Raw genomic sequence first — 52053 nt, forward strand, 5'->3', positions numbered from 1 at the left:
GAGGGCACGGCCATGCCCGCGCCTTGCGCAGCGTGGGCGATCGGCTGCTCTACGCCCTGTGCACGGCGCTCAAGCGACAGACCCCGTACGATCCGATCTACAAGAACGTGAACGTGCAGATCACCTCAAAACGGTGAGCCCCATTCCTTTGTTCGGCCTAGGCGAACCATTCCTTCGTCCCGACCTGCCGGCCGGCAGAGCGCCGCGCGCAAACGCTGTCAAGGATGCCATCGGCACCGGCGTAGCCGGCGCGAAGCGTCCTGGACAGCGTCGAGCACGGCGGTACTCTCGTCCATTAAGGACAAACACCCCTTGACCACGGGTAGGAGGTCCTACGCGATCGAGATTGCCGCCCGTCACTTCTCGCGGAAGGCACGCATGAACTGGTCGTGCAGCGGTTTCAAGAGGTACGACAGCATGGTGCGGTCGCCGGTCTGGACAAAGGCTTCCACCGGCATACCGGGGATCAGCTTGGAATCGCCGAGCCGGGCGACCTCTTCGGCGGACATCGACACGCGGATCGTATAATAGCTCTGGCCCGTGCGCTGGTCCGTCGTGACGTCGGGCGAGACGCGACTGACGACACCGTTGAGCTCGGGTGTGGTGCGCTGGTTGAAGGCGGAGAGGCGCAGCAGCGTCTTCTGGCCGATCTGCAGCTTGTCGATATCGACCGGATTGACCTTGGCTTCGACCTGGAGGTCGTCGGTCTGCGGCACGATCAGCATCAAGGTATCGCCAGCGGTGACGACGCCGCCGACGGTATGCACCGTCGATTGCAGCACCATGCCGTCCTGCGGCGCGCGGATGTCGACGCGACGGAGCTGGTCTTCGGCCGCAACCTTGCGCTCGATCAGCTCGCCGATCTTGTCATTGGTCTCGCGCAGATCCTTCGAGACCTCGCTCACCATGTCCTTGTCGACCTGGATGATCTGGAGCTCGGTCTCGGTGATCTTGCCTTTGGCCTGCGCACGCGAAGCGATGTATTGCGCGCGCTCTCCGTTGAGGCGGGCAGAGTCGCGCTCCAGCGTGGTCAGGCGCGATATCTGCACCAGGTGCTTGTCATAGAGATCGCGCACACCGGTGAGTTCTTGTTGCACCAGGGAGATCTCCTTGTCCTTGGCCGTCTCCTGTGCGACGAGCCCCTCGATCTCCTCGTTGAGCTGTTGGATGCGCTCACGCAGCTGTGCCTTCTGACCGGCACGGCCGTTGACGCGGACGTCGAACAGCTTGCTTTCGCTGTCGATCAGCACCTTGACATCGGGATCGTTGGCGCGCTCGAGCAGCGATGTAGGGAACTCGATCTTGTCGAGGCCGCGCTGCTCGGCCTGAAGCCGCGCCGCACGCGCCTGCGCGGCGTCGAGATTCTTGGTGACGATGGCGAGATTGGCCCTGGTGACGGTGTCGTCGAGCCGCACCACGATGTCACCAGCCTTGACCACGTCGCCGTCGCGGGCGCGCACCTCGCCGACCACGCCGCCGGTCGGGTGTTGCACCTTCTTGACGTTGGACTCGACCACGATCTGGCCCGGCGCGATCAGCGCACCGGAGATCTGCACCGTCGAGGCCCAGCCGCCGAGGCCGACGCCCAGGAACGCCACGATTCCGAGCCCGAGGACCAGATGAAACCTGATCGAGTCCCGCACGCTCTTCTTCGCGGCAGGCTTTGTCCCGCCAACCGTCATCGTGCTCATGCTTTCGCCACTCCGCCTTCGCTGACGACCTTGATGGGCGTGGACGGCGCGACGCGCGACTGGAGGACCTGAGCGAGCACCTGCTCCTTCGGACCGAAGGCCTGCATCCGGCCGTCGCGGAGCACCAGGATGTGGTCGACCGCCTCGACGCCGATCGGCCGATGCGCCACCACGATGACGATGGCACCGCGCTCGCGCACACTGCGGATCGCCCGCGTCAGGGCCTCGTCACCCTCGGTGTCGAGATTGGAGTTGGGCTCGTCCAGCACGATCAGGAACGGCTTGCCGTAGAGCGCACGCGCCAGCGCCACGCGCTGGGCCTGGCCTGCGGAAAGCGAGGCGCCCTGCTCGCCGACCTGCGTATTGTAGCCCTCGCGCATCTTGATGATCATCTCGTGCACGCCGGCTTCCTTGGCCGCGGAGATGATGCCGTCGGAGGTCGCCTCCGGATCAAAACGGCTGATGTTCTGCGCGATTGTGCCACCGAACAATTCGACGTCCTGCGGCAGATAGCCGATGTAACGGCCGAGCACGTCGGACGACCATTGATCGAGCGCCGCGCCGTCGAGCCGGACCTTGCCGCGGACCGGGTGCCAGACGCCGACCAGCGCGCGGATCAGCGAGGATTTGCCGGAGCCGCTGGGTCCGATCACGCCGAGGCCGTTGCCGGCTTCGAGCGCAAAGGTGATGTCCTGGACGATGAGGCGCTGGTCGCCCGGGGCCACCATGGCGACGCCTTCGACCGAGAGACGGCTGGTGGGCGCCTGCAATTGCGTCGGCATCGCCTGCGCCGGCATCTGTTCCAGAAGGCGGCTGAGGCGATGCCAGCTCTGGCGGGCCGCGACGAATGATTTCCAATGCGCGATCGCGAGATCGACCGGCGCCAGCGCGCGGGCAGACAGGATCGACCCGGCGATGATGATGCCGGCGGTCGCCTCCTGGTGGATGACGAGCGTGGCGCCGACCGCGAGCACTGCCGATTGCAGCATCATGCGCAGAACTTTTGCGATGGCACCGAGGCCGCCGGCGACGTCGCTCGCACGCTGATTGCCGGAGAGATATTTTTCGTTGGCCTCGCTCCAGCGCTGGTTGAGCCGGCCGGTCATGCCCATCGACACCAGCACTTCGGCGTTGCGGCGGCTCGACTGGGCGAGGTCGTTGCGCTGCGCGGCAAGGCTCATCGCCTCCTTCGCCGGCCGGCGGGACAGGAATTCGGTGACCAGCGTCAGGCCGACCAGGATGACGGCGCCGACCAGCGCGGTCAGGCCGATCATGACATGGAAGGCGAAACAGATGCCGAGATAGAGCGGCAGCCAGGGCAGGTCGAAGAATGCCCCCGGCCCCATGCTGCCGAGGAAGGAACGGACATTGTCGAGGTCGCGCAGCGGCTGCAGCCCCTCGTTGCGGCTGCCGACCCGCAGCGGCAGGCGGACGATGGTGTCGAACACGCGCTTGTTCAGCGCCTCGTCCAGCGCGGTGCCGACCCGTCCCAGGATGCGGCTGCGGATCATGTCGAGCACGCCCTGCGCCATATAGAGGCTAGCGGCGAGGACGATCAGGCCGACGAGCGTCGGGATGCTGCGGCTCGGCAGCACCCGGTCGTAGACCTCCAGCATGAAGATCGACCCGGTCAGATAGAGCAGGTTGATCATGCAACTCATCAAGCCGACGCCGACGAACGCCGTGCGGCATGCACGCAGCGCGTCACCGAGCTCTGAACGGCGGAGGCCGGGAACGGCAGCCATCAGTCTGATCTCTTTCGGGTGAGGGGCAAAACCCCTGAATTCAAAGGCAAATCGAGGCGTGCTCGCCCCGGACTAATATCGCGTTCTCCCCGCGGGTAACGCAATCGAATTCATCCGGGCCTTCGCCACATCTACCCCGGACCGTCAGTTGCGCAAGTCCGGTTTTTCACAGTCTTTGCGACTTTTTGTGGCAAAGACGGCGCCTCTCCCGGGCAACGGGAGAGGCGCAAGGTCGATCGAACGATTCCCTGGCTAGAACCGGCCGCCGCCGCGCACCAGCCGCACCACCAGCAGCAGGATGACGGCGCCGATCGCGGAATAGATGATCTCCGAAACCAACCCGAGGCCGAGATGGATTCCGAGCTTCGGGAACAGGAAACTCGCGACGAACGCGCCGGCGATGCCGATCACGATGTCGCCGACGATGCCGAACCCGCTCCCCCGCACGAGCTTGCCGGCGAGCCAGCCGGCGACCAGGCCGACGAACAGGATGACGATGAGGCTTTGGCCAGAAATGTACATAAGTTGAAGTCCCTCTCCGTGAACGGGGCCATGGAACCGGAACCGCGATGAATGGTGTCTGAATGGTGTTCCCGGAGCGACGGCTCGTGCTGGGATCGCGAAAACAACCCCATGCACAGTAGAAACGGATCCGACGGCGGCCCCGGGGTGGCTTCTGGTAACGCCATGTCGGCGTGAAGATTTTTGGAGGAAGGGAGCCTCGGCTCGCGAGCGCGTTCTCGGCTAGGTCACGAGCACCGGCTCGGCCAGCACGCACCTTGTCGCCCTCCCCGGGCCGACCTCGACACTGTCAGGCAATCGCTCCAGACAGCGCGGCTGGACCAGCTTGCAGCGGGGGGCGAAGGAGCAGTTGTGGGGCTTTTCGGCCAGGGACGGCGGCGTACCGGGGATGGTTTCGAGACGGGCGCCGCGCTTGGCGCCATGGATGGTCGAGGCGAGCAGGCCCATGGCGTAGGGGTGGACCGGCGAACGGACGATGTCGCGCAGGCTGCCCTGCTCCACGATCTGGCCCGCATACATCACGGCGACGCGGTCGCAGATCTCGATCGCAACACCGATGTCGTGGGTGACGAAAATGACGGACATGCCGAACTCGCGCTGCAATTCGCGCAGCAGCAGCAGGATCTGAATCTGCACGGTGGCATCGAGCGCCGTGGTCGGCTCGTCCGCCAGCAATATCTTGGGACGGCAGGCGAGCGCGAGCGCGATCATCGCGCGCTGGCGCATGCCGCCGGACATTTCGTGCGGATAGGCATCGAGCCGCCGTTTCGCCGAGGGGATGCGCACGACCTCGAGCATCTCCAGTGCCCGCGCCCGCCCTTCCGCAAAGCTCTTGCCTTCGTGACGCACGACGCTTTCGGCGATCTGCGCGCCGATGGTGTAGACGGGATCGAGCGCGAGCGCCGGCTCCTGAAAGATCATCGACACGGCCCGGCCGCGGAACGACGACAGCTCCTCGTCGTCCATGGCGAGCACGTCGCGACCCATGACGTTGACTTGACCCGTGATCTGGGTGCGCTTCTTCGGCAATAGCCGCAGCAGCGCACGCAAGGTCACGCTCTTGCCCGAACCGGACTCGCCGAGCAGGCCCAGCACCTCGCCGTCGCCGAGCGAGAGGCTGAGGTCGTTCACGGCATGGACCGTACGCTCGCCGGTGAAGCGGATGTTGAGGCCCGAGATCTCGACGAGCTTTGTCATGACGGCAGTTTGGGCAACCTCTCGTGATAGTCGGTGACGCGCTGGAACGCGGCGCCGATGGTGAGCAGGGTGGCCTCATCGAAGGAGCGACCGATCAGCTGCATGCCAACAGGCAGGCCGCTTTTGGTGAAGCCGGAGGGCATCGTCAGCGAGGGCAAGCCCAGAAAATTCACCGGACGGGTGAACAGCGTCAGCCGTTGCAACAGCGCCGGTGCGTTCGGGCCGCCGCCGACGTCGCTCTCCTCGATCGTCGGCGCGGGGACGGGCGATGCCGGTGCGATGATCGCGTCGACACCTGCGGCGGCCGCATTGTGCGCCGCGAGTGCCGGGCCACGCCAACGCATCGCCTCGAGATAGGTGACGGCGGGAACCGCGAGGCCGTTCTGGAGCCGCATCAGCGTCTGCGAACCGTAGTCCTGCGGCCGTTCGATCATCCAGCGCTTGTGGAAGGCGGCAGCCTCGGCTGCGAGCACGAGCTGGCTGGGCGGAAGACAATTGCCGCTGGTCCGGCAGCTCGACCTTGACGATGTCGGCCCCCTCACGCTTGAGCACCGCAATGGTCTCGTCCAGCACGCGCGCGACCTCGCTGTCGAGATCGTCGACATAGAACGAGGCGGGCACGCCGATCTTGAGGCCTTTCAGCGAGGCCCTGGTCGCGCCGACGTAATCCGACAGCGGTTCGTGGCTGCTGGTGGAATCTTCGGGGTCCGGGCCGGCCATCAGCGCCAGCAGCAAGGCGCAGTCTTCGGCGGTGCGCGCGAGCGGCCCGACCGTGTCGAGCGATTGCGACAGCGGCATCGCACCGGCGCGGCTGACGCGACTCCAAGTCGTCTTCAGACCCGTGACACCGCAGAAATGCGCGGGCATGCGGATCGAGCCGCCGGTGTCGGAGCCCAGCGCCGCAAAAGTAAGCCGCGCGGCGACCGACGCGCCGGAGCCCGAGGACGAGCCGCCGGTGATATGCGCGACGTTCCAGGGGTTGCGCACCGGGCCATAGTGAGCGTTGTGCCCGGTCGGCCCATAGGCGAACTCGGCCAGATGCAGCGTGCCGAGCCTGATCTGGCCGGCATCCTTGAGCCGCTGCAAGGCGGTCGACGTCACGGTCGGCACGAAATCGCGGCGGATCAGCGAGCCGCAGGTCGCGACCTTGCCCGCATCGTAATACATGTCCTTGTGGGCGAGCGGCACGCCGTGCAGAGGGCCACGCAGCCCGCCCTTGGCAAGCTCGGCATCGGCGGCATCGGCCGCGTTCAGCGCGGCTTCCGACTCGACCGACATGAAGGCGTTGAGATGCGGCTGCCACTGCGCGATGCGATGCAGCAGCGCGCGCGTCACCTCATGCGAGGAGACCTGCTTCATCCCGATCGCACGTGCGACCTCGGTGAGCGTCATCAAGGCAGGCTCCGTGCTCATTTCGACACCTTCTGGGTCTGCGCGAGCGGATAGAGCGCGGGCTCGAGGTCGAACGGCAGCGTGCCGGCGATGGCTGCAAAGCCTTCAAAGGCAGGTCCGATGGAATTGGAGATACGTGTCGCGATCTCGTCGTCCACGGGAACGCCGGCGATCTGCGCCGTTGCCTGGATTTCCTTTGTCGTCGGTCTCGTCATGCGGTTTCCTCTTTGGGCGCACGGCTATGGCCTGATCCCGGAATGGCCATGTAGCAGGCGGCCTCGTGCCCCATATTATCGAGCGCGGTGAGCTTTGGTGTCGCATTTGCGCAGAGCGGCTCCGCAAACGGACAACGGGTGTGGAAGCGGCAGCCCGCGGGCGGATCGATCGGATTGGGTGGGTCGCCCGAGATCGGCGGCTTCTGGGTGCGGCTGTCAGGATCAGAGGACGGCATCGCGGCAAGAAGCGCGCGCGTATAGGGATGCGCAGGCGCATCCCAGACCTGATCGACCGGGCCGAGCTCGACGATCTCGCCGAGATACATCACCAGCACGCGGTCGCTGATGTAGCGGACGACGTTGAGGTCGTGGCTGATGAAGAGATAGGTCAGGCCGAATTCCCGCTTGAGATCGGCGAGCAGATTGAGCACCTGCGCCTCGACGGATTTGTCGAGTGCCGAGACGGCCTCATCCAGTATCACCAGGCGCGGCGATAGCGCCAAGGCCCGTGCGATGTTGACGCGCTGCCGCTGGCCGCCCGAGATTTCGTGCGGATAGCGGTTGGCGAAATTTGCAGGCACCAGACCGACCTTGCCGAGCAGCTCGCGGGCCAGCGCGCGCGCCGCGCCATCGGCCATGCCGTGCACCTTCGGCCCAAACGCGATCGATTCCTCGATCGTCAGGCGCGGATTGAGTGAGGCGTAGGAATCCTGGAACACCATCTGCATGCCGCGGCGCAGATCGCGCAGCGAGAGCGACTGTCCCACGGTCATGCCGTCATAGATGATGTCGCCGTCATCGCGCGACATCAGGTGCATCAGCAGCCGCGCGGTGGTGGACTTGCCGCAGCCGGACTCGCCGACGATGCCGACCGTCTCGCCCTTGGCGACGGAGAAGGACACATTGTCCACGGCGCGAACGGTCCGCCTGGCGGCGAACAGCCCGCCACGCACCGGAAAATGTTTTGTGAGACCGTTGACCTGAAGCAACGGCTGCGCCGCGCCGCCGAGGTCTTGGATCGGCGCCAGCATGGCGGAGGAAGTGTTGCTCTCGCTCACGGTCGCAAGCTCCCGCGTCTCCCCGTCGGGACAGTGCGCGCGCATCTGGCGTGTGCCAAACTCTCCACGCCGTCATGGCCGGGCCTGTCCCGGCCATCCACGCCTTGCCGCACAGCACGAAGAACGTGGATGCCCGGGACAAGCCCGGGCATGACGACCTTCTGTGCCGCGATATCGCGCCGTTGCATCATCATCTCAGTTCCTGATGTCCATGGCACTGCGCAGGCCGTCGGAGAGCAAATTGAAGCAGATCGAGACCGCGAAGATCATCGCGCCCGGAAGCGCTGCGACCCAGGGATTGACGTAGATCGCGGTACGAAGCGTGTTCAGCATCAGGCCCCATTCCGGCTCCGGCGGCTTGGTGCCGAGGCCGAGGAAGGACAGGCCGGCCGCCAGGATCATCGACACCGAAATGAGACTGGTGGCATAGACGAAGATCGAACCCAGCACGTTGCCGAGGATGTGCACGCGCATGATCGTGAATGGCCCCGCACCCGAGGCGCGCGCGGCTTCAACGAAATCCATGTTGCGCACGCCGGTGGTGACGCTTTCGGCGACACGGGTGATCTGCGGCACGAACACGATGGTCAGCGCTACGATGGAGTTGAGGATGCCGGCGCCGAGCGCGCCTGATATCGCGATCGCCAGCAGCACGGAAGGGAATGCGTAGAACACGTCGACCGTGCGCATGATCGCGGTGTTGAGCTTGCCGCCGACATAGCCGGCAACGAGGCCGAGCGAGGTGCCGATGCCGAAAGCGAGAATGACGGGCAAGATGCCGATGACCAGCGAGAGCCGGCCGCCATAGATCAGCCGCGCCAGCATATCGCGGCCAAGCTCGTCGGTGCCGAGCGGATAGCCCGCCGTGCCGATGTGGCGAAGGCGGCGGATCATCGAGCCCTTGTAGGGATCCTCGAGCCCGAGCCAGGGCGAGAGGATCGCGGAAATGAAGATCAACAGCAGCACGACGGCGCACGCCATGCTGACCTTGTCGCGCAGGATGCGACGGGCAACCGTCGCCCAATAGCCGCGCGCCTTGGTCGCGGGCGCAGCCTGGAGCGGGGCGTCGGTGGCGGCGGACAAAGGGAGCTCGGTCATGCGCTAGCCCCCGCAAAATTTTGGTTCGGTCGGTGCAAGCCAAGGAGGCGGTGCATCTCTCCCGCTCGCGGGAGAGGTCGCGCCCAACGGGTCGCGCCGAAGGCGCGCCCGATGACAGGCTCCGGCGCGGGTGAGGGTTTTCTCCTCTTGGGGGTTCTCGCGAGAGGAAACACCCTCTCCCCGACCCTCCCCCGCAAGCGGGGGAGGGAGCGCACCTCCCGAGGAGCTACAGCCGGGCTCATCGCTAGCCCCGCTTGATGCGCGGATCGATCGCAGCTTGCGCGATGTCGACCAGCAGATTGAGAAGGACGAAAAACAGCGCCAGCACCAGTATCGTGCCCTGCAGCAGCGGCAGGTCGCGCTGGAAGATCGCGGAATTGAGCAGGAAGCCCGAGCCCGGCCACGAGAACACGGTCTCGATCAGGATCGAGCCCCCGAGCATGTAGCCGAGTTGGAGCCCCATCACGGCGAGCGCGGTGGGCGCGGCGTTCTTGATGACGTGGCGGAAAACGCCGCGCTCATGCAGGCCCTTGGCACGCAGCGCCTCGACGAAATCCTGGCTGAGGATGTCGCCGGTGAGCGCACGCACGGTGCGGGTGACGATGCCCATCGGGATCACCGAGGTCGTGATCGCCGGCAGCACCAGATATCTCAGATGCGCCCAGTCCCAGGCCCAGGAGTTGGAGCCGTTCGGCCCGGCGCCGACCGCGGGCAGCCAGTTCAGCTCCACCGAGAAGATGATGACCAGCACCATGCCGAGCCAGTAATGCGGCACCGAGACGCCGGCGATGGCAAAGGAGGTCGCGAGCTTGTCAATCCAGGTTTCGCGGAAATAGCCGGCGATCAGCCCGAGCAGGACGCCCATCGTGAAACCGATGATGGCCGCCGCAAGCGCCAGCGTGACGGTGTTGCCGACCGCGCGCATGACCTCGGCGAGCACCGGCCGGCCCGTCGCGATGGAATTGCCGAGATCGCCATGAAGGGCACGCAGCAACCACAGCCCGAACTGCACCGGCAACGGCCGGTCGAAACCATAGGCGGCGCGGAGCTGCGCGGCGAGCTCCTGCGAGGCATCTGCGGGGAGCACCGCAACCAGCGGATCGCCCGGTGTGATGTGCACGAGCAGAAAGCACACCAGCGCCACGCTGATGACGATCGGGATGACATAGACGATACGTCTGGCGATGTAGGCGAGCACTGAGTTACCTGACGTGACGTTGCGCGATACGAACGCGGGCTTCCGTAAGGAGCGCGAGATGGGAGCGTTCCCTCCCCCCTTGTGGGGGAGGGTCAGGGAGGGGGGTGGCCACAGAGGGACCGCCCGTGTGACCCCCCTTCCCCAACCCCTCCCCACAAGGGGGAGGGGAGCCCTACCAGCGTGCTCGCCTCACTTCACTACTGCATCGAAATCGGCGAGAAATCGATGAACCAGCTCTTCGGCTGGATCACCCCTGTGACCTTCGGGCTCATGGCGCGGGGGCCGACGTCGTGAGCGACGTAGAGAAAGGCTGCGTCGTCGACGGAGGCCGCGTGCAGTTCAGCGAGCGCGGCGTCGCGCGCGGCGGGATCGAAGGTCTGTCGCGCCTTCTTCACCAGCTCGTCGAATTTGGGATTGTTGATGAAGCCCCAATTGTTCGAGACCGGCGGGGCCATGCCCGATTGCAGGAAGCGCACCAGTGCGAAGAACGGATCCATTGCCGCATAGGTGACGTTGGTCGCGTTCGAGCCGTTGGCCGACGGATCCTTGGCGCCGCGGCGCCAGTTGGTGAACAGCGTATTCCACTCAATGACGTCAAGCTGCACGTCGAAATAACATTCGGCGAGGGCCTGCTGCAGATATTCGTTCATCGGCAGCGGCTGCATCTGGCCCGAGCCCGAAGCCGAGGTCTGGATCTTCACCGTCAGCTTCTTGTTCGGACCAAAACCCGCTTCCTGCATCAGCTTCTGCGCGGCTGGCTTGTCGTACTTGATCTCGAAGGCCGGTTTTCCGCGCCAGGGATGGCCGGGCTCGAAGGTGCCGGTCGCCGGCACCATGAGCCCTGCCAGCAAGCCATCCTTGAGGCCTTCCCGATCGACGCAGAGGTTCGCAGCCTTGCGGACGCGGATGTCGTTCCAGGGCGAGCCTTCGACGCGCGAGAATTGCCACGGCCAGACATGCGGCTGCTCGTTGGCGTAGAGCTTGAAGCCGCGCTGCTTGAGCTCGGGCAGCGCATCGGGCGCGGGCGCCTCGACCCAATCGACCTGCCCGGAGAGCAGCGCCGCGGTGCGTGCGTTGGCTTCCGGCATCGGCAAGAGCACCATCCTGTCGATCTTGGGCACGCGCGCCTTGTCCCAATAGTCAGCGTTCTTGACCAGCTCCAGCCGTTCGCGCGGCGTGAAGCTTGCCATCTTCCACGGGCCGGTGCCCGCGGCGTCCTTGGCAAAGGCGGTCCAGGCGGCCTGCGACTTCGCCTTGGCGTCAGCACCTTCCGCCTTGTCGTAGAAATGCTGCCACTTCGCCGGGCTCGCCATGAAGAGGTTGGTGAGGTTGATGGGCAGGAAGCTGTCGGGTTCCTTGGTGGTGAGCTCGACCGTCATGTCGTCGATCTTCCTCGCAGAAGCCAGCGTCGGCATGCGCGAGGCCGTGACGCCGACCTGGCTGGCGTCGAACTGCGGCGCGTCCTGCTTCAGGACCTTGTCCACGTTCCACACCACGGCATCGGCGTTGAACGGCGTGCCGTCATGGAAGGTGACGCCCGGGCGCAGCTTGAAGATCCATTTGGTCTTGTCCGCATCATCGACCTTCCACTCGGTCGCAAGGCCGGGGATCACCACGCTGGCCTTGTCCGCCGAGGACAGGTCCCAGCCGGTGAGCGCGTCGTACATGGTGACGCCAGTGAAGCGGTTGCCTTCAAAACCCTGATCGGGTTGACCGAGCGTGCGCGGAATGTCGGCAGCCGTCATGCCGATGCGCAGCACGGTTTCGGCGCTGGCCGCGCGCGGCCAGGCCGCCGCGCTCGCCAGGGCCAGTGCAGCGATCAATGCTGCACGCGCGGTTGTCTTGATAAGCATCGCCTCAGTCCTCTCAGTGAAATCGCTGATTAATTTTGATGCAAACGTATGCAATGGCTATGCCAAGGAGAAACTTATTCTGCAAATTAGCCCTGCGACGACAAGTCCTTGTGATCACGGGAATGCAGCGCAAGCAAACTGCCTATTCTGGCATCCGGATTGCACGTTAGGCCCGACTATTCTGGGAGCTTGGGCCATGCGAATCCTCAAATCGACCTGTCTCGCCGTGCTTGCACTGGCGTCGTTCGCAGTCGCGGCGCGCGCCGAAACGGTGGTGCGCTATGGCATCTCGATGGCGGATATTCCGCTGACGACGGGCCAGCCCGATCGCGGCGCCGGCGCCTATCAATTCACGGCCTATACGATCTACGATCCGCTGGTGGCGTGGGAGATGGACGTGGCCGATCGCCCGGGCAAGCTGGTGCCGGGGCTCGCGACCGAATGGAAGGTCGACGATTCAGACAAGACCAAATGGCGCTTCACCCTTCGCAAGGGCGTGAAGTTTCACGACGGCAGCGAGTTCAACGCCGATGCGGTGATCTGGAATCTCGACAAGGTGCTCAACGACAAGGCGCCGCAATTCGACAAGCGGCAGAGCGCGCAGGTGAAGACGCGGCTTCCTTCGGTCGCGAGCTACGCCAAGATCGACGATTTCACCGTGGAGATCACGACCAAGACGGTGGACTCCTTCTTCCCCTATCAGATGCTGTGGTTCCTGGTGTCGAGCCCGGCGCAGTATGAGAAGCTCGGCAAGGATTGGGACAAGTTCGCCAGCCAGCCCTCCGGCACCGGCCCGTTCAAGCTGACGAAACTGGTGCCGCGCGAGCTGGCCGAGCTCAGCAAGAATCCGGACTATTGGAACGCCAAGCGCATTCCCAGGGTCGACAAGATCGTGCTGGTGCCGATGCCGGAAGCGTTGACCCGCACCAATGCGCTGCTCGCGGGCCAGGTCGACCTGATCGAAACGCCGGCGCCTGATGCCGTGCCGCAGCTGAAGGCGGCGGGCATGAAGATCGTCGACAACGTCACGCCGCATGTCTGGAATTATCATCTCAGCGTGCTGCCGGGCTCGCCCTGGACCGACATCCGCCTGCGCAAGGCGCTGAACCTCGCCATCAACCGCGACGAGGTGGTCGGCCTGATGAACGGTCTTGCGAAGCCCGCCAGGGGCCAGGTGGACCCGTCGAGCCCGTGGTTCGGCAAGCCGACTTTCGAGCTGAGATATGATCTCGCCGCCGCGAAAAAGCTGGTCGAGGAAGCCGGTTATTCGAAAGCAAAGCCGCTGAAGGCCACCTTCATCATCGCGCAGGGTGGCACCGGCCAGATGCTGTCGCTGCCGATGAACGAATTCCTGCAGCAGAGTTTCAAGGAGATCGGCATCGACATCGACTTCAAGGTGGTCGAGCTCGAAACGCTCTATACGCATTGGCGCAAGGGCGCGGCCGACGAGATCAACGCCGGCATCACCGCCAACAACATCGCCTATGTCACCTCGGACCCGCTCTACGCCATCGTCCGCTTCTTTGCCTCCGACCAGATCGCGCCGGTCGGCGTCAACTGGGGCGGCTACAAGAATCCCGAGGTCGACGCGCTGATCAACCAGGCCAAGCAGACGTTCGACACCGCCAAGCAGGACGATTTGATCGCGCGGGCGCATGCGCTGATCGTCGACGACGCCGCGCTGGTCTGGGTGGTCCACGACACCAACCCGCATGCGCTGTCGCCGAAGATCAAGCAGTTCGTGCAGGCGCAGCACTGGTTCCAGGACCTCACGACGATCGGGGTGGAGTGAGGGCGCGCGGCAAACGCAGCTGCCGTAGGGTGGGTTAGCCGCAGGCGTAACCCACCATGCTTCCACAGGTGCCGACCGAAGTTGGTGGGTTACGCTCACCGGACTGCGCTTCGCGCATCCGCTGAGCTAACCCACCCTACAGGCTACGTCCTCGCCCGCTACTTCGTCAGCAGCGCATACGCCCCCGTCCAATCGTCCGGCGGCGGATTGACCTTGAACTCGTTGATCCTTGCTTCGTACAGGCCGAACAGCTTCTCCAGCGTGTCGGCATCCTCGCTGCGACGGCCGCGTTCGATGGCGTCGAGTGCGCCCTGCCAGTCGCGGCTGCGGTAGCAGGCGAGCATTTCGATGGTGACGTTGCGCAGGCGCTGGAACGCGGCCGACTGCAACACATCCTCGCGGCCAGCGATCGCATAGATCACCTCCGGTTCGCTCTTGCCCTTGACCGTGATGAAGTCGAGCTCGAGGATCGCGAATCTGTCCTTGGCGGCGAGTGCGGTGCGCGAGCCCACGATGATCGGGAAACCGTATTCCTTGGTCTGGCCTTCCAGGCGTGACGCCAGGTTCACGCTGTCGCCGAGCACCGAATAGTTGAACTTCTTGTCGGATCCCATGTTGCCGACCACGCCGATGCCGGTGTTGAGGCCGATGCCGACATTGAGAGGAATGTAGGCGTGACCGCCCTCGGCGGCCTCCTGCTCGCGCTCCCTGTTGACCTCGTCGATCTTCTCGAGCATGCCGACTGCCGCCTCGCAGGCGTTGACCTCATGCTGGTCGTCGTCGACCGGCGCATTCCAGAACGCCATGATGGCGTCGCCCATGTATTTGTCGATGGTGCCGCGGTGCGCGCGGATCACGTCGGTCAGCGGCGTCAGGAAGCGGTTCATCAGCGTGATCAGGCCTTGCGGATCATGCTTGAAGCTTTCCGAGATCGAGGTGAAGCCGCGCACGTCGGAGAACATGATCGTCATGTCGCGCTCGTCGCCGCCGAGCTTGAGCTTCTCGGGCGATTGCGCGAGCTGCTCGACCAGCTCCGGCGACATGTATTGCGCGAACATGCCGCGGATCTGCACGCGCTGCCGTTGCTCGCGCACGAAGCTCGCGAAGATGAAGGTCAGGTAGATCGCCGTGGTCGACAACAGCGGATAGGTGAAGTCGATGAGGTAGCGGTACCGCGCGTAGAAGAACCAGGACGAGCCGATCAGGATGGCGGCGAACATCGCGCCCGCGAGCACCAGCCGGACCGGACCGAGATTCGGCGTGAAGATGATGACGAGGATGCCGATGATCATCGCAGTGAGCAATTCGACACCGAGCGCATAGTTCGGTTGCGAAATCACCGCGCCGCTGAGCACGCTTTCGAGCACCTGGGCGTGGATCTCGACGCCAGGCATGTTCGCCGAGACCGGCGTGGTCTTGAGATCGTTGAGGCCGACGGCGGAGGTGCCGATCAGCACCAGCTTGCCGTTGATCTTGTCAGGCGGCACGGTGTTGTCGAGCACGTCGGCGGCCGAGACGTAGATCGAGGGATCCTGGCGCGCATAATGCACCCAGAGCTGGCCATTCTTGTCGGTCGGGATCTCCAGGCCCTTGATGCGCACGCCCCGGATGCCGGTCTTGTCGGTGCGAACCAGCAGCGTCGGCGTTCCCGTGACGACCCGCAGGATCTCGAGGCCGAGCGAGGGCATGATATTGCCCTGGGCGCGCATGATCATCGGCACGCGCCGGATCAGGCCATCGCGCTCGGTCTTGATGGTGAACAGGCCGCGGCCGGCCGCGACCTTCTCGATGACGGGTACGTTGCGCAGCAGGCCGGGGAATTCGAACAGGAATTTTTCGGCATTCTCTTCGCCGACCGTTGCAACGCCGGTGAAGGGCAGCGACTTGTCGATCTCGGAACCGACCGCCGGCTGGCCGGTCTCGCCCAGCACCACGCGCGAACCCTTGATCGCTTCCGAGAGGACCTGGTCGTTGCTGGGCAGTTCGTGCAGCCTGGCGCGGGTCGCATCGTCCAGATAGCGCATCTCATTGGCGACCAGATCCGGATTGAGCCGGTCAGGCTCCGAGAACACCACGTCGAAGCCGATCGCGACTGCGCCGTCGTGGGTGAGGTTGATGATCAGATCGGCGATCCGCGTCCGCGGCCATGGCCACTGGCCGAGCCTGGCGAGGCTCTTGTCGTCGATGTCGACGATGGTGACCGGCCGCACCGCCTTGTGGCGGGGATCGATCAGCTGAAACAGGTCGAAGGTGCGCACGCGCACTTCCTGCAGCGGCGGCGGATCCCAGACGCGCAACCCGGCGAAGACGATCAGCAGCCCAAGGCATATCAGCCGCGCAACGCCGAGTCTCCGCGTGAACCACCGGCGCAGGATTTTGAGACGTTTCATGTCAGTCGAGCTTCCCGCCGCGCGTCGCGTCCCCCGGATCATGGAGCCTCGGCGCGTGATTTTCCATTCCCCGATGGCGGAGGATTGTGGATTTTTTGCCGGCGTCGAGCTGGGCGTGATCGCGGCCAGGCCGGCCGGATCCGGCGCCGATCAGGAGATGTGGAAGATGAAATCGCTGGCCTTGAGACTTGCGGCGACCACGCCCTTCAGCAGCAGCGTTTCATGTTCGGTGACCGCGCTGTCTCCCGTGCCAATCTGCTCCTGCCACGTAACCTGCGTTGCGCCGGACAGCTGGGTCATCTGGAGATCGTGAGTGGACGCAACGCCCGAGAACTGGCGCAGGTCGATCTTGTCGAGGCCCTCAATGAAATCGGCGATGGTGTGCGTGGCATCCTCCCCGGTCGTGCCCGGCGCGAACACGAACTGATCCTTGCCGCCGCCGCCGCTCAGCGTGTCGCCGGTCGTCGTCGCGAAGATGACGTCCTTGCCGCTGGTGCCGTTCAGCGTGACGCCATTGCCGGCGTCGCCCTGGTTGAAGATGAAGTTGACCGTGTCGCTGGCGCCGGTGGTCTGGTCCGTCACGGTCAGCGTGATCCGGTCGGTATTCGGCGGGGTATCGCCGGGATTGTAGGTGACACCGTTGTCGAAGGCCGTGTTGATGTCGTCGAGCGAGCCGGATGCGGTCGACAGATCGACGCTGCTGCCCGCATGTGCGGTCACCGCCGTCACGGTGAAGTCATCATCCGTCGCGCCGGGATCGGTGTCGCTGACCGAGAGATTGAAGATCGTGTCGGTGCCGAGCTCGCGATCATGCGAGACGTAGAAATTGTCGGTGCCGATGAGCGGCCCGCCGGCAGGCGCGGTCACACTGGTGCTGATCGTGGCAGCCTCGCTCGACGCCGGCGCCGTGCCGTCGTGACCGGCACCGGAGATGTCGATGGAGACTGGAGAGGTGCCGCTGACATCACCCCCATAGGTATTATCGAGCGCGTGGACGTCGAGTGTTCCTGGCGTGCCGCTGAAGCCCTGCGCGGGGACGAAGCGGACCAGCGCATCGGTGCTCAGCACCAGCGCATTGGTGTCGCTGACGCCGGAGATGGCCACCCACTGATCCGTGCCGGCGATCTCGTACTGCCAGACGCCCTGATCCGGCGTCGCGTTGTCGGCACTGACCGCAATTGCCTTGAAGCCCGCGCCGGCATCGACATCGTGGAATTTGCCGACGAAGAGATCACCGATGGTGTCGCCGGGCGGATTGCCGTCATCGCCGGCGACAGAAGCCAGCGTCGCGTTGTCGAGCGTGGGCACGTCGTTGGCGCCGGTGATCGTGACGGTGACCTGGGTCGTGTCGGTGCTGTGATGGCCGTCGTCGAGCGTGATGGTGGAGACGATGGTCGCGGTCTGGCCCTGGCCGAGGAAGTCCAGCGCACCGTCAGGGATCGAATAGCTCCAGTCGACGGCACCGTTGTTCTTGCCTGATGTCAGAACGGCAAGCGCGCTTTCCAGCGCACTCGCCTGACCCGACGTCAGCGTGAGCTCGGTATGGCCATCGGCGTCGAGCCAGGTCACGTCCTGGTGGGTCACGTTCGCCTGCGGACGATCCGTCAGATCGACGTCGGTGAACGCGATCGAGCCGCTGGCGGCCGGCACCGGGTCGAGCGTCGGCGAATTGGTGGTGTTCGCCAATTCGGAGAAGCTCGCGCTCAGCCCGGCGCCATCCGCGGTGAATTTCGGCGCGTCGTCCGCAGCGTTGACGGTGATCACCGTGTGACCCGTGCCGTCGTCGCTGCCCGCGAAAATCGTGTTGCTGTAGTCGGCGCCGGTCAGGGTCAGGCTGATGTGATGACCGGCGGCGTCGGTGATCGTCAACGTGCCGCCGGTTCTGGCGTCGTCATTGGCGACGTACAACGCACTGGTTCCGAGGGCATAGCCGATGCTCGACAGGTCGATCTTGTCGGTCGCGGTCAATCCCGCGATCGAGCCGCCGAAATCCGTCGTCCGGATGGAGAGCTCGCTGCCGTCGCCCGCGAAGGTGACCGTCTGCGACATCGTGGCGTCGAGCACCAGCGTCGCGCCGGCGTCGATCGTGACCGAACCGGAGCCGGACAGCGAGCCGAACAGCGACAAGGCCCCGCCGGCATGGATCTCGATCGTGTTGGTGTTGGTGATGCTGCCCGTGATCGATGTCGTGCCCCAACTCTCGATGCTGCCGGAGTTGGCGATGCCGAAGGTCAACCCGTCCGCGCTCGCGACAGAGGCGCCGTCGTGGAGATCGATTTCGCCGGCGTTATCGATCGTGGACGAGGTGCCGAACACGCTGACACCGGAAGCGGTCCAGGCGCCACCGGATTCGTTCTCGAAGGTGGCGCTGGCAACCGAGATGTTGCCGCTGATGTGGCCGCTGTTGTTGATCGTGACCGCGCCGCCGGTCTCGACGATCGCATAGGTCGTCGCGGTCACGCTGCCGGCGTCGTCGGGACCGATGGTGCCGGAATTGTCGATCGTCGCGGTGCCGGTCGCGCTCTCATGAATGGAGATCGCGGCGACGTCGCCGGCACCGCCCACAGATCCGGTATTGGTGATGTGCGTCGAACCCGTCGCATCGTCGCCGTCCTGGACGACACTGATGCCGTACGAACTCGTGCCTATGATATGCCCGTGATTCGTGATGGTGACTTCGCCATCGCCGTTGGCGAGCACGTCGAGACCGACAGCACCTGAGGCCGTGCCGCCGATCGTCGCAGTGATGTCGCCTGCCCCGCCCGCGCCGTCCCGCAGCGTGATGCCGTCGCCGGCAGTTCCGGTGACATCGCCAACCGTGGTCAGCGAGATGTTGCCGATGCCGTTCTGGGTGACGGCAATGCCGTTGTTCGCGCCGGTCAGCGTGCCTGATGGCGTCAGCACGATGTCGGCGCGGCTGTCGCTCGACCCGCCCGATGCCGTGAAGTCGAGCGCATCGCCTGCAGACGCCGTGATGTTGGCGTTGCCGGTGATCGCGAAGCTGCCACCACTCGTCGCCTGGCCGGTGATGGTCCCGGTGAAGTCATGGCTGGTGTTGTCCAGCTGCAGCGTATCGGAACCGCCGGTGAAGGTGACGGTCTGCGCATCGGCTCCGCCGAGCTCCAGCGTCGCCTTGTCGTCGATGATCAACTGGCCAGCACCGGTGAGGCTGCCGGACAGGTTCAGCGTGCCGGCCTGCACCTCGATGATGCCGGTATTGATCACGGCACCCGCGACATTGTTGCCGCCCGACACGGCGTAGAGATGGCCGAAATTGTTCAGGTTGCCGCCGTTGATCGAGACGTCGGTCAAATAGAGCTTCGACGTTCCGTCGATCGTGACCGTGCCGGAGCTGGTGATATCCACGCCGGTGATGGCGCTGCTGCCCGTCGATTCCAGCGTACCTGATATGGTCAGCGTGCCGCCGTCGATCGTCGCGCCGTCGACGATCAGTTTGCCGTCGGCATCGACCGTGAGCTTGCCCGAATTTTTGACGACGGAGCCATTGTCGATCGTCAGCGCGCTGTCGCTCCACACCTCGATCAGGCCGCCGGCCTTGTTGACGACGGTTTCGTTGGCGAACTCTGCCGCACCCTTGACGTTGACCACGCCGCAATTGCTCAGCGTGCCGTTCTCGATCAGGCTGGTGCCGTCGAGCTCCAGCGTGCCGTAAATGATCACGGTACCGCCATCGACCGTCGCGGCATCAACGATCAGCGTCGTACCAATATCCGCTTCGAGGATGCCGCCTGCATTGTGAATTTCGGCGAGCGTCGTCAGCGTGCCGCCGGACAGCTCGATCGTGCCGGAGTTGCTGATCGACGTACCCCTGGCGAAGTCGCCACCGCCTGCAAGCGTCATCCGCCCGGCATTCGCAAGGACGCTGGTCCCCGAAAACTCGGCCTTGCCGCCAACCGAGACGATGCCCGTCGCCTGATTGGTGAATCTCGAATCGGCCTCGAGCGTGAGCGTCTTGGTGATCGTCAGTGTGCTCTTGTTGATCACCTCCGGGGCCGTGTGGTCCGCGTTGGTGTCGAAATCGTTCATCGTCAGCGAATTGGCGAACGCGGCTGTGTCGATCGTGACCGGATAGGACGGCGTCAGGCCGTGCAGCTGATCGGTGATGACGATGACGTCGTCGCTGCTGGTCGGCACGGTGCCGGTTTCCCAGTTGGCGCCGTCCCTCCAGAAGCCGCCTGACGGAGCTCCCGGCTTGTTCGTCGCGATCCACACCACGGCGGGCGCATCGGTGCCCGTGATCGTGACCGTGATGGTCTGGTCTGACGTGGCGCCTTGCGAGTCCGTGACCGTCACGGTGTAGGTCAGCGTCAGCACCTCGCCCTTCGGGATGAAGTCGGCGAGATAGACCGGGATATCTCGGAGCGACCAATTCACCGTTCCCGTGGCGGGCCCGGTGCTGTCGTGACCGGGCGCGATCGAGACCGAGAGGTCATTGGCGAGAAAGTCGTAGATGCTCTGGGGCACGGTGCCGCCGGGCAGGACCGCGCTGAACTTGGACACCGACACCGTGTGCGTGTCGGTGAGATCGACATCGCTGAAGCTCAGCGTGCCTGAGGTCGGCACTTCGCTGGTGAGCGGGCCACCCGGCACGCTGGTGCCGCCCGAGAAGGTGATGGTCGGCACGGCCGAGGTGATCACCGGCTTGTCGTTGGTGCCGGTGATGGTGATGGTGATGTCTTTGGTGACGATCCCTGGATCGTCGGCGAAGTTGTTGTTGAGGACGATGGTGTATTTCAGTGTCAGCGTCTCGCCTGCGGCGAGAAAGTCGAAGGCGTTGTCCGGAACGCTGAAGGTCCAGGCCGCGGTTCCGTTGCTGTCGTTGTCGGCCCCGGGAATGACGGTGATCTTGACCTCGGTGGCCAGAATATCCTGCTTCTGGAGCGCCGAGAGGCCTCCCGTCACGTCGTGCTGGCCCGAGTCCTGGTAGACATAGGTTCCGTCGGTGAGCACCACCTTCACGGTCGGACGGTCGCCAAGATTGAAGTCGACAAAGGAGGCCTTGGCGATCACCAGATCGGCCGTCGACACGCCGGTCTGACCTGCGACTTCGGTCAGGTTGAATGCGACCTTGACGTTGTTGGCGAGGTCGAGGCTCTGCAAAAACAGCGACAGCGCGTTCGGAACGCGGCTGCCCGCGGTCGCGTGATCGGTCGGGGCCTGCAGCGCACCGTTCTGCTGGCTGAGATTGACGAAGACCGGAATCGCAACGTAGCCGGCCGGCGTCTTGATCGTCATGCCGTCGCTGGTCTGCGTGATGGTGTCGGTGAAGTTCGTGGTCAGCTTGGTGTTGGTGTTGTTGTCCGTGAACTTCAGCGTGAACACGTCCGTGATCAGCTTCTGCACATCAGGTGACAACAGCGCATTGGTGACCGAGACGTTGCCACCGCTGATCTGGATCATCTGGCCGGCCTGGTTGACCGTCGCGATCGGCAGCAAGGTCAGCTTGTCGAACAGGATGTAGGAGCCGGTGGTGCCGTTCGGCTCGACCAGCACCTGGAAGTTCGCCTGCGGTTGCGGATCGCCGCCACCCGGGGGAACGACGAAGTTGATCTCGGTCAGCACCGCCGTGCCACGGATACCCATGGTGGCGACCGGCGTGTCGATCTTCATGTCGCCGTGCTTGGCGGTCTCGCCGGCGACGAAGGTAATGGTGCCCGCAACCAGGCTGAGCAGCGAGGAATTGTTCGACCCGTTCGGGTCGTAGACCATCTCGTTCAGCACCATCCGCGCGTTGGAGGACAGGCCGAACACGGTGCCGTCGATGAAGGTCACGCCGAGCGTCGAATCCGAGCCGGTCGAGACCACGTCGCCCTTCTCGACATTGTCGCCGTTGTTCAGGATGACGGAGACGCCGTTGCGGATCGCGGTGGCGCTGCCGGTCAGCTTGGTGACATGGCCGATGACCTGTGCCGCAGCGGCGCCGGGCGCGGCCTGCGCATATTGAACGTAACCCGTGAGCGCGCTGACGATATCGCCGGTGAGATGCGCGCCGTCGGGCGAGGCGATCGCCGCGCGCTTGTCGCCCCTGAAATAATCGTGAACGACGAACTCGTGGCCGTCATGGGACAGCACGAGATCAAGTCCCGTGCGCTTGAAATCGCCATGGAAGATCAGATTGGGGTCGGCAACGACGACCGCACCATCGGGCACGTGGCCATGTGCCTTGGCGGTAAAGGACTTGGCCGCAAAGGACCTGGCCATAAAGGAATCGACATGGTCGGACGAGCCGAAACCCTGCCCATCCAAGGAGAGCGCGGCGTCAAATTTGCCAGCGTAATTCAACGGGGCACCGGAAAAGGGTTAATATTTATGAAAGAATCGACCGCCTAAGCTCGCATATCATTACCAAGTCCTTAGCGAAACCATCTATTGCTTGTGTGATTTGGCACGACTTGGCTGCCGGCGACTATGCCTGCGGCGACATGCAAAGATAAACCGAAGTCATCGTTGTGAGATTTGCGAGTAAAGCGTCGGGTGTTGGAGCCCATTTCCGAGCGTTCCATGTACTCTGCAGTATATTTTGAACGCTCAATACTCACCTCAATCTTCGCATCATGATACCCCGCCGCATACTGCGGCATTTACGGAGCCAAATCTGTGATCCAACTAACAGAATCCGTGAAGTAGCGGGTCATTAGCCATAGGAGCAGAATCGACCGACCACAACTTGTGCCTGCATTCGACGCCATTTCGCGGCAGCCGAGCCTCTCCTAGTCCCCGATTCGTAAAGTTTTGTGCAATTCGGGCAGGCCCGCTTCAGCCTGTCCCACGGTTTTGGGAGCCGGCCGCCGCGCATTAAGCAGAACAAAACGGGCCGTCTCGCACCATCTCCGCGAAAGCAACAAAGACCGGCGCGTTGAGGTCGAGGGGAATCCTTCTTCATCATCCTGGCGAAGCCGGAAGGGGATGTCAGATGGAGTCCGCCGCTCGCGTGCGCGCCTGGCGCGCAGTCCTTGCTCTATGCGGGTTGATGCTGCTCGGATCCGCGGCCGATCTTCGTGCCGGCACATTGCTGTCGCCGGGCGCAGGCGTGCTCGTGCGCAAATCCGCCGAGCCGTTCGGCGTGTTCGCCTTTCCCGTTTCCAGCGGCGGCCTGCGGCAGAAATGGTTCGCACTGAAAGAGCAGCTCGACGACGACATGGTGCAGCTCGCGTTGTGCGACGGCGATCGCGACCATTGCGCCTCGCCCGCGGCGCTGAAGCTGCTTGCCATCGTCGACCAGGTTCGCACCCGCGACGGTCGCGCGCGGCTGGGCGAGACCAACCGCGCCATCAACCTCGCCATCCGCGCCGAAAGTGACGGCGCCGAAGATGTCTGGAGCTCGCCGCTCAAGACTTTCGCGCGCGGCGCCGGCGACTGCGAAGACTATGCCATCGCCAAGCTCGCCGCGCTGCGGCTCGCCGGCGTTGCCGATGAGGACCTGCGCATCGTCGTGGTGCGCGATGCCAGGGCCGGCGAAGAGCATGCGGTGATCGCGGCAAGGCTCGACGGACACTGGCTGATGCTCGACAACCGCCGCATGGCCATGGTCGCGGATGACGAGGCACGCAGCTACCAGCCGCTGTTCGTGCTCTACCAGTCTGCCGTGCTGAGATATGTCGGCGAGCCCGTGCAGTTCTCGATGGTGATCCCCGGGGGGCATTGACGATCTCGTAGCCCGGACGAAGCGAAAGCGAGTTCCGGGACCGCCCGTCGCATCTTGCACTGGCCCCGGATTACGCTTCGCTCCATCCGGGCCACCAGTATCCCATCACAAACCCGTTTCGCCACGTGATCCCCGGCGCTAGCATGAGGCCTCTCTGCGGGGGCGAGTGGAATGCGGCTGATCGTGCTCATCGTGCTTGCGCTGCTGGCGTTGCCGGCGGCACCAGGCTTCGCGCAATCCGGTCCATCCGCTCCTTCCCTGTCCGACGGGCTGCCGCAATTCGGCAGGAATAACTGCCAGCAGATCCGCGATCCCAGCAATCAATTGTTCTGCGGCGATGCCGAGCTTGCCGCAGCCGCCGAGAAGCTCTCGACGGCCATCGAGGCGCGGCTCGCCCGCCTGCCCGATCGTCTGCCTGCGATCGAGGAGAATGCGATCTGGAATCGCCAGCGCAATCTCGGCTGCGGCATCGTCGGCCAGACCGCCGTTCGCGTCGAAGATTTCGACCGCGTGAAGGCCTGCCTGCTCAAGGTGACCGAGGATCGCGCCGCGATCGTGCGCGATCCGGATTTCGACTGTCTGGCGGCCAACACCGCCGCCGGCGCGCTGATCTGTGCGGACCCGTCGCTGGCGCTCGCCGAGACCGAGCTCAACAGCCAGGTGCTCGGCCTGATCGGCAAGCTGGACCCGACCGCGGCGCGGTTTGCTTTCGCAGAATACGGCCGCTGGACCCGCGAGCGCGATCGCAAATGCAATCTGGTCGGCAAGGAGAACGTGCCGCCGCAGGAGCTTGGCTCCCCGGAAGATTGCCTCGCCGAATATCTGAAGCGCAAGACCGAGGAGATCGCTGCAGCCAGGGGCGATCCGAAGAAGGTGTTCGGCCGGCAGGTCTCAGCACGCGAGCCCGACGCCGACGCCATCGATTTCTGCGCCGCGCGCATCCACGCTGCCAATTCCTGCGGCAATTTCCTCCGCATCAATCGCGTCTACGCGCTCGACAGCCAGGTGGCCGATCAGGAGGCGCAGGTCACCGGCGAGATCGAGATGGTGGTGCTGGCGCCATTCACCACCTGCAGCCAGGTCGCCTCCACCTGCACCGGCACCTGCTGGGACGCCGGCACCGGCCGTCCGCAACCGGGCGCCGCCAACAAGGAACGCTCCGCAGCGGCTTTCAATGTCACGCGCCGTCTTCGAATCCAGCGCACCTTTGCCTTCGTCAAAGCGGCCGACGGCTGGCGCTGCCGCGAAGACGAGCTGGCGCCGGTGAGCTCGGGGACGGCGGGTGGGGGGTCGTGAGGGCTTCTTCCTTCTCCCCCTGCGGGAGAAGGTGGCGCGAAGCGCCGGATGAGGGGTTGCTTCCACTCGCTCTACTGCTCGTGAGGATAGAGACCCCTCACCCGGCGCGCCGCTTTGCGGCGATCCACCCTCTCCCCAAGGGGAGAGGGTGCACTGAGCACGCGGCGGCAGTCTCAGATCAAAACATCAGATTGTCCTTGACCAGCACCCAGCGGCCGCCCTTGACCTGCTGCACCTGGGTGATGGTGTTGGCCAGATGGTCGGTCTTGGAGAACTTGGTCGGCGGCGAATTGAAGATGTCGAGGAACTTTTCGCCTGATTCCAGTGAATCGAGCATCTTCTGTCCGGTCAGATCCTTGCCGGCCTTGTCTGCGTAGAACGCAAACGTCATCACCGCATTGTAGCCGATGATCGCCTGCGTGTTGGCGTCGGTGCCGAACATCTTCTTGTAGTTGATCAGCCAGTCGTGGACCTTGCCCTTGGCGGTGTCCTCATAGGGAATCTCGAAGCCCGAAGCCGCATAGAGCCCCTCGACCGCCTCCTTGCCGAGCGTCGGCACCTCCAGCACGTTGGTCGGCGTGGCGCCCAGGAAAGTGACGTCCCAGCCGAGCTTCTTCGCCTCGGTCATCGCGCCGATGGTCTCGCGGATCACGGTGCCGAGCACGACGAGATCGCAGCCGTCGGACTTCATCTTGGCGACCTGCGCACTGAAATCGGACGCGCCGCGCTTGTAGCTCGTGATCGAGGCCGGCTGCAGCTTCATTGCCGCGAGCTGCTGGTTGAAGCCGTCGAGCACGTTTTTTCCGTACTCGTCGTCCTGATGCATGATGCAGGGCTTCTGAAAATTCTTCCACTCCATCATGTATTTCAGGGCGGCGCGCGTGCTCTCGACGTAAGGCAGCAGATTGTTGAACTTGAGCCGCTCCTGCGGCTTGGCCGGATCGAACTTGAAGGTGAACTCGGCCGCCGTCAGCGGAAACAGCTGGAGCACGCCGGCATCGAACAGGATATCCTGGGCGGCCAACACCGTCGGCGAGCCCATTGGACCGATCATCGCGAAGATCTTGTCGCGCTCGACCATCTTTTGCGAGGCCAGAACCGCCTTTTTCGGATCATAGCCGTTGTCCTCCAGGACCATCTTGAGCTTGCGGCCCTGGATGCCGCCGGCGGCGTTGATCTCCTCGACTGCCATCTTCATGCCGTTGGAAACAGGCACGCCCCAGACCTTGATCGGCCCCGACAGATCCTGATGGGTACCGATGACGATCTCGTTGGCCGAAATGCCCTCATTGGTGACTTTGGTTTGCGCCAGGGACGGCTGACAGGTGAGTGCGAACGCACTCACAGCTAGGCCGAACGCTTTCAACCACTTCGACATTGTCGTCTCCTCTCCTTAAGGCCGGTATTGCGCGAGCGGCGGGGCCATCACCGCTTCGCTGTTGATTTGCGAGCTAGGCGACCGCCCGCTCGCGATACATCGCGTCGATTTCAGCGGCGTAGCGCTTGTTCACGTAATTGCGTTTCAGCTTCATGGTCGGCGTCAGCTCCTCGTCCTCCGGCGTGAGCTGGCGCTCGATCAGGTCGAATGTCTTGATGGACTCGACACGCGCGAAGCTGGCGTTGACGGCCTCGATCTCGCGCCAGATCAGGTCCCGGATTTCGCCGGCCCGGCACAGGCTGGCGTAGTTGGTGAAGGGAATGTCGTGATCCTGCGCGAACTTCTCGACATTCTCCTGGTCGATCATCACGAGGCAGGTCAGGTACGGCCGCCTGTCGCCGATCACGACGGCATCGGAAATGTAGGGCGAGAATTTGAGCTGGTTCTCGATCTCCGACGGCGTGATGTTCTTGCCGCCCGAGGTGATGATGATGTCCTTCATCCGGTCGGTGATGCGGACAAACCCCTCGTTGTCGATGGTGCCGATATCGCCGGTGTGCAGCCAGCCGCCTACATCGATGGTCTCCGCCGTCTTCTCCGGCTGACTGAGGTAGCCCATGAACAGGAAGTCGCCCCTGATCAGGATCTCGCCGTCGGGGGAGAGCGCGACTTCGCCCCAGGGCACCGCCGTGCCGACCGAGCCGAGCTTGATGCGTTCGGCCGGCATCATGGTCGCGACACCGCAATTCTCGGTCTGGCCGTAGACCTCGTGCATGTCGATGCCGAGCGCGAGATACCAGCGGATCAGATCCGGCGCGATCGGCGCTGCTCCCGTGAAGGCGATGTGGCAACGGTCGAGCCCGATCATGCGGCGGATGTTGCGGAAGACGAGCTGGTAGGCGATGCGGTTGGCGACGCGCAAGCCCAGCGACGGCGTCCGGCCCTCGAGGCGGCAATCGACCATGCGATAGCCGATCTTGATGGCACGGCGGTAGGCCCATTGCTGGAATGCCGTCGCGTCCTTCAGCGCGATGGTGATGGCGGAATAGAATTTTTCCCAGATCCGCGGCACCGCGAGGAAGACGGTCGGTTGCACCTCGCGCAGATTATCGGGCACCGTCTCCGGGCTCTCGGCGAAGTTCATGATCGAGCCGAGCGCAACCGAGACGTAGTAGCCGCCGATGCGCTCGGCGACGTGACAGAGCGGCAGGAAGATCAGCCGGTCCTCGTCCTCGCGCGCCGGGATGAAGTCGTTGGCGTGTCGCATCTGGTGCGTGACGCTGCGGTTGGAATGCATCGCGCCCTTGGGCGGGCCTGTCGTGCCTGACGTGTAGACGAGAACGGCGAGATCGCCGGCGCTGCGGCTGTCGACCATCTCCTGCCACAGCGCCTCGCGGCCGACCATGTGGTCACGCCCGAGCGTGCGAAACTCGTCGAGCGACATCACCATGGCGTCGGAAAAGCCGCCGAGACCCTCCATGTCGAAGACGACGATCCGTTGCAGCGCGGGACAGCGCGCGCGGCAGGCGAGAATCTTGTCGAGCTGCTCCTCGTCTTCGGCGAAGATCACCCGCGTCGTGGAATCATTGAGAAGATATTCGACCTGGGCCGACGCATCGGTCGGATAGATGCCTGACGAGACGCCGCCGGCACACAATATGCCCATGTCGGCGTAGATCCACTCCGGGACGGCGTTGGCGATGATCGAGGCGACGTCGCCGGGCATGAAGCCGCTGGCGCGAAGGCTGTAGGCGATTTCCTTGGAGATCTGCAGCCATTCGCGCCAGCTGGTCGGCTGCCAGATGCCGAACGTCTTCTCGCGGATCGCAGGCCTGTCGCCGCGTATCTCCGCCGCGCGCAAGAAGCTCTTCGCGATCGTATCAGAGACCGTCAGCACCGGTCGGGCCATGCACGTCTCCTCCTTGTCGTATTCACTGGTTCATCGCCACGTCTTCTTCTTTTTCCAGCGCCGCTCGCCTCGCGCGCCTTGCTCCTTGGCGCCAAGGTAGAACTCCTGGATGTCCTTCGAATGCATCAAGCGGTCGCAGCTGTCGTTCATCACCACGCGGCCGATCTCGAGGACATAGCCGTAATGCGCCGTCTCCAGCGCCACGCGGGCATTCTGCTCGACCAGCAGGATCGACATGCCCTGCTCCTCGTTGACGCGGCGGATGATGTTGAAGATCTCCTTCACCAGGATCGGCGACAGGCCGAGCGAGGGCTCGTCGAGCAGCAGGAGCGTCGGCCGGTTCATCAGTGCGCGCCCGATCGCGAGCATCTGCTGCTCGCCGCCGGAGAGCTGGCCGGCCGGCTGGCCGATGCGCTCTTTCAGTCGCGGGAAGTAGCCATAGACCCGCTCCAAATCCTCCGCGACGCCGTCGCGGTCGCGGCGCGGATAGGCGCCCATCATCAGGTTTTCGCGCACCGAGAGGAACGGGAACACCTCGCGCCCCTCGGGCACGTGACTGAGCCCCAAACGCACGATGCGGTCGGCCTCCATGCGCTGGATCGGCTTGCCCATGAACTCGATCGAGCCCTTCTGCGGATCGAGAATGCCCGAGATGGTCTTCAGCACCGTGGTCTTGCCGGCGCCGTTGGCCCCGAGCAGCGTGACGATGCGGCCGCGCGGCACGTCCAGCGAGATGCCGCGGATCGCCATGATCGGCCCGTAATAGCTCTCGATGTTGGAGAGTTTCAGGATGATATCCGGGGCCATGGTCGCATCCATGCGTCAGGCTCCCAGATACGCGGCGACGACGTCGGGATGCTGCTGCACCTCGGCCGCGGAGCCCGTCGCCAGCACGCGGCCGTAATTGAGCGCAATGACGCGGTCGGAGACGCGGTTGACCAGCGACATGTCATGCTCGACCATCAGCACGGTGACGCCGAGCTCGCTCTTCATGTCGCGGATCCAGAACGACATGTCGTCGGTCTCCTCCACGTTGAGCCCCGACGACGGCTCGTCGAGCAGGATCAGCTTCGGCTCCGAGCAGAGCGCACGTGCGAGCTCGATCACCTTGCGGACGCCGTAAGGCAGGCCCGCGATCAATTTATCACGGTATGGCTCCAGATCGAGGAATTCGATCACCTGCTCGACCCGGCGGCGATGCACCTTCTCGTTGGCGCGCACACCGGGCAGAAACAGCAATTCCTGCCAGAGCTGCGTGGTAGAGTGCCGGTGGCGCCCGACCAGGAGGTTCGACAGCACCGTGGCATTCTCGAACAGCTCGATGTTCTGGAAGGTGCGGGCGATGCCGAGCCTTGCGATGTCGTTGGGGGGCTGTTCCGTGATGTCCTGATCCTCGAAGAAGATGCGGCCCGAGGTCGGCCGGTAGATCCGCGAGATCAGATTGAAGATCGAGCTTTTGCCTGCGCCGTTGGGGCCGATGATCGAGAGGATCTCGCCCTTCTCGACCGCGAACGACACCGCGTCGACCGCCTTGAGGCCCCCGAAATGCAGCGACAGGTTTTCGGCGCGGAAATAGCTCATCGGTTCCGCTCCGACTTCACGTAGATCTTCTGTCGCTTGAAGGTCGCGCGCTTGTAGAGCGGGAACAGCTGGAAGAAGAGTTTTATCTTCAGCCAGCGGCCATAGAGGCCGAGCGGCTCGAACAGCACGAACAACATGATGATGATGCCGTAGATCGCGCCCTTCAGACCGTTGAGCGAGGCAAAGGCCGCGACCTTGGACTGGACATTGCCTGCCGTCGCCGGGCCTGCGCCGAAGGTCGCGGCAATGCCGGCGATGACGCCGGGCATGTCGTCCTTGAGGTAGGTCAGGAACGGATCGATCATCACGATGAAGATCGCACCCAGCACGGCCCCGTGCAGGCTGAAGATGCCGCCGATCAGGATCACGATGATGAATTCGATCGAGAGCTGCAGCGTGAACATCTCCGGCGAGATGAAGGAGAGCTTGTGCGCGAACAGCACGCCGGCAAGGCCCGTTATCGCCGCCGAGATCGCAAACGACTTCACCTTGTAGAGCGCGACATTGACGCCCATGCTGCGCGCCGCCGTCTCGCTGTCGCGGATCGCGACGAAGGCGCGGCCCGTCGGCGATCGCAGCAGATTGAGCGTACCGACGATGGTCAACACCAGCACCGCAAGGCAAAGGAAATAGAAGGTCGGGCTGTCGCGCGAGACGGTCACGCCGAGCAGCGACAGTGCCTTGACCCGCAGGCCCTCATTGCCATTGGTGACGCTCTCCCAGCGCGCCAGGATCTCCTCGACGATGAAGGCGAAGGAGATGGTGGCGATGACGAGATAGATGCCCTGGAGCCGCAGTGCGGGAAAGCCGACCAGCGCGCCGACGCAGCCGGTCAGGACGCCGGCGGCGAGGAAATAGACCGGAAACGGCACGTTGTATTTTTGCAGGTAGGCGGCCGTGTAGGCGCCGATCGCCAGGAACGCCGCATGTCCCAGCGAGGCCTGCCCGGTAAAGCCGGTCAGGATCAGCAGCGCCACGCCGACCGTCGCATAGATGCAGACGAAGACGAGCTGGCTCATCAGATAGCTGGAAAGCACGTAAGGCGCGATCAGCAGTGCCGCGAGCAGCAGGCCATAGGAGACGACATAGCCCGAATGCGGAAACAGCCTGATGTCGTCATCATAGTCGGTCTTGAACAGGAAGCGCATGCGTTCAGACCTTCTTGCGCACGTGAAGGCCGAACAGGCCTTCGGGCTTCAGCAGCAGGACCGCCAGCAGCACGACGTAGGGCGCGACGTCCTTCCAGCCCTCGGGCAGATAGAAGCCGGCCATGCTCTCGATCACCCCGATCAGGACGCCGCCGACGACCGCGCCGGGGATCGAGCCGAAACCGCCGAGCACGGCGGCAGGGAAGGCCTTCAGGCCGAGCACGAGGCCGACATTGGAGTGGATGAAGGTGATCGGCGCCAGCAGCACGCCGGCGCAGGTCGCAACCGCCGCGCTGATCGCCCAGACGATGGACACCACGCGCTTGACCGGGATGCCCATGTAGTAGGCCGCCAGCATGTTCTCGGAACTGGCGCGCATCGCGGTGCCGAGCGTGGTCTTGTTGAAGAACAGCCAGAGCAGCGCACAGAGGATGATCGTCGCCGCGATCACCGAGAGCTTGTCATGAGCGAGCACCAGCGAGCCGATGCGCAGCACGCCCCGGCTGAAGGGCGTCTCGATCTTGAAATCGTCGGTCCCCCAGATCATGCCGGCGACCGAGCGCAGGAAATAGCCAAGCCCGATGGTGGCCATGATGATGGAGAATTGCGGATAGCCGAGGATCGGCCGCACCACGATCCGTTCCGCCAGCATGCCGAACAGCGCCATTGCAACCACCGCGCCGGCAAAGCCAACCCAGTAGTTCAGGCCCATCATGCCGATGAAGGTGAAAGCGAAGAAGCCGCCCAGCATCATCAGATCGCCCTGGGCGAAGTTGACGACCTCGGTGGCCTTGTAGACGAGCACGAAGCCGAGGGCGATCAGGCCGTAGACACAGCCGAGCGCAACACCGCTGACCAGCTGCTGAACAAAATCCAGCATCGCCGCGTCCTCCCGATGCAACCAGCGGTTCTTGACGACCGCCCTGCCGCATCTTGTGTCCAGCCGCTACGCAGTCGCTCGGCCGCGAGCGCCATTCGTCCCGGCGCCAATTCAGCCTGAACCCCCGAGTGCTGTCAACAAAGGTGGCTTGCTAGGTGTCGTGCCTTTAGTCCAAGGTGGAGGCCGGAATTGGGGAGCGGCGCGATTCACGAGGCCGAAACATCTTCAGGTCATGGTCGCGGCCGATGCAAAACCGGATGGTGTAGCCGTGATGAAGCGGGACAGCTCGGCGTTGGAAGTCCGAGGGTTAACGAAGCGTTTTGACCGTTTGGCGGTCGACAGCCTCGATCTCACCATCCACGCCGGCGAGTTCTATGCGCTGGTCGGCCCGAACGGCGCCGGCAAGACCACCACTTTGCGCATGGTTGCCGGCCTGTTGCGGCCCGACGACGGCGGCGTCTCGATCTTCGGCATCGATGCGCTTCAAAACCCCGTGGCGGCCAAGCAGGTGATGGCGTGGGTCTCCGACGAGCCCATGATCTATGACAAGCTGACGCCGCTTGAGTACCTCGAATTCGTCGCCGGCCTCTGGGGCATTGCGCCGTCGGTCTCGAAACCGGTCGCCGAGGAGCTTCTGGCTTCGCTCGGGCTCGAGCCGCACCGGCACGAACGCTGCGAAGGCTTCTCCAAGGGCATGCGCCAGAAAGTGGCGCTGGCCGGCGCGCTGGTGCACGATCCCCGCCTCATCATTCTCGACGAGCCGCTGACGGGACTCGATGCCGTCTCGGCGCGGCATGTGAAGGGACTGCTCGGCGAGCGCGTATGCGCCGGCTGCACCGTCATCATGACGACGCACATTCTCGAGGTCGCCGAGCGCATGGCCGATCGCATCGGCGTGATCGCCGCGGGACGCCTGGTCGCCGAGGGCACGCTGACCGAGCTGCGCCAGCAGAACGGCCATGCCGACACCAGCCTGGAAGATCTCTTCATTGCGCTGGTCACGCTTCCGGAAGCCGCATGAGCTCGGCAACCGCGCTCTCCTGGTTTGCCCGTCACGAGCTCCGGCTCGCCTGGCGCGAATGGTTCGCCATGATGACGGGCGGGCGGCGCCGGCGGGCCCGCGCAGCCGTGATCGGCCTGCTGTTCTTCGCCGCACTGTTGCACGTGCCGGCATGGGCGGTGATCGGCCGCTTCGCCAATCTGCAATTGCCGCTCGACAAATCCTCGCTGATCGTGATCTCGGCGACGATCCTGCTCGCCTGGACCTTGATGCTGTCGCAGGCGATCGAATCGGTGACGCGGGTGTTTTACGCCCGCGCCGATCTCGACCTGATCATGTCCTCCCCCGCAACGCTCGCCAATCTGTTCTCCGTGCGCATCGCCGCGATCGCACTCACCGTGACGGTGATGGCGCTGCTGTTCGCGACGCCTTTCATCGACGTGCTTGTCATCGGCGGCGGCGCACGGTGGCTTGCGGCGTTCGGCGTCGTCGTCGCGATGGGCCTGTCGGCGGCGGCGATCGCGATTGGGGTGACCATTCTGCTGTTCCGCCTGATCGGCCCGTCGCGGACGCGCTTCGTCGCCCAGATCCTGGCCGCGATCATCGGCGCCGGTTTCGTGATCGCGCTCCAGGTCGCCGCGATCATCTCCTATGGCACGCTGTCGCGCTTCACCATCCTGACCTCAGGCACCCTCGCTGCCCACGCGCCTGATCTCGACAGCATCTGGTGGGGCCCCGCGCGAGCGGCCATGGGGGACGGCGAGGCGCTGCTGCTGCTCCTCGCGCTCGGGCTGGTGCTGCTCGGATGCGTGAGGGCCATGTTCTCGGGCCGCTTCGCCGACACCGCGATCGAGGCTGCGGCGTACGGCACATCCAGCCGCAAGCGCACAAAGGAGCGCCCGTTCCGGGGCGGCTCCCGACAACGGTCTCTGCGACGCAAGGAGTTCATGCTGCTCTGGCGCGATCCCTGGCTGATCTCGCAGACCCTGATGCAGCTGCTCTATCTGGTGCCCCCGGCGTTGTTGCTCTGGCGCAGTTTTGGCGACAGTTCCGCGGCGCTGACGCTGATCACGCCCGTCATCGTGATGGCGGCAGGACAGCTCGCCGGCGGGCTCGCCTGGCTGACGATCTCAGGCGAGGACGCGCCCGACCTGGTCGCGACCGCGCCGCTGACGTCCTCGAGCGTCATTCGCGCCAAGATCGAGGTGGTGCTGATCGCGATCGCCGCTATGTTCAGTCCGCTGGTTGCGGCGCTGATCTTCGCTTCACCATCCCAGGCTGCGATCACCGCCGCCATCATCCTCGTCAGTGCGGCCTCCGCAACCGCGATCCAGCTCTGGTTCCGCGTCCAGGCCCGGCGCAGCCAGTTCCGCCACCGTCAGACCTCGTCGCGGCTTGCGACCATTGCCGAGGCCTTCTCCTCGATCGGCTGGGCCGCGACCGCCGCCCTGCTGCTCACGCTGCCGACCGCCGGCATCGTCAGCGGCCTGATCACGGCGGGCCTGGTTGCGACGACCTGGAAGTTCAGCCCAAGGCGGGAGTGAGTGATCCCGGCTCGGCGCCCCTTGAAAGTAAGGATAAATTGCCTTACCTATGGGTGACTTTCATGCATCGAGTATTCCATCCATGGGCACGCTCACCGTCACGGCAAAGGGCCAGGTTACTTTGCGAAAGGATCTCCTGGAGCACCTCGGTGTCCAGGCGGGCGACAAGATTTCGATCGAAAAGCTTCCCGGGGGGCGAGTTGAGGTGAAGGCGGCTCAGCCGACCGGAAAGATTTCGGATGCCTTCGGCTTCCTGAAAGGAAAAACGAACGGTCGGTCGCTGTCCATCGAAGAGATGAATGAGATCATTGCCGATGGCTGGGCCGGCAAGCGATGAAGATAACACCCGACACCAACATCCTAGTACGGGTTCTGGTCGGGGATAACGCCGAACAGAGCAAGGCCTCCGAAGCCCTGCTCGGGAAAGCAGACGTAGTCGCCATCTCGATCTCCGCATTGTGCGAATTGGTCTGGGTCCTCTCGCGGGGCTACAAAACCTCGGCTGTGAATATCGCCGCTTCGATCCGGCACTTGATCAATGCATCAAATGTAGTCGTCAATCGGTCCGTCGCCGAAGCCGGGTTGGCGCTTCTCGACGCTGGCGGCGATTTCGCCGACGGCGTTATCGCCCACGAAGGCAGCTGGCTTGGAGCAGAGGTCTTCGTGTCGTTCGACAAAAAGGCTGTGAAGCTGATCGAGGCAAACGGCGGAATGGCGCGGCTGGCTAGTACCACATGACCCGAGGATAGTTCGGAGATATACTTGCAAGATCGTCGATAATTCGCGGACGGTCTAGTGATGTCTCGATTATTGCTGACAGCGCTTGCGTTTCTCACTTGGCTGACCACGCCCACCCTCGCCCAGCAGCCGCCCCAGCGTAGCGAATGCCTGGCGATGGCGAATGCCGCACCTCGCGCCATGCCGGTCGCCTTGCGGCAGGCGGCCGCAGCGCCGGAGGTCGAGATCAGCTATGCCGGCCACTCCACCTATTTCATCGACACGCCCGGTGGCGTGCGGATCGCGACCGATTACAGTGGCGCCTATCAGGTCGGGCGTTTGCCCGACGTCGTCACCATGAACCGGGCCCACAGCACGCATTACACGCTCAATCCGGACAAGCGCATTCCGCATGTGCTGCATGGCTGGGGCGAGGACGGCAAGCCGGCCGTCGTGTCGGAGCGCATCGGCGACACTTTCATTCGCAACGTCACGACCGATATCCGCCGCTATTTTGGCGACGATTCCGGCGCGGACATGATCCGCGACGGCAATTCGATCTTCATCTTCGAGGTCGCTGGCCTCTGCATCGGTCATCTCGGCCATTTGCACCACAAGCTCGACGACAGCCATTTCGCCCAGATCGGGCGCCTCGACATCGTGATGGTGCCGATCGACGGCACCTACACGATGTCGCTCGACGGCGTCTCTGAGATCACCAAACGCTTGCGCGCTTCGGTGGTGCTGCCGATGCACCGCTTTGCGACTCCGCTCGACGAGTTCATGCGCCGCATCGGCCAGCAATTCGAGATCGATCGCCGCACCGAGCGCGCGTTGCGGATCTCGCGTGATACGCTGCCGGCGACCCCGACCGTGATCATCCTCGAAGGCGTTTGATCTGCAAAACCGGAACGCATGAACCTGCTCCGACTTGATGGCTTCGAGATCATCTTCGGATCGGAGCAATCATGAGTAGAAAGTTGCTGGTTGTCGGAGCATTCGCAGCCATTTATCTGCTGTGGGGTTCCACCTATTTCGCGATCACGCTGGGACTGAAATCCATCCCGCCATTTCTGCTGATGGCACTTCGCTCGTTTTGCGGCGGCGTCGTCTTGCTGGCGATGAGCGGCCGTCAGATCGCCAGCGTCTCCCTTCGGGCGTGGATCGGCGCGAGCCTGTGCGGGCTGCTGTTCTTTGTGGGTTGCCATGGTGTGCTCGCCTTCGCGCAGCAATCGGTTCCTTCAGGGGTGGCCGCGATCGTGCTCGCCACCATTCCGTTCTGGATCCTGTTGATTGATTTGTTGGTCCCGGGCGCGCAGCGGCCAAGGGCGCCTGCCCTGCTCGCACTCGTGCCGGGCTTCTTCGGCGTTGGGCTGGTGGCATGGCAAAATGTCCAGCAGGCCGGCATCAGCATCTTGCCGGTCGTCTTGCTGCTGGCTGCGGCGCTGTCATGGTCGGTCGGCACCGTCCTGTCCCGGAGCATGTCGAAACAGGCGTCTGCCATTCTGCTTTCCGGCATGCAGCTTTCGATCGGTGGCCTCGTGTTGTTCGCGATCAGCTCGCTGACGGGGGAGATCGCAAGCTTCAGGCCAGGGGATGTCTCCCTGATCTCGCTTGCAGCTGCGCTCTGGTTGATCATTTCCGGAAGCGCGATCGGATTCGTCGCCTATAATTGGCTACTGGAAAACGTCTCGACCTCGCTGGTGTCGACCTACACCTTCGTCAATCCCGTCATCGCCGTGCTGCTCGGCACCCTCGTGCTGGGCGAGCCGTTCTCGCGCATGATGCTGCTTGGCGCAGGCCTCGTCATCATCTCCGTCATCGTCATCTGGCGCGCGGAACGCTCGGAGAGCCGCCGGACGATCCACAAGGCCGAGCGGGGCGTGAGACATCTCTCCCTGCACAAGACCTGAGGACGTCGGACGGCAATTTTCTCCAAGTCGGCTATCGGCCGAACGTGCTGATCTCCCGCCAACAGGAGATCGACATGACCGACTTCAAGAGATTGCTGCACGCTGACGGACCCAACCCCGAGCATGCCGCGGCGCTGCAGCTCTACGGCCGCTTCATCGGGGATTGGGACGCCGAGATCACCGCCCACGGGCCTGACGGCGGGACGCACACCGCACCGGGCGAAATTCATTTCGGCTGGGTGCTGGAAGGACGCGCCGTGCAGGACGTCTGGATCATTCCGCGGCCTGCGGGCGCGGCCGCCTTTCCGGTCGCAGGCAATTGGTACGGCACGACGCTTCGGGTCTACGATCCCGGCATTTCGGCGTGGCGGATTTCCTGGTTCGATCCCGCCCGCTCGGTATTCCGCCAGCAGATCGGCCGCGCACGTGGTGAGGACATCGTGCAGGAAGGCACGACCGAAACCGGCGAGCTCACGCGCTGGAGCTTCGTCGACATCACACATGATTCGTTCCACTGGCTCGGCGAGGTCAAGCCTGCCACGACAACCGATTGGCGGCTGGTGGTCGATGTGAGGGCGACACGGCGGAAGGGCTGACGAGAACACGGCCGCGCTTGCCACGGAGCCAGGCGCCGTCCAGCCGCGAAAGAGGGGACGGGACGTTGGTCCCGCCCCCTCTTCCGTCGTGGCCGCTGGGAAGCGTCCTTTGAAAGATTAGCCGGCGCCCATGAGGGTCGCGGGGCTGCGTTCGCCGGGCGAGAGAAACATCCGCTTCAGCTTGTTGACGACGCGGATCATGAAGCCGATGACGGCCGGGTTTGTCTTGCGGCAGAAAGCGATTTTCTTGACGTGGCCTTCGACATGCCATTTGGCATGCGCGCCATCGCGGAAGAAAATGACGTCGCCGACTCCATACCGCTTGGGCGGGAGCCCGTCGCTCTCCAAAACGATCGATCCTTCCAGGATCATGATGGTCTCGTCGAAATCGTAGTACCAGTTGAAGCGGCCTTCGGTGCAGGACCAGATGATGGTGGAGGATGTGCCGTCCGAGCTGGTCGACAGGATGTGCGAACGGGAGACCGGAGTGCCCTCGATGATCCAGGCCGGCTCGATCGGCCGCAGCTCCAGGTCGACGTTGCAACTAGCGATTTCAATCAATGCGGGCGGCATCTGTTTCCCCAGGATATCATTAAGTATGGCCGGGTCTCGGCCCGGATTGTCTCGAAAGATGGGGGAACGCTAGTAGCCTGTTTTTAATTCTTTCTTACACGGGCCCCGAAAATCAGCCACAAGTTGCAGATGCGAAATGGTTAGCGTCCGGATTCCCTGCAAATTCGCACACATGAGCCCTTCTTTTCGGGGGGTGCGACAAAGTGCGCGACGTCAACGAGGCGAGAGAGGAAATCCCCGGCAATCCGGGCGAGGGGACGCGGCACCCAGTGAGAGCAGAAGCCCTCACCCGGATCGCATCTTGCGATGCGACCCGACCGCTGCCTACGGGAGAGGTGAAGAGCCCGCGCGCACGAGCGTCGGTTACTTCGCCCACTCGCCCTTGCGGAACACCGGCACCTTGCTGCCGTCGGCCAAAATGCCGTCGATGTCGGTCTCGGCCGAGCCGATCATCCAGTCGATATGGATCAGGCTTTGATTGCCGCCTTGGGCTGCGATCTGCTGCGGCGTGAGCTGCGCGCCGTTGATGAAGCATTTCGAATAGCATTGGCCGAGCGCGATGTGGGACGCCGCGTTCTCGTCGAACAGCGTGTTGTAGAACAACAGCCCGCTCTGCGAGATCGGCGAGGAATGCGGCACCAGGGCCACCTCGCCGAGGCGCCGCGCGCCCTCATCGGTGTCGAGCACCTTGTTCAGCACCTCCGCGCCGCGCGAGGCCTTTGCGTCGATGATCTTGCCGTCCTCGAAGCGCACCGCGATGTTGTCGATCAGCGTGCCCTGGTAGGACAGCGGCTTCGAGCTCACGACATGGCCGTAGACCCGCCGGCAATGCGGCGTCGTGAAGACCTCCTCGGTCGGAATGTTGGCGTTGCAGCTGATCCCGTTCTTGGCGAGCGAGGCACCACCTTCCCATTCATGGCCATCGGCAAGCCCGATGGTGAGGTCGGTGCCGGGCCCCGAATATTGCAGCGCGCGGAATCGCTGGCCGTTGAGCCAGTTGGTGCGCTCGCGCAGCACCGCATTGTGGCCCGCCCAATTGGCCATCGCATCCTCGCGGTCGACGCGGGAGGCCGCGAAGATCGCATCCGCGAGCTTGCCGATCGCCACCTCTTCCGAATCATCAGGGAAGACCTGCTTCGCCCAGGTCGGGCTCGGATAGGCGATGATGTTCCAGTTGGTGTCGAAATTGACGATCTTTTCCAGCGCCGGCTGATAGGCGATGGAATTGGCCTTGCTGGCGCGCGCCACCTTGGCCGGATCCTCGTTCGACAGCAGCATCGGGTTGTCGCCGACGATGGCGAGACGCGCGGTGTTGTCCGAGAATGCTTTCGCCATCCCTTCGTAGAGCCAGTTGGCGGCGCGATCAAAACTGTTGTCATGGCCGTGGCGATAGCGCGCCAGCGTCATCTCCTCGTCGGAAAGAATCGGCGTCACGATGCCGGCGCCGGCCTTGTAGGCGTGCGCGGCGATTCGGCGCACCAGCGGCAGCGCGATCGCGGGGGCCGTCAACAGAAGGTCCTGTCCCGGCCGCAAGCCCAATCCAACCTTCACCGCGACCTCGGCCAGCCGGTCGAGTTTCGCGGGATCGATGGAAGTGGCGAATGTGCGTTGATCGGTCATGCCGGGTCCTCTGTCGAATTCTCACGTTCAATCTAAGTCTAGCATCACGAGGCACAAGTGCGCGAGCGCCTTGCGAGACGTGAAAGATACGGAGTTTCGTGCAGTTTGGTTTTCAACGCGTTGCCGATTTGAGCACCCGATCGACCATGGCAGGCGCAAGGCCAAGGTAATTTTTCGGTGAAGTGAGGGCCTCGATGCTGGCGCGATCCATTCCGGTCGCGACGCGCGGATCGGCCGACAGCGCATCGGCCAGGCTGATGCCCTTCTGGTTGGCGAGCCGGCAGGCGTCGTAGACCACGTCGTGCGCGTCTTGCCGGCCGATCTGCGGCGCGAGCCCCATCATGACCGCTTCGGCCACGATCAGACCGCGACTAAGGGCGAGGTTGTCGTCCATCTTCTTCTCGTCCACGATCAGACCCGCCAGCGCGAACTTGGCCTGGTGCAGTGCGCCGGCGGTCAGCACGAAACTTTCGGGGATCGCCATCCATTCGGCGTGCCACGGACCGGTCGCGCGCTCGAAATCCTGCACCATGGCGTCCAACATCAGACCAGCCTGCTGCCGCACCGCCTTGGATGCGGCAAGCATCAGTTCCGACGAGATCGGATTGCGTTTCTGCGGCATGGTCGAGGAGGCGCCGCGGCCCTTGACGAAAGGCTCGTAGACCTCGGCGAATTCGGTCGAGGCCATGATCATGATGTCGAGCGCGATCTTGCCGAGCGAACCGGTGACGAGCGCAAGGAAATTCACCGCCTCGGCGAATCCGTCGCGTGCGACGTGCCATGTCGAGGGGGGCACACCGAGCTTCAGCTCGGCGCAAAGCGCCTCCTGCACCTCGAAGCCCTTGTCGCCGAGCGAGGCCAGCGTGCCGGCCGCGCCGGCGAACTGCCCGACCAGCACGCGCGGCTTCAGTTGCGCGAGACGCTCGGCGTGGCGGTCGAACATCGCAAGCCAAATCGCGGCCTTGTAGCCGAACGTCACCGGCAGCGCTTGCTGGAGATGGGTACGTCCGGCCATCGGCGTGTCGCGATGGCGCCGCGAGAGGTCGGCGAGAATTTTTCGCAACTCCGCGATATCGCGCTCGATGATCACGAGCCCGGCGCGCAATTGCAGCACCACGGCGGTGTCCATGATGTCCTGCGTGGTCGCGCCCCAATGCACGTAGCGGCCGGCCTCGCCGCATTGCTTCGCCATCTGGTGCACCAGCGGCAGGATCGGATAGCCGACGATGTCGGTCTCCTGCCGCAACAGATCAAAATCGAACGCGGCAACATCGGTCCGCGCCGCGATCTGGTCGGCAGCTTGTTGCGGAATCACGCCGCATCGCGCCTCCGCTTTCGCGAGCGCCACTTCGACCTCGGCGTAACGCGCCACCAGCGCGACATCGGAAAACACCTCGCGCATTTCCGGCGTGCCGAAGGCATCGCGGAACAGCATGGAATCGAGCACGGTTGTCGAGGCGGTCAAGGCGGGCATGGGCGCTTCTTTGTGGGCTGTGGTTTTGAAGGGGAGAGCTTACGCGGGCCGTGGCGTTGGGCAATGAACATTCACGGTTCGTCACACAATCAACGTCGTCCTGGCGAACGCCCAACGCCGTTCTTGCGGGCGCAATGACGGCGACTGCGTTCCTGTCCAAACTTTAATTCAGCGCGCTACTCCCTGCACTATCCCTTGTCGCGCGGCACGAATGCCGCCGCATGACGAGGAGACCTCAAGGTTGAAATCGTTTCCCTACGTTGCTGGCACCTCCCTGCTGGCCGGCCTGTCGGCTGCGACATTGACCGCGGCATCGGCGGCGCCGATCGGCCAGCGGCTGACAGGCCGCACCTGGCCAGATTGAGCAGGTGCGTTGGTACGGACATCGCTGCTGGGGCTGGGGCGGCGGCGCATTCGTCGGCGGGCTCGCGGCCGGCGCGATCATCGGCGGCGCGGTCGCCGCGCCCTATTGCTACGGGTCACCTTATTACTATGCACCGGCCTATCCGCCGCCGCCCGCAGCTTACGGGCCTCTCCCGGAGGGCGACGTTCAATACTGCTTGCAGCGCTACAAGTCCTACAATCCGAACACCGGCACGTAGCTCGGCAACGACGGCCGGCGCCATCCCTGCCCGTGACCCGTAAGCCGCAGTTCCGGCCATCGCCGGATGCCGCGACAATCTGACCACGACCGTCACAGTCCAGCTCAGGGCGATGCGCCTTCCGTGCCAATGGCATAGCAGCCATCCGATGATTGCGGTGAACCGAGGAGACCTTCCCGCCGACTCACAGAATTCAAGTCGAAAATTCATTTGATTTCATGATCGCCTGAAGTCGCCGCGAGCCCTGAGTTTTGACGTGCAGTTTCTGTTCCGGGACCATCTTCTCGACACCGACTTGCGCGAGCTGAGCCGCGAGCAGGTTCCGGTTGCCGTGGAACCGCAGGTCTTTGACCTTGTCGTCCATCTCATGGAAAACCGCGACCGCGTCGTCACCAAGGACGAGCTGATCGACAAGATCTGGCACGGCCGCAGCGTCTCCGAATCGACATTGACCAGCCGGATCAATGCCGCGCGCAAGGCGATCGGCGACAATGGCGCGAACCAGGCGCTGATCCGTACTATCGCGCGCAAGGGATTTCGCTTCGTCGGCAGTGTCGAGACCAAGTCCGGGACGATAACGGTGGAACCGCGCCGCAGCGTCACACCGTCGCAGCCCGCACTCGTGCCCCCGGACCGCCCGGCGATCGCCGTGCTACCCTTCACCAATATGAGCGGCGATCGCGAGCAGGATTATTTCTCGGACGGCATCAGCGAAGACATCATCACCGCACTGTCGAAGCTGCGCTGGTTCTTCGTCGTCGCGCGCAACTCCTCTTTTGTCTACAAGGGCCGCGCCGTGCATCTCCGGGAGATCGCGCGCGAGCTCGGCGTCCGCTATGTGCTCGAAGGCAGCGTCCGGCGAAGTGGCGATCGCGTGCGCATTTCCGCCCAGCTCAACGACGCCTCGACCGGCAGCCATCTCTGGGCCGAGCGCTACGACCGCGAGCTCGCCGACATCTTTGCCGTACAGGACGAGATCACGGAAGCCATCGTCGCCGCGATCGAGCCGCAGCTCTACGCTGCCGAGAGTTTTCGCGCCCAGCAGAAGCCGCCAGGCAGTCTCGACGCCTGGGACTTCCTGATGCGCGCGCTGTCGCGCTACTGGCGCATCACGCGCGAGGACAATGCGTCGGCGCAGGCGCTGCTCGGGAAGGCAATCGCGATCGATCCCGCCTATGGCAAGGCGCTGGGCTTGCTCGCGACCAGCCACATCTTCGGTGCCCATATGGGCTGGGCCGACATGGGCGCGACTGTCCCCGTCGCGGAAGCCGCGGCGCTCGCGGCCGTGGAGGCCGATCGCGATGATGCCTGGGCCCATCACGGCCTCGCCTACACTTATCTGTTCTGCCGTCGCTTCGACGATGCGCTGGCGGAATTCGAGCTGGCCCTGACTCTCAATCCGAACTTCGCGATGGCGCACGCCTTCTACGGCGTCACCCTGTGCTACGTCGGACGGTGGCAGGACGGCGATGCCGCCGCACGCCACGCGCTGCAGCTCAGCCCGCGCGATCCGCTCGCCGCGATCTATTGCGGTGTGGCGGGCTACGCCCAGTTCATCGGGCACAATTACGAGGACGCCATGCAGATGGCTCGGGAATCGATGCGGCAGCGGGCCGATTTCGTCGGCGCGCATCGCGTCATGGCTGCGGCTGCCGGCATGTCAGGTGACCCCGCACTTGCTGCTTCCGCGCTGGAAGGATTGCGCCGCGCCCAGCCCGGCATCTCGCTCGCCTGGATCACGCGGGAGCTGCCGATGCTGCGGGAAGAGGACCGCGCGCATTATCTGGAAGGATTTCGACGCGCGGGAATGAAGTGAGGTTTCCCCTCACCCTTCGCGCCCGAGACGACGCTTCGCATCGCTCGGGCGCGTCGGCCGTTCCGCGCAGGCATGGAGAGGGAAACAATAACCCTACTCCTGCATCATCTCGCCACTGCCGCCGAACTCGGCGGGGAAATCCTTCAGCTTGGGCAGGCCGTCCCGTATCGGCAGCACCGTCTCGGAATAGTTGACATGAACGCCGGGTTGGAAGGCGAGCGTCGGGATGGTGGCGGTGAATACGTCGATCAAATCGAGCGGCGGGTGATTGGTCATCAGATGACCGCCGCATTTCCTGCAATATTTCCGCTCGCTGAGCGGAGTCTTGGCGAAGGTCTCGACGTTCTGCGCGCCTTCGGTGATGCGCACGGCTTCTGGCTTCCACAGGCTGAAGGCGTTCACCGGTCCGCCCGACCACGAGCGGCAGGAACGGCAATGGCAATAGCCCATCGCTTCCGGCGCGCCGGTGACCTCGACCGTGACTGCGCCACAGAAGCAGCGTCCGACATGTTTCATCTTGGTTATCTCCTGAGATGGAAATTGGGATCGCATTTCTTTTAGTCCGGCTGCGCGTTCTCCATTCGGCGGACGCACAGCCAAGGACGCGGCAGCTAGACTGATCGGCGCCAGGGAATAAGCATCGACACCCGTTGTTTGTACTGCCGGTATTCGTCGCCGAAGAGATCTGTGAGATCGTGCTCCTCCAGCGCAATACCGACGAGGATATAGCCGGTGGTCACGGCCGCGAACAGCAGATGGCCAGCGGTCATGGTCGGCGCCGCCCAGAAGGCGATGATGAAGCCGAGATAGATCGGATGACGGACGAATCTGTAGAGCAGTGGCGTCTTGAACCGCGCCGGCCCGGTCTGCTTGCCGACGAGATGGTTGGTCACCTGATGCAGGCCGAACAGTTCGAAATGATTGATCATGAAGGTCGAGGTGAACACCAGCACCCAGCCCGTGAACGACAGCGTGACCAGCGTCACGGCAAGATCGGGACTGTCGACGTCCCATACGACCGCCGGGAGCGGACGCCACTGCCAGAACAGGAGGAGCAATGACAGGCTCGCGAACAGGACGTAGGTCGATCGCTCGACCGGCTTGGGGACGAACTGCGTCCACCACGCCTTGAAGCGTCGGCGCGCCATCACGCTGTGTTGAACGGCGAACAGCGCCATCAGTAGCAAATTGATGATCACGGCTTCGGCGCTCGGCGTGTCGGTTCCCGTGTCGATGGTCTTCGGCACCACCAGCCCCATCACAAAGCCGACGGCATAAAGAATGGTGACGAAAAACACGAGATACGCCGCAATTCCGTAAAGGAAGGCGATGAACTTGAAAATGCGTGAGCCCGTAACCTCCGGGCCTATGGAATCAACCTGATGATCGAGTTGGGTCATAGAAAGCTCCGTTGTGCCGAGGCATCGGCACTGTTTGGTCTCTGCACCATGCCGGACCGGACGGGCGCAGACTTTCGCGGACGGTTGATTTTCGCCTGAGACGACTTTGATTTTTGCTTGAGGCGACAGAAACGTGCGATTTCTCTTTGAAAACAACGTGCTCGACGGTGACCTGCGCGAGCTGACCTGCGCCGGGACGGCCGTGCCGCTGCAGCCGCAGGTTTTCGATCTCTTGCTCTACCTCGTCGCGGAACGCGCCCGCGTCGTCAGCAAGGATGATCTGATCAGCCAGATCTGGAGCGACCGCATCGTTTCGGATTCGGCGCTGAACAGCCGGATCAATGCTGCGCGTAAGGCGCTTGGCGACGACGGCGCCACGCAGCGGCTGATCAAGACGATCCCGCGCAAGGGCTTTCGTTTCGTCGGCGAAGTCCGGGTAGAGGTGGCAGCAAAGCCCGCGCCGACCACGGCCGCACCCGCCGCGGCGCGCGTCGCGACGGACCGCCCGGGCATCGCCGTGCTCGCCTTCGAGAACATGAGCGGCGATCCCGACCAGGACTACTTCGGCGATGGCATCAGCGAGGACATCCTCACCGCGCTGTCGAAGCAACGGTGGTTCCTGGTGATCGCCCGCAACTCGTCCTTCACCTACAAGGGCCGCGCGGTCCACATCAAGCAGATCGCCGAAGAGCTCGGCGTTCGCTACATCGTCGAGGGCAGCGTGCGCAAGGTGGACAACCGCGTCCGCATCACCGCGCAACTCAACGACGCCACAAACGGCGTCCATCTCTGGGCCGAACGCTACGACCGCGAGCTGGTCGACGTCTTCGCCGTTCAGGACGACATCACCGAGCGGATCGTCGCGGCGATCGAGCCGCAGATCCATGCAGCGGAGAATTTTCGCGCGCACCGGAAGCCGCCTTCGAGCCTGGACGCCTGGGACTTGCTGATGCGGGCGCTGTCGCACTACTGGCGGGTGACGCCGCAGGACCACGCCGTGGCGCAAAAGCTGCTGGAGCGGGCGATCGCGATCGATCCTGACTACGGGCAAGCACTGGCGGTGCTGGCGGCAAGTCACATGTTCGGCGTGCACCTGGGCTGGGCGGAACTCACCACGACAGCACCGATTGCGGAGAACGCGGCGTTAGCAGCGATGCGCTGCGACCACGAGGATGCCTGGGCCCATGCCGCACTCGGCAGCGTTTGCTTCTCGACGCGCCGGCATGCCGATGCGCTGTCCGAGTTCGAACAGGCGCTGGCACTCAATCCAAACTTTTCGCTGGCGCAGGGCTATTATGCGCTGGCGCTGTCGTATGCCGGACGCCCCAACGAGTCGTTCGAGGCGGCGCAGAAAGCGATCAGGCTCTCACCACGCGATCCGTCGCTCGCGATCTACTACGGCATCGCCGGCTATGCGCGCTTCACCGAGCGGCGTTATGACGAGGCCATCGCGCTCGCGCGCGAGGCGATCCGCCATCGTGGCGATCTCACGGGTGCCTATCGCGTGCTCGCCGTCTCAGCCGGCATGACCGGCGACAGCGCGCTTGCGGACATGGCTCTGCAACAGCTCCGCCGTACCCAACCCAAGATTTCGCTGCATTGGATCGCGACGCAGCTGCCATGGGCCAATGACGCGGATCGCGAACATTATCTGGAAGGATTTCGGCGCGCGGGATTGCAGTAGAAGCGCCCGTTCCTGACGGGGCTACTTGCTCTTCACCGGGATCGACTTCGCCGGCGGCTCCTGTTCCCATTCCTTGCCGGCGCGAGGACCGTTGAGATCGCCGGTGAGACCGATGAGCTGGCTGGGCGCGGCGTCGAGCGTATGCTGCCAGGTCTGGCGACTGCGCAGCCGCTCGGCGAAGCGGGTTTGGCGCCCGAGGCCGCTCTTGCATTGTCGATTGACGCCAGCGGTGCGGTTCGCACCGAACGCTGGCGCGCCTGGCAATCACCTGAGGGGCGGATTGGTGTTGCTCCAGGTCGGGACTGCGTTGGTGACGCCGACCGACGGCCAATTATACGTTCCGATCGAGGGCGCCGTGACGGTTCCAATCGACGGTCCGGACGACCCATAGGTTCTTGGCTGCGTCGCGGTCACGGCGGAGCTTCCGTAGGTCGGGACCATCACGTCCGTGCTGTAATGCAGGCTCGACCGATGCTTCTTCGCTTCAGCCGCGAAAGGCGCCACCACCAACCCGGCCGCGACGAGCGCGGCTAGGGCGATTCTCATCGTTGTCATGACCATTCCCCTCGTTCGCTGCGGGCCCGTAAGTGATGTGTTCATTCGCGGGAGAATTCCCATAGCTCGCCGTTCATAATTCCGTGCGCGCGCAGGTGCCGGAACACTGTGATACGGCACGATCGGCCCCGACACACTATGACGAACGTGTCGCCTTCGGATCGACCCGAATCAGCGTTAGTGCATGACGTTCAGAGCCTTCCTGGACGCGAACGGCATGACCGGCCCCGAACTGAAGCAACTCCGCGACGACCTCTCCGACGCGCTCGGGCGCAAGCTCACCGCGGCCGACATGGCGAAGCTGTGTGCACTGCCGGAGAACGGCGGCGCCGACACGATCCGGCGCTGGGAGGTGCGCGGCCCGACGCCGGCCGCGACCAAGGTGCTGCGCGTGCTCGCAATGGCGAGCGATCGCTATCCGATCCTGGAGAAGTTCGACGTCTTCGATCGCCACGACATACGCGAGGAAGACCGGCCCGCGAAGCGTGCGGCGTTCCGTGCGCAGATGCGCGAGGAGGTGCGGCGGCGTCTTGGTTAACGGGACACGCGCGCAAGTTACCGCAGTCAGCGCGCATTAAACCTTCCTTCACCACTTCTTAAGCCGCCATTAAGCACGAAAATCATTTATGCCCCAATAAGTTAAGTTGGGCGCTCTGATGCCACGCATGTGACAGCATTTTCGTCAAAAGCGAGCTATCTGCAAAACCAAAGCGGCGCGGGCTGCGCGCCTGCCGGGGACCTTAGTGTTGGAGTTAGGACGATGAAGAAGATTCTGTTTGCGACGGTTGCGCTGCTCGCGGTGGGCGCGGCTGTGCCGGCGTTCGGTGCCGATCTCGGCGCCCGCCCCTATTACAACAAGGCGCCGGCCTACGCCGCGCCGATCTACAACTGGACCGGTTTCTACATCGGCGGCCACATCGGCGGCGCGTTCTCCAGCGACAGCAATTTCAACGGTCTCTCCACCGGCAACAACGGCAACGGCCGTTTCCTCGGGGGTTTGCAGGCCGGTGCGGACTGGCAGCTCAATCCGAACTTCGTGGTCGGCGCCGAAGCCCAGTATTCCTGGCTCTCCGGCAATGTCGGCGCGGTGTTCCCGGGCGGCGTGGCCTACACCAACGACCAGCGCGGCCTCGGCTCGATCACCGGCCGCGTCGGCTACACCTGGGGCCCGGGCCTGCTCTACGTGAAGGGCGGCTACGCCTATTCCGACAACAACGAGAAGGTGACGGTCGGCGGCGTGCCGGCAGCCTTCGTGATCGACGGCAATCACAGCAGCGGCTACACCATCGGCGGCGGCCTCGAATACATGTTTGCCCCGAACTGGTCGGCCAAGGCGGAGTACCAGTATTACAATTTCGGCGATGCGCACTTCACCGGGGGTCCGCTGGTCGGCACCGGCAACTTCACCACCGACGACCACACCTTCAAGGCCGGCCTCAACTACCGCTTCAACTGGGCGAGCCCGGTCGTTGCGCGCTACTGATCGCGCCTGAAAACACTCGTCACGATCAAGGGCCGGCGGGATGCCGGCCCTTTGTTTTTTCGCCCTGCGGAACTGCCAAACATTTGGGCAACTTGCGATTTTTTAACCCGGGCCAAGGATACTCGGCAGCGAAAAGACAAAGATTACGGTGTGGGGGAATTTCGATGGCGATCCGTCTGAGCGTTGGCCGTTTCAAACCTCGTTTCAAAATGCCGAAATGGGGCCTGCGCGGCAGCCTGTTCGCGGCCTTCGCCGTGATCGCGGGCATGGCCCTCGTGATCGCAGCCGGCGCCGGCTTCGTGTTCAAGCATCTCGGCTCGACCATGATGGATTTGAGCGGCCGCGACATCCCGCGCCTCTCCGCCAGCCTTCAGCTCGCCTCGCAGAGCGCGACGCTCGCCGCACAGGGCCCCGGCCTGCTCGCCTCGCCCACCGATGATGCGCTGAACGAGCGCACCAAGAACATGAAGGAAATCCAGCAGCTCGCGATGGCCAAGCTCGGCGAGATCATCGAGCTCGGCGCCGACCAGCAGACCGCGAACGCGCTGCGCGATACCACCAAGAGCATCGATGAGGCCACGCAGAGCCTGGTGTCGGCGGCCCGCGAGCGGCTCGACACCGGCGCGCTGCACGACAAGCAGTATGAAGCGCTCCGGAAGGTCCAGCGTTCCTTTGTCGGCGCCGCCGGCCCGGCCATGCTCGATGCACAGACGCGCCTCAATGCGATCCTCGGCGCGGCGGAGGTGTCGGCCGACGATGCCACCGAAGCCGCCCGCACGGTCGCCCAGATCTCGACCATCTCCGCCAACGGCAATCTGATGGCCGCCGACATGATGGCGGCGCTCTCCGCCAACAGCAGCGACACGCTTGACGCGATCGAGAAGGAATTCAAGACGACCCGCGACCGCGTCAAGTCCAACCTCGAGGACCTCCCGAACTTCCCCTCGATGCAAGCCGTGCGCGATGCGGTCGAGAAGCTGTTCGTCTTCGGTGAAGGCAAGACCGGCGTGTTCAAGATCCGCCAGAAGGAGCTCGACGCGATCGACTATGGCCAGACCATCCTGGACGAGACGCGCAAGCTCAATGTCGGGCTCGGAATCAGCGTGCAGGCGCTCGTCGACGGCGTGCAGAAGGAGACCAACGCGTCGACCTTCCAGGCGCGCCAGGAGATCTCGCTCGCCACGACCGCAATGCTGGCACTCGGCGCGCTCACCCTGATCGGCTCGGCGCTGTTCGTCTGGCTCTATGTCGGCCGCAACATCCTGCGCCGCATCAGCGAGCTTCAGCGCGCCATGCAGCTGCTCTCGGCCGGCGACCTCGACACCGAGATCGTCCGCTCCCGCCAGAACGACGAGATCGGCGCCATGAAGGAAACCCTGACGGTGTTCCGCGACAGCATGATCGAGGCCCGCGCGCTCGCGAGCGAGCAGGACAAGGATCGCGCCGTCAAGGCCGAGCGCGCCGCGCAAATGGAAGCCAAGATCGCCGAGTTCGAGGGCACGGTGCGCACCGCGCTCGACAACCTCGCCCAATCGGCCAATTCGATGCAGTCGACGGCGCAGAGCATGTCGACCACCGCCGACCAGTCCAACGCCCTGGTCAACGCGGTTGCGTCCGCCGCGGAAGAGACCTCGGTCAACGTGCAGACCGTATCTTCCGGCACCGAACAGCTCTCGTCCTCGATCGAGGAGATCAGCAAGCAGGTCGTCACTTCGGCCGCGATCGCCAAGAAGGCGGTCGACGAAGCCGGCGCCACCGACGCCACGGTGCAAAGCCTCGCCGACAGCGCGAGCCGCATCAGCGTGGTGGTCGACCTGATCCAGACCATCGCCTCGCAGACCAACCTGCTCGCACTCAACGCCACCATCGAGGCGGCGCGCGCGGGCGAGGCCGGCCGCGGCTTTGCGGTGGTTGCCTCCGAGGTGAAGAGCCTCGCGAGCCAGACCGCGAAGGCGACCGAGGAGATCCGCACCCAGATCGCCAGCATGCAGCAGGTCACGACCTCGGCCGTCGGCGCCATCCAGGGCATCGGCCGGATCATCGGCGAGATCAACGACGTCACCACGACCATCGCCGCCGCGGTCGAGGAACAGGGCGCAGCGACCCGCGAGATCGCCCGCAACATCCAGCACGCGGCCGGCGGAACCAGCGAGGTCTCCAGCAACATCGTCGGCGTCTCCACCGCTTCGGCCGAAGCGGGTGCCGCGGCCACGGAGGTGCTGAGTGCATCGGATGCACTCCGCCGCGAAGCCGACTTGCTGCGCGGAGAGATCCACGCGTTCCTCAACAACATGCGGGCGGCCTAAGCCACACGGGGACTCCTGTCCCTCTCCCGCTGGCGGGGGAGGGCTGGGGTGGGGGTGCTTCCGCATTGGGAGTGTTTGAAGCACATCGAGATTATCCCGAGTGGAGAGAGCCCCCACCCGGCGCTTCGCGCCGACCTCCCCCGCAAGCGGGAGAGGTGACCGAGGTTGGGGCGCGCGCGTCCCACATCACGGAAAAAACCATCGCGGTATGACCGCCATGCGGCGACCGGCTGGCCTTCTTTTTCGGCTGGCGCCCTGCCCGCGCCGGGTTTAAGCCGGTGGCATGAACCCAAAAACCGACACCGTGCACTCCTCCGCCGAGGCGCTGCGCTACCCGTGGGACCAGCATCCCGGCCCGGAAGAGGTCGTGGAGGTCAGGCCCGGCGTGTTGTGGGCGCGGCTGAAGCTGCCGTTCCGCCTCAACCACGTGAACATCTACCTGCTCGCCGACGGCGACGGCTATGCGATGGTCGATGCCGGCTTCGGCAACGAGGAGACGATCGAAGCCTGGACCAAGCTGTTCGAAGGTCCGCTGAAGGGCGTCAACATCACGCGCCTGATCGTCACCCATTCGCATCCCGATCACGTCGGCCTCGCCGGCTGGATCGTCGAGCGATTCAACTGTCCGCTGGTGATGTCGCAGGTCGAATATCTGCAATCGGTCTATCACCAGAACCGCGGCACCGAGGAGCGGCGCGAGGCGCAGCGGCTGTTCTTCCGCCGCCACGGCATGGATGAGTCCCTCACCGAGAAGCTGCTCG

Annotated in this window: 42 protein-coding genes and 1 pseudogene; 18 read left to right on the plus strand and 25 right to left on the minus strand. The window is 64.1% G+C overall.

Going from position 1 to position 52053, the window contains the following annotated elements:
- Positions 1-356: 356 nt before the first annotated feature.
- The 10 genes and pseudogenes from BM222_RS35695 to BM222_RS35745 form a co-directional block, all read right to left on the minus strand.
- A complete protein-coding gene (locus BM222_RS35695) occupies positions 357-1691 on the minus strand; it encodes an HlyD family type I secretion periplasmic adaptor subunit (protein WP_143106157.1) in 1335 nt (444 codons plus the stop codon).
- Entirely contained in the window at positions 1688-3436 is a 1749-nt protein-coding gene (locus tag BM222_RS35700; protein ID WP_092239244.1) for a type I secretion system permease/ATPase, read from the minus strand. Before BM222_RS35700 ends, BM222_RS35695 begins: the two co-directional genes overlap by 4 nt.
- 252 nt (positions 3437-3688) lie before the next feature.
- The gene (locus BM222_RS35705) at positions 3689-3958 is read right to left on the minus strand and encodes a GlsB/YeaQ/YmgE family stress response membrane protein (RefSeq protein ID WP_092239245.1); all 270 of its coding nucleotides are present in this window, start codon (positions 3956-3958) and stop codon (positions 3689-3691) included.
- 222 nt (positions 3959-4180) lie between these two features.
- Entirely contained in the window at positions 4181-5155 is a 975-nt protein-coding gene (locus tag BM222_RS35710) for an ABC transporter ATP-binding protein (protein ID WP_092239247.1), read from the minus strand.
- Positions 5152-6568: pseudogene (locus BM222_RS35715) on the minus strand (amidase). Before BM222_RS35715 ends, BM222_RS35710 begins: the two are co-directional and overlap by 4 nt.
- Positions 6565-6762 (minus strand): hypothetical protein, encoded by a 198-nt coding sequence (locus tag BM222_RS35720; RefSeq protein WP_092239250.1) that lies wholly within the window; start codon positions 6760-6762, stop codon positions 6565-6567. The pseudogene BM222_RS35715 and the gene BM222_RS35720 overlap by 4 nt, the downstream one beginning before the upstream one ends.
- Positions 6759-7820, minus strand: a complete 1062-nt coding sequence (locus tag BM222_RS35725) for an ABC transporter ATP-binding protein (RefSeq protein WP_177243666.1) — start codon at positions 7818-7820, stop codon at positions 6759-6761. Before BM222_RS35725 ends, BM222_RS35720 begins: the two co-directional genes overlap by 4 nt.
- 195 nt (positions 7821-8015) lie before the next feature.
- The gene (locus BM222_RS35735; protein ID WP_092239255.1) at positions 8016-8918 is read right to left on the minus strand and encodes an ABC transporter permease; all 903 of its coding nucleotides are present in this window, start codon (positions 8916-8918) and stop codon (positions 8016-8018) included.
- Positions 8919-9162: 244 nt separating this feature from the next.
- Positions 9163-10116: an ABC transporter permease gene (locus tag BM222_RS35740; protein ID WP_092239257.1), complete on the minus strand. Its 954-nt coding sequence runs from the start codon at positions 10114-10116 to the stop codon at positions 9163-9165.
- Positions 10117-10313: 197 nt separating this feature from the next.
- Complete coding sequence (locus tag BM222_RS35745; protein ID WP_092239259.1) at positions 10314-11969, minus strand: ABC transporter substrate-binding protein; 1656 nt, start codon at positions 11967-11969, stop codon at positions 10314-10316.
- 196 nt (positions 11970-12165) lie between these two features.
- On the opposite strand from BM222_RS35745, the gene BM222_RS35750 reads away from it, so the two are divergent.
- Positions 12166-13761, plus strand: a complete 1596-nt coding sequence (locus BM222_RS35750) for an ABC transporter substrate-binding protein (protein ID WP_092239261.1) — start codon at positions 12166-12168, stop codon at positions 13759-13761.
- 158 nt (positions 13762-13919) lie between these two features.
- Here the strand turns inward: BM222_RS35750 and BM222_RS35755 are convergent, their stop codons facing one another.
- Together BM222_RS35755 and BM222_RS35760 are read right to left on the minus strand one after the other, a co-directional pair.
- Positions 13920-16151 (minus strand): CHASE2 domain-containing protein, encoded by a 2232-nt coding sequence (locus tag BM222_RS35755; RefSeq protein WP_092239263.1) that lies wholly within the window; start codon positions 16149-16151, stop codon positions 13920-13922.
- A gap of 150 nt (positions 16152-16301) precedes the next feature.
- Positions 16302-22454: a FecR domain-containing protein gene (locus BM222_RS35760; RefSeq protein WP_177243667.1), complete on the minus strand. Its 6153-nt coding sequence runs from the start codon at positions 22452-22454 to the stop codon at positions 16302-16304.
- 631 nt (positions 22455-23085) lie between these two features.
- On the opposite strand from BM222_RS35760, the gene BM222_RS35765 reads away from it, so the two are divergent.
- Together BM222_RS35765 and BM222_RS35770 are read left to right on the plus strand one after the other, a co-directional pair.
- A complete protein-coding gene (locus BM222_RS35765) occupies positions 23086-23817 on the plus strand; it encodes a transglutaminase-like cysteine peptidase (protein WP_092239264.1) in 732 nt (243 codons plus the stop codon).
- 171 nt (positions 23818-23988) lie between these two features.
- Positions 23989-25113 carry a lysozyme inhibitor LprI family protein gene (locus BM222_RS35770; RefSeq protein ID WP_092239266.1) on the plus strand — a complete coding sequence of 375 codons (1125 nt, stop codon included), beginning with the start codon at positions 23989-23991 and terminating at the stop codon, positions 25111-25113.
- A gap of 178 nt (positions 25114-25291) precedes the next feature.
- Here the strand turns inward: BM222_RS35770 and BM222_RS35775 are convergent, their stop codons facing one another.
- The 6 genes from BM222_RS35775 to BM222_RS35800 all read right to left on the minus strand — a co-directional run bounded on the left by BM222_RS35775 (position 25292) and on the right by BM222_RS35800 (position 32009).
- The gene (locus BM222_RS35775; protein ID WP_092239269.1) at positions 25292-26491 is read right to left on the minus strand and encodes an ABC transporter substrate-binding protein; all 1200 of its coding nucleotides are present in this window, start codon (positions 26489-26491) and stop codon (positions 25292-25294) included.
- A gap of 73 nt (positions 26492-26564) precedes the next feature.
- Entirely contained in the window at positions 26565-28400 is a 1836-nt protein-coding gene (locus tag BM222_RS35780) for an AMP-dependent synthetase/ligase (protein WP_092239271.1), read from the minus strand.
- 30 nt (positions 28401-28430) lie between these two features.
- Positions 28431-29219 carry an ABC transporter ATP-binding protein gene (locus tag BM222_RS35785; RefSeq protein ID WP_092239273.1) on the minus strand — a complete coding sequence of 263 codons (789 nt, stop codon included), beginning with the start codon at positions 29217-29219 and terminating at the stop codon, positions 28431-28433.
- Positions 29220-29222: 3 nt separating this feature from the next.
- On the minus strand, positions 29223-29981 hold the full coding sequence (locus tag BM222_RS35790; RefSeq protein WP_092239274.1) for an ABC transporter ATP-binding protein: 759 nt from the start codon (positions 29979-29981) through the stop codon (positions 29223-29225).
- Positions 29978-31129 (minus strand): branched-chain amino acid ABC transporter permease, encoded by a 1152-nt coding sequence (locus BM222_RS35795; protein WP_092239276.1) that lies wholly within the window; start codon positions 31127-31129, stop codon positions 29978-29980. Before BM222_RS35795 ends, BM222_RS35790 begins: the two co-directional genes overlap by 4 nt.
- Positions 31130-31133: 4 nt before the next feature.
- The gene (locus BM222_RS35800) at positions 31134-32009 is read right to left on the minus strand and encodes a branched-chain amino acid ABC transporter permease (protein ID WP_092239278.1); all 876 of its coding nucleotides are present in this window, start codon (positions 32007-32009) and stop codon (positions 31134-31136) included.
- A 271-nt stretch (positions 32010-32280) separates the two neighbouring features.
- Between BM222_RS35800 and BM222_RS35805 the strand changes: the two genes are divergently transcribed.
- From BM222_RS35805 to BM222_RS35835, 7 genes are all read left to right on the plus strand, one after another.
- Positions 32281-33030, plus strand: a complete 750-nt coding sequence (locus BM222_RS35805) for an ABC transporter ATP-binding protein (protein ID WP_244547387.1) — start codon at positions 32281-32283, stop codon at positions 33028-33030.
- A complete protein-coding gene (locus tag BM222_RS35810; RefSeq protein WP_092239282.1) occupies positions 33027-34553 on the plus strand; it encodes a permease in 1527 nt (508 codons plus the stop codon). Before BM222_RS35805 ends, BM222_RS35810 begins: the two co-directional genes overlap by 4 nt.
- Positions 34554-34635: 82 nt before the next feature.
- Positions 34636-34890, plus strand: coding sequence for an AbrB/MazE/SpoVT family DNA-binding domain-containing protein (locus BM222_RS35815; protein WP_092239284.1), 255 nt, complete (start codon positions 34636-34638; stop codon positions 34888-34890).
- Complete coding sequence (locus BM222_RS35820; RefSeq protein ID WP_092239286.1) at positions 34887-35291, plus strand: type II toxin-antitoxin system VapC family toxin; 405 nt, start codon at positions 34887-34889, stop codon at positions 35289-35291. Before BM222_RS35815 ends, BM222_RS35820 begins: the two co-directional genes overlap by 4 nt.
- Before the next feature lie 60 nt (positions 35292-35351).
- On the plus strand, positions 35352-36167 hold the full coding sequence (locus BM222_RS35825) for an MBL fold metallo-hydrolase (RefSeq protein ID WP_092239289.1): 816 nt from the start codon (positions 35352-35354) through the stop codon (positions 36165-36167).
- Positions 36168-36238: 71 nt separating this feature from the next.
- Positions 36239-37183: an EamA family transporter gene (locus tag BM222_RS35830; protein ID WP_092239291.1), complete on the plus strand. Its 945-nt coding sequence runs from the start codon at positions 36239-36241 to the stop codon at positions 37181-37183.
- A gap of 74 nt (positions 37184-37257) precedes the next feature.
- The gene (locus BM222_RS35835) at positions 37258-37779 is read left to right on the plus strand and encodes a hypothetical protein (protein ID WP_177243668.1); all 522 of its coding nucleotides are present in this window, start codon (positions 37258-37260) and stop codon (positions 37777-37779) included.
- Between the two features lie 117 nt (positions 37780-37896).
- Here BM222_RS35835 and BM222_RS35840 read toward each other — a convergent pair whose 3' ends face one another.
- The 3 genes from BM222_RS35840 to pcaB form a co-directional block, all read right to left on the minus strand.
- Positions 37897-38352 (minus strand): cupin domain-containing protein, encoded by a 456-nt coding sequence (locus BM222_RS35840; protein WP_092239296.1) that lies wholly within the window; start codon positions 38350-38352, stop codon positions 37897-37899.
- Positions 38353-38715: 363 nt separating this feature from the next.
- Complete coding sequence (locus BM222_RS35845) at positions 38716-39972, minus strand: aminopeptidase (RefSeq protein ID WP_092239298.1); 1257 nt, start codon at positions 39970-39972, stop codon at positions 38716-38718.
- A gap of 112 nt (positions 39973-40084) precedes the next feature.
- A complete protein-coding gene (pcaB, locus tag BM222_RS35850; RefSeq protein WP_092239300.1) occupies positions 40085-41446 on the minus strand; it encodes a 3-carboxy-cis,cis-muconate cycloisomerase in 1362 nt (453 codons plus the stop codon).
- A gap of 241 nt (positions 41447-41687) precedes the next feature.
- Here pcaB and BM222_RS42930 point away from each other — a divergent pair, with 241 nt between their 5' ends.
- The 3 genes from BM222_RS42930 to BM222_RS35860 all read left to right on the plus strand — a co-directional run bounded on the left by BM222_RS42930 (position 41688) and on the right by BM222_RS35860 (position 43864).
- Positions 41688-41810: a hypothetical protein gene (locus tag BM222_RS42930; protein ID WP_283810286.1), complete on the plus strand. Its 123-nt coding sequence runs from the start codon at positions 41688-41690 to the stop codon at positions 41808-41810.
- Between the two features lie 4 nt (positions 41811-41814).
- The gene (locus BM222_RS35855; protein WP_244547388.1) at positions 41815-42048 is read left to right on the plus strand and encodes a BA14K family protein; all 234 of its coding nucleotides are present in this window, start codon (positions 41815-41817) and stop codon (positions 42046-42048) included.
- Between the two features lie 256 nt (positions 42049-42304).
- Positions 42305-43864, plus strand: a complete 1560-nt coding sequence (locus tag BM222_RS35860) for a winged helix-turn-helix domain-containing protein (protein ID WP_092239304.1) — start codon at positions 42305-42307, stop codon at positions 43862-43864.
- Between the two features lie 93 nt (positions 43865-43957).
- Here the strand turns inward: BM222_RS35860 and BM222_RS35865 are convergent, their stop codons facing one another.
- On the minus strand, positions 43958-44380 hold the full coding sequence (locus BM222_RS35865) for a GFA family protein (protein ID WP_092239306.1): 423 nt from the start codon (positions 44378-44380) through the stop codon (positions 43958-43960).
- A gap of 95 nt (positions 44381-44475) precedes the next feature.
- The gene (gene mddA, locus BM222_RS35870; protein WP_177243669.1) at positions 44476-45264 is read right to left on the minus strand and encodes a methanethiol S-methyltransferase; all 789 of its coding nucleotides are present in this window, start codon (positions 45262-45264) and stop codon (positions 44476-44478) included.
- Positions 45265-45397: 133 nt separating this feature from the next.
- On the opposite strand from mddA, the gene BM222_RS35875 reads away from it, so the two are divergent.
- On the plus strand, positions 45398-46948 hold the full coding sequence (locus tag BM222_RS35875; RefSeq protein ID WP_092239308.1) for a winged helix-turn-helix domain-containing tetratricopeptide repeat protein: 1551 nt from the start codon (positions 45398-45400) through the stop codon (positions 46946-46948).
- 21 nt (positions 46949-46969) lie between these two features.
- On the opposite strand, the gene BM222_RS42535 is transcribed toward BM222_RS35875, so the two are convergent.
- Positions 46970-47212 carry a hypothetical protein gene (locus BM222_RS42535; RefSeq protein WP_092239310.1) on the minus strand — a complete coding sequence of 81 codons (243 nt, stop codon included), beginning with the start codon at positions 47210-47212 and terminating at the stop codon, positions 46970-46972.
- Positions 47213-47503: a hypothetical protein gene (locus tag BM222_RS35885; RefSeq protein ID WP_092239321.1), complete on the minus strand. Its 291-nt coding sequence runs from the start codon at positions 47501-47503 to the stop codon at positions 47213-47215.
- 217 nt (positions 47504-47720) lie between these two features.
- On the opposite strand from BM222_RS35885, the gene BM222_RS35890 reads away from it, so the two are divergent.
- The 4 genes from BM222_RS35890 to BM222_RS35905 all read left to right on the plus strand — a co-directional run.
- Positions 47721-48041 carry a hypothetical protein gene (locus BM222_RS35890; protein ID WP_092239323.1) on the plus strand — a complete coding sequence of 107 codons (321 nt, stop codon included), beginning with the start codon at positions 47721-47723 and terminating at the stop codon, positions 48039-48041.
- A 222-nt stretch (positions 48042-48263) separates the two neighbouring features.
- Entirely contained in the window at positions 48264-48986 is a 723-nt protein-coding gene (locus tag BM222_RS35895) for an outer membrane protein (protein WP_092239312.1), read from the plus strand.
- 164 nt (positions 48987-49150) lie between these two features.
- Positions 49151-51292, plus strand: a complete 2142-nt coding sequence (locus BM222_RS35900; protein ID WP_092239314.1) for a methyl-accepting chemotaxis protein — start codon at positions 49151-49153, stop codon at positions 51290-51292.
- A 283-nt stretch (positions 51293-51575) separates the two neighbouring features.
- A partial coding sequence (locus BM222_RS35905; protein ID WP_143106158.1) for an MBL fold metallo-hydrolase occupies positions 51576-52053 on the plus strand: 478 nt, incomplete at its 3' end.

Source organism: Bradyrhizobium sp. Gha (assembly GCF_900113735.1).
Lineage (GTDB): Bacteria > Pseudomonadota > Alphaproteobacteria > Rhizobiales > Xanthobacteraceae > Bradyrhizobium.

Coding starts and splice junctions, on each gene's coding strand:
- pcaB (WP_092239300.1), bottom strand. CDS start 41,446: ATGCCCGCCTTGACCGCCTCGACAACCGTGCTCGATTCCATGCTGTTC.
- BM222_RS35805 (WP_244547387.1), top strand. CDS start 32,281: ATGAAGCGGGACAGCTCGGCGTTGGAAGTCCGAGGGTTAACGAAGCGT.
- mddA (WP_177243669.1), bottom strand. CDS start 45,264: ATGACCCAACTCGATCATCAGGTTGATTCCATAGGCCCGGAGGTTACG.
- BM222_RS35900 (WP_092239314.1), top strand. CDS start 49,151: ATGGCGATCCGTCTGAGCGTTGGCCGTTTCAAACCTCGTTTCAAAATG.
- BM222_RS35705 (WP_092239245.1), bottom strand. CDS start 3,958: ATGTACATTTCTGGCCAAAGCCTCATCGTCATCCTGTTCGTCGGCCTG.
- BM222_RS35810 (WP_092239282.1), top strand. CDS start 33,027: ATGAGCTCGGCAACCGCGCTCTCCTGGTTTGCCCGTCACGAGCTCCGG.
- BM222_RS35770 (WP_092239266.1), top strand. CDS start 23,989: ATGCGGCTGATCGTGCTCATCGTGCTTGCGCTGCTGGCGTTGCCGGCG.
- BM222_RS35800 (WP_092239278.1), bottom strand. CDS start 32,009: ATGCTGGATTTTGTTCAGCAGCTGGTCAGCGGTGTTGCGCTCGGCTGT.
- BM222_RS35700 (WP_092239244.1), bottom strand. CDS start 3,436: ATGGCTGCCGTTCCCGGCCTCCGCCGTTCAGAGCTCGGTGACGCGCTG.
- BM222_RS35755 (WP_092239263.1), bottom strand. CDS start 16,151: ATGAAACGTCTCAAAATCCTGCGCCGGTGGTTCACGCGGAGACTCGGC.
- BM222_RS35895 (WP_092239312.1), top strand. CDS start 48,264: ATGAAGAAGATTCTGTTTGCGACGGTTGCGCTGCTCGCGGTGGGCGCG.
- BM222_RS35785 (WP_092239273.1), bottom strand. CDS start 29,219: ATGGATGCGACCATGGCCCCGGATATCATCCTGAAACTCTCCAACATC.
- BM222_RS35775 (WP_092239269.1), bottom strand. CDS start 26,491: ATGTCGAAGTGGTTGAAAGCGTTCGGCCTAGCTGTGAGTGCGTTCGCA.
- BM222_RS35835 (WP_177243668.1), top strand. CDS start 37,258: ATGACCGACTTCAAGAGATTGCTGCACGCTGACGGACCCAACCCCGAG.
- BM222_RS35845 (WP_092239298.1), bottom strand. CDS start 39,972: ATGACCGATCAACGCACATTCGCCACTTCCATCGATCCCGCGAAACTC.
- BM222_RS35830 (WP_092239291.1), top strand. CDS start 36,239: ATGAGTAGAAAGTTGCTGGTTGTCGGAGCATTCGCAGCCATTTATCTG.
- BM222_RS35750 (WP_092239261.1), top strand. CDS start 12,166: ATGCGAATCCTCAAATCGACCTGTCTCGCCGTGCTTGCACTGGCGTCG.
- BM222_RS35865 (WP_092239306.1), bottom strand. CDS start 44,380: ATGAAACATGTCGGACGCTGCTTCTGTGGCGCAGTCACGGTCGAGGTC.
- BM222_RS35710 (WP_092239247.1), bottom strand. CDS start 5,155: ATGACAAAGCTCGTCGAGATCTCGGGCCTCAACATCCGCTTCACCGGC.
- BM222_RS35745 (WP_092239259.1), bottom strand. CDS start 11,969: ATGCTTATCAAGACAACCGCGCGTGCAGCATTGATCGCTGCACTGGCC.
- BM222_RS35735 (WP_092239255.1), bottom strand. CDS start 8,918: ATGACCGAGCTCCCTTTGTCCGCCGCCACCGACGCCCCGCTCCAGGCT.
- BM222_RS35815 (WP_092239284.1), top strand. CDS start 34,636: ATGGGCACGCTCACCGTCACGGCAAAGGGCCAGGTTACTTTGCGAAAG.
- BM222_RS35795 (WP_092239276.1), bottom strand. CDS start 31,129: ATGCGCTTCCTGTTCAAGACCGACTATGATGACGACATCAGGCTGTTT.
- BM222_RS35885 (WP_092239321.1), bottom strand. CDS start 47,503: ATGACAACGATGAGAATCGCCCTAGCCGCGCTCGTCGCGGCCGGGTTG.
- BM222_RS35820 (WP_092239286.1), top strand. CDS start 34,887: ATGAAGATAACACCCGACACCAACATCCTAGTACGGGTTCTGGTCGGG.
- BM222_RS35720 (WP_092239250.1), bottom strand. CDS start 6,762: ATGACGAGACCGACGACAAAGGAAATCCAGGCAACGGCGCAGATCGCC.
- BM222_RS35695 (WP_143106157.1), bottom strand. CDS start 1,691: ATGAGCACGATGACGGTTGGCGGGACAAAGCCTGCCGCGAAGAAGAGC.
- BM222_RS35780 (WP_092239271.1), bottom strand. CDS start 28,400: ATGGCCCGACCGGTGCTGACGGTCTCTGATACGATCGCGAAGAGCTTC.
- BM222_RS35790 (WP_092239274.1), bottom strand. CDS start 29,981: ATGAGCTATTTCCGCGCCGAAAACCTGTCGCTGCATTTCGGGGGCCTC.
- BM222_RS35890 (WP_092239323.1), top strand. CDS start 47,721: ATGACCGGCCCCGAACTGAAGCAACTCCGCGACGACCTCTCCGACGCG.
- BM222_RS35825 (WP_092239289.1), top strand. CDS start 35,352: ATGTCTCGATTATTGCTGACAGCGCTTGCGTTTCTCACTTGGCTGACC.
- BM222_RS35840 (WP_092239296.1), bottom strand. CDS start 38,352: ATGCCGCCCGCATTGATTGAAATCGCTAGTTGCAACGTCGACCTGGAG.
- BM222_RS35765 (WP_092239264.1), top strand. CDS start 23,086: ATGGAGTCCGCCGCTCGCGTGCGCGCCTGGCGCGCAGTCCTTGCTCTA.